Source organism: Bacillus cereus group sp. N12 (assembly GCF_016483575.1).
GTDB lineage: Bacteria > Bacillota > Bacilli > Bacillales > Bacillaceae_G > Bacillus_A > Bacillus_A toyonensis.
The window spans coordinates 1-57,671 of sequence record NZ_JAEHBO010000021.1; the positions used below are offsets into that span (position 1 = coordinate 1).

Here is a 57,671-nt window from a genome sequence, read left to right on the forward strand (position 1 = left end):
TGAGAACTTCCTAACGCAGAAAAATAACTTACCACCTTAGAGCTGCACTGGGGAAATGAAGTATCTAGTGCCGTGTATGCGACGTTATCGCAAAAGAAGCCATTATGTTTTTTGTGATGGGAATCTGGGTGGAACCACGGATATAAGCATATTCGTCCCTATTTTAGGGATGAATATGCTTTTTTGCATTCAATTTCATAATAAGCGAAGAAAAGGACACGAGTTATTTTACCCGGTTATACAGAGAAGGAAGGAAAGCTGAGAACTTCCTAACGCAGAAAAATAACTTACCACCTTAGAGCTGCACTGGGGAAATGAAGTATCTAGTGCCGTGTAAACGACGTTACCGTAAAAGAAGCCATTGTATGTTTACAATGGGAATCTGGGTGGAACCACGGGTAAAAGCACGCTCGTCCCTATTTTAGGGATGAGTGTGCTTTTTATTATGAAATGGAGAGATGAAAAATGAAAGAACAGATGATTGAAATTAAATTTCCGGATGGTAGTGTTAAAGAATTTGTAAAAGGAATTACTTTAGAAGAAATTGCTGGATCAATTAGTAGTAGCTTGAAAAGGAAAGCAGTCGCTGGGAAAGTAAATGATCAGTTATATGATTTACGCCGAAATATTGAAGAAAATGCGGAAGTAGAAATCATTACTATAGATTCAAATGATGGAGTAGAAATTGCAAGACACTCTGCGGCACATATTTTAGCGCAAGCTGTAAAAAGATTATATGGTGATATAAATCTTGGGGTAGGGCCTGTTATTGAAAATGGATTTTATTATGATATGGATCTTCCAAGTAGTGTAAACGTAGAAGATTTACCAAAAATCGAGAAAGAAATGAGAAATATTATAAAAGAAAATATAAGTATAGAACGAGTTGAGGTTTCTCGAGAAGAAGCAACAAAACTGTTTCAAGAAATGAACGATCGCTTGAAATTAGAACTTTTAGAAGCAATTCCTAGTGGGGAAAGTGTAACACTATATAAACAAGGTGAATTTGTAGATTTATGTAGGGGGCCACATGTACCATCTACAGGTTATTTGAAAGCATTTCAATTAACTCACGTTTCCGGTGCATATTGGCGAGGTGATAGTAATAACCAAGTGCTTCAGCGTATATATGGTGTTGCATTCTCTTCTCAAAAAGAGTTAGAAGAGTATTTACATTTTGTTGAAGAAGCAGCAAAAAGAAACCACCGTAAGTTAGGTAATGAACTTGAGTTATTTATGTTTTCTGAAGAGGCTCCGGGAATGCCATTTTATTTACCGAAAGGCCAAATTATTCGGAATGAATTAGAAGCATTTTTAAGAGAAATTCAAAAAGAATACAATTATCAAGAAGTACGCACTCCGTTTATGATGAACCAAGAAGTATGGGAGAGATCAGGGCACTGGGGCCATTATAAAGATAATATGTATTTCTCAGAAGTAGACAACAAAAGTTTTGCATTAAAGCCAATGAACTGTCCAGGACACATGCTTATGTTCAAAAATAAATTGCATTCTTATCGTGAATTACCAATTCGCATGTGTGAGTTCGGTCAAGTGCATCGCCATGAATTTAGCGGAGCGTTAAACGGATTATTAAGAGTACGTACTTTCTGCCAAGATGATGCTCATTTATTTGTAACACCAGAACAAATTGAGGATGAAATTAAATCCGTAATGGGGCAAATTGATTACGTATATAAAACTTTTGGATTCGAATATGAAGTGGAGCTGTCTACTCGTCCAGAAGATTCAATGGGTGACGATAAATTGTGGGAGCAAGCAGAAGCCGCATTAGAAAATGTATTACAGTCATTGAATTATAAATATAGACTAAATGAAGGTGACGGCGCATTTTATGGACCGAAGATTGATTTCCATATTAAAGATGCCTTAAATAGAAGTCACCAGTGCGGAACAATTCAGCTTGATTTCCAAATGCCAGAGAAATTCGATTTAAATTATATAGATGTGAAGAATGAAAAGAAAAGACCAGTTGTTATTCACCGAGCAGTTTTAGGTTCGTTAGACCGCTTTTTAGCAATATTAATTGAACACTTTGGAGGCGCGTTCCCGGCATGGGTAGCACCAGTTCAAGTGAAAGTAATTCCAGTTTCAAATGCAGTTCATGTACAATATGCAAATGAGGTTGCAGATAAATTAGCACAAGCTGGAGTTCGTATTGAACGAGATGTGCGAGACGAAAAGTTAGGATATAAAATAAGAGAAGCACAAATGCAAAAAATTCCTTATGTTCTTGTTATTGGGGATAAGGAAATGGAAAACGGATCTGTAAATGTACGTAAATATGGGGAAGAAAAGTCAGAAGTTGTTGCGCTAGATGTATTTGCGGCAAGTATGGAAGAGGAAATAAAGAATAAAAAATATTGATTAACAAGAAAACACACCATTAGAATTTGGTGTGTTTTCTTGTTTACCTTACAAAAATGTAAGGTAAATGTAAGAGAAATCGAATGAACGAGTTTTAGAAAAGTGAGAATATGAAGGAGGAAAAAGGTTCATGTTACTTGTGCATCTCTTTCTGTTTGAAAAGCTAAAAAATAGTAAGATTTTACATGAGTGAAAAATAAGAATTATATGAAAAAATAATACTATACAAAAGGGATGGAGTGAAAGAAATGTCAACAAATGTAGTTACTGTAGAAAGTGTAGAAAAAACGTATGGGAAAAGAAATGAGAATCAGTCAAAAGCATTAAGAGGCGTATCATTACATATTAAGGAAGGGGAATTCGTCGGGATCATGGGTCCTTCTGGATCTGGAAAAACGACTTTACTTAATGTGATTAGTACACTGGATCAAGCGACAGGTGGTAGTGTGACGATAGCTGGTACAAATATTACTTCTATGAAGGGGAATGCATTATCAGATTTTCGTTCTCAAAAATTAGGATTCATTTTTCAAGATTTTAACTTACTAGAAAACTTATCAATTTATGAAAATATTGCTTTGCCTCTTTCTTTGCAAGGTGTACCGTCAAGTGAGATTACAGGAAAAGTAAATGAGGTTGCGAAGAAATTAGGAATTACTGAAATTTTAACAAAATATCCGACTGCTGTTTCTGGTGGGCAAAAACAAAGAACAGCGGCAGCACGAGCTTTAGTACATAATCCGGCAATCGTATTAGCAGATGAACCAACAGGAGCACTTGATAGTAAAAATGCAAAAAGTTTATTAGAAGCAATGCAAGATTTACATGAAAATCACAATGTAAGTATTTTGATGGTTACACATGATGCGTTTAGTGCAAGTTACTGTGAGCGTATTTTATTCATTCAAGATGGTCTTCTTTATAAAGAATTAAATCGTCAAGGTACTCGAGAGAATTTCTATCAAGACATTTTAGGTGTGCTCGCTCATATGGGCTCAGCTGCTGAGTCTAAGTAGGGGGCGAAACAATGTTATTTAAATTATCACGTCATAGTATGAAAAAGATGTTAAAGGATTATATGGTTTTACTGATTGGTCTCGTTATTAGTATTAGTATTTTCTATATGTTCCAAACGATGGCGATGAACAGTGAATTTACAAAAGGTAATAGTCTCATTAGTAGTATTAGACTCGTCTTCTGGGTAGGTGCAATATTACTTTCTTTCATAACTGTATTTTATATTATATATGCCAATTCTTTTTTACTTACATTAAGAAGAAAAGAACTTGGTATGTATATGATGCTTGGAGCGAAAAAGAAAAAAGTAGCACAGTTATTATTTATTGAAACATTCGGTATGGGTATTGTCAGTATTATTATCGGTATTTTAGTAGGAATGTTACTTGCAAGTGTAGCAGGAAATTTTTTAATGAATGGCATGGAAATTTCAGCAAAAGGTAGTTACGCATCTGTATACACACCAGCTATTTTAGTTACATCTATTTTCTTCTTAATACTATTTTTCATTACGGGTATAATGAATAGCATTCGATTGTTACGTAAAACAGAACTAGAGTTAATTCGTGAAGATGAAACACTAGATGAAGTAAAGAAAAGTAAAACTCGCATTATTATAATGACAGTACTGGGTGTATTACTAGTAAGTACAGGGTATTATTTTATGGTAAATATAAGAACATATGCTGAACTTGGTTTTATAATAGCGACGATTGTTACAACACTTGGAACGTACTTTATTTTTAGTTCATTGCTCCCATTTTTTGTGATGAAAATTAAGGGAAATAAAAAACGAAATGAAATGGGCTTAAATAGTTTTACATATGCACAGTTACGCTTTCGAGTAAATAGTTTATCGAGAGTATTAGGAACTGTAGCGATGTTAATTGCATTAGGTGCAGGGGCAATGACAGCAGGTATGGCATTTCAAAAAAATGTAGGCATTATGACAGATTTCTCACGTGTATATGATGTCGTAATTCATGATCCAAATGATCAAGATACAGCAGCATTAAAGGAAATGGAAATAGTTGAAGAAAGCAAGTATAAGTATAAAGTAGATGGAGAAGCGGTGTATTACTTACGTGACGATTTAACTGCGAAACCGCCACTTATTTCCGACCGCTTTAATATGGAAACTTTAAAAGAGCCTGCGCGTAAACGGGTGGCTGAACCTTTAACTGAACCTGTATATTCTGCTTTGGAAGCTCCCGAAGCAGCGAATAAGCTTCCTCGTATGCCAAAAGATTGGGAAGATGCGGTTGTAAGAGAAATACAAATTACACATAATCAATTTAGCGGAAAGCCTGTAAGAATTGCTGATGAAGAGCATTATAAAGGAATTCAAGGAACAGAACATACTGTAACATTTGCAAAAGTAGATGATATGAAAAAATATAAACCGTTGTTGATCGAAATAGACAAGAGACAAAAAGAACAAATTGAAAAAGCAACAGGTGCAAAGGTAGATTTATTTACGAAAATGACAATTTATCAGTTCATGAACAGCTTCATGAGCGGAACAATGTTTATGGGATTTTTCCTCGGAATTGCCTTTTTAGCAATGATGGCAAGTTCCCTTATGTTCAAAATATTAACAGGTGCTTCTCGCGACGTACGCCGCTATGAAATGTTACGAAAAATCGGTGTGAGACGTAGTATGTTAACGAAAAGTATATATAAAGAAATTTCATATTTATTTATCTTCCCAGCAATCATTGGAATTTCCCACGTTTTAGTAGGGCTTAACTTATTCAGCTTTATTTTAGTTGACCCGTTTGTAAAAGTGTGGGTGCCGATAGGAATATTCTTAGTCATTTATTTTATCTATTACTGGATAACTGTTCAATTGTATAAAGGTATGGTAATGCCGAAAGAAGAGGTAGCGAAATAGTTTATGAAAAAAGTCCTTGTTTTGAAAACAAGGGCTTTTTTCTATGTTTGTGATACATAAATACGTGTATGCAAGACGTTATCAAGTCTTCATAATAATAAAATATTGGAAATTAAGAAAATATTAAGGGGTTATATAGCGGAAAGTTAAGATGTGTATGGGACATTAATAATGTACAAAAACATTGAGATGAAATTGGAAAGTGTACTTGTTTTGTACTTTTATTTTCTTGAGGTAGTTTTGCAGAAATAAATTGATATTTTATAAATTTAACAGAAAGGAAGCGTATTATGAAAAAGATAAAAAAATCAATAAAACTTATTGGAGTCATTACTATACTATTACTAACCATAGCACTAATATTTCCTACATGGACTTCGCAAATAAAGAGTAATAACAGTATAAGTACATTAGTACAAGTAGAGATAAATGGAAGTGGTCATGAGATTATGATACGTGGCAAAGATAAGAGGAATCCAGTAATTATCTTTGTTCATGGTGGACCAGGTTCTTCGGAAATACCATATGCTCAAAAATATCAATACTTATTGGAAGAGAAATTCACAGTTGTTAATTATGATCAAAGGGCAAGTGGGAAATCGTATCATTTTTTTGAAGACTATTCGAAATTATCATCAGACCTACTTGTAGAAGATTTATTAGCTATGACAGATTATGTTTCAAAACGTCTCGGTAAAGAAAAAGTAATATTAATTGGGCATTCTTACGGTACATATATTGGAATGCAAGCTGCCTATAAAGCTCCTGAAAAATATGAAGCGTATGTTGGTATAGGGCAGATGAGTGACACAGTAGAAAGTGAGAGGGATAGTTTAAAATACGTTATTGAACAGGCGCAAAATGGGGGGAATGCGGAGGAGGTTTCATATTTAAAAGAGTTAACCGAAAAAATTAAAAACGGCGATACATACACTCCGAGAGATTATGTTGCAAAATATGGTGGAACATCAAGACTCATTGAAAATCCAGATGGTGATAACATTCAGATGTTACTTAGTAATGAATATAACTTGTTAGACGTAATTCGTTATAACGTTGGATTATCACATTCCCAAACTGTCTTATTAGAAAAAGATTTAAAGAATCCATTACCTACTAAAGTAACTAAGCTAAAGCTACCATTTTATTTTCTTATGGGTAAATATGACTATAATACTTCATTTCATGCAGCTAAAAAATATTTTGATTTGATTGAAGCGGATCAAAAGGAATTTATAGCTTTTGAAAACTCAGCACATTACCCTCAATTTGAAGAAAAGGAAAAGTTTTATGAGTGGATGTGTCATACATTCGTAAAATAGAATTAAATACAAAAAGCACTTAGTTTAAAAATAAGTGCTTTTTTATAGTATGGAATTGATTGGGAAGGAAAATGTTGGATAATGGTCGAAAGATATAATAAAACTTCCAAAAAATGACGGGAATTGCTATGTTTTTTAGAAAGAGGAGTTAATTTGTTAAAAGGTATAGGTACTATACATAGATTTTAATTCTGAATATTCATTTAAATGGAAAGGATAATAGTTATGTTCATTCGAATTGGTAAGTGGTGTGGAGTTACATGTTTACAATTATTTGCGGCACTTATTTGTATCCTTTTTTAGGAGCACTTCCGCGTTTATTTAAAGGACTGCAAATTGATTTAATCGGTTTTTGGGACACAGTTCTGTTTCTTGGGGAGAAGTTACTACAACCAGGTGAAATTACTTATGGATTTCGGAACTCAAGAAAGTTATTTCCACAAATATGGATACATTATGTAGAGACAATGTTTGTATTTATTTCGGCATTTATACTTTCTTTACTCATTGCGTATGTTATCGTTGTGTGGGTATTGCAGCGCTCTCAATCAAAGCAACGTATATGGAATGGAGTTTTCGTCGCACTGGAAAGTATCCCGGACATTTTATTAATTTTATTATCTCAACTTCTAGTAGTAATTATCTTTCAAAAAACAGGATTTATGCCAGTGAAACATGCGGGATTTGGTGAGGATAGAGCTCGTATGTTACCAATAATATGTCTTGCTATACCTACAACGTTATTATTTATGAAGCTACTATTATTACGTTTTAGAGAAGAATTAGAGAAAGATTATAGCATATTTGCAAAGAGTAAAGGACTGAGTTTAAGACATGTTTTGACGCACCATATTTCAAGAAATGTCTTGTTAACAACAGTCTATTATGCAAAAACAAATATTTTATTTATGTTATCAAATTTATATATTATTGAATGGCTATTTAATACGTACGGCATGTTTGTTTTTGTAAAAGAAAATTCCAAATTAGAAATATTTACAGTGAGTTTAGTTATATTATACGTACCGCTTTTTATACTATTTCGTTTATTACATACGCTTTTAAAAAATGTTATAAAGGAGCGTGTGTAACATGTGGCAAGTTGTAAAAAGAGATGTGAGATTTTGGCTAGGTGTTACTTTTTTGAGTGTATTAATGATTGTTAGTATTGGAAATACGGTGTTTTTTGACGGAAATATTCGTGAATTAACGATGATGTATAACGAAAAAGGAGAATTAGAGGCTGCTCCGTTTTCACCATCGAGTAAATTTTGGTTTGGAAGCGATGAGAAAGGACGTGACCTTTTTCAGTTAATAATAGAAGGAGCGAAATGGACAGTTGGTGCTAGTATCGTTATCGCAATTTTACGTGTAGTAATTGGCGGAACTATTGGTTTATTGCTTGGTATGTACAGTAAACGCTCATTTTCAGTTATCTCATCTTTTTTTGATCCGTTTAGTATTGTACCGATGATTATGATTTCCTATTTTATGTTAAATGAAGTTTTAATGTTTGAAAGTGGAGAGGAGGCTGCTACTGTGCTCGGAGGGAGTAAGTGGCAGCGGTTGAAACGCCATGTATGGCCACATATATTACCATCATTTCTTTTATTAGTAGCCCAGCAATTTGTAAGCACCCTATTACTTCTCTTACATCTTGGTTTGTTAGAACTGTTTTTCGGCGGAACAATAATCTTTGGTACAGAGGCAGATAGTGTAACAAAAGAATGGACAGGATTAATTGGTCAAAACTTCCGCCATTTAACTACTCATACTTGGATCGTGGTCATACCAATTCTTTTTTATAGTATGACAATCTTATCTGGAAATTTGATTAGTAATAGTATGCAAGATGCGATTAAATTAGGAAATGTGAGAAGGCCGAAGGGGGAAAAGAAAAAAGGGAAAGTAGAGAAACAAATACAACCGACTATGAATGATTTTTCATTCTATAGAGAGGTACAAAAATAAAAAAAGATAGCTGAAGACAAATCGTTTTCAGCTATCTTTTTTCGTTTAAAGTGGAGGTAAATCAATTTTACCTTCTTCAAATAATTCTTTTATCATATGTTTCGTATAACCAGCTGCTTGACCAAATGTGATTTTTGCTGGCATTGGTGCTTCGTTTACATCTACAACTACATCAATAATACACGGCCTGTTTTGTTTTACTGCACTTTCGAAAGCAGGTAGTAGTTCATCTAATTTCTCAATACGGTAGCCAATACCGCCGCACGCCTCTGCATATTTTGCGAAATCTGGATTTGTTAAATCGGTGCCAAATTCGATATTACCCATAACTTCTTGTTCGAATTTAATCATGGCAATTTTATTATTGTTCAATACGACGACAACGATTGGTAGTTTATATTTTACAGCTGTTACAAAATCGTTCATAGTCATTCCAAATCCGCCGTCACCACAAACTGCAAATACTTGTTTATTCGGGAACGCAATTTTTCCAGCAAGTGCACCAGGTAAACCGCAGCCAAGTGTTGCGAGCCAGCTTGAAATGATAAATTGCTGGTTCGTCATACGGAAGTGCCTTGCTGTCCAGACCGTTACATTTCCGACATCAACTGAAAGAATGGCGTCATCTTCTGCTACTTGCTGCAATGCATGCATAACGCGTTGTGGTTTAATTGGAGTAGAGGAATCTTCTTCCTGACCGTGTAATTTTTCTTCCCACTTTTTCATCATTTCTTGATGATGCTTTAAGAAGGAATGGTCCTCGTGTTTTTCTACATTTTCAATTAACCATTTTAATGTTTTATCAGCATCACCGGCTAAGCCGATATCTGTCACATAACGCTTCCCGATTTGGGCAGGATCTGTATCGATATGAATTGTTTTTGCCTTTTCAGGTAAGAAACCAGTGAACGGATAAGAAGTACCCACCATAATTAAAGTATCCGCGTGTTTCATTGCTTCATAAGATGGTTTCGTTCCAATTAATCCTAATCCACCGATGCAAAGTGGGTGTTCATCAGGAACAATTCCTTTAGCTGGCAATGTAAGTACGATTGGAGCGCCGATATGTTCTGCGAATGCAAGTAAAGATTCTCTTGCATGTTTTGCGCCTTTACCTGCTAAAATAACAGGTTTTGTCGCTTCATTTATTGCGAGTTTCGCTGCATCTAAATCTTCTTTTTGCGGAAATAGCTCAGGCAATGTAAAAGAAGTGTTTGTAACACGAGCCCCATTTTTTACTTCGAATTTCGGAACGTCATCCGGAATAGTGAGAACAGATACACCTTTTTTCGTATAGGCCATACGAATCGCTTGATTCACTACAGCAGGTAGTTGCTCCGCTGACATAATGCGCTGGTTATACACTGCAACATCATCAAACAATCTTTCTAAGTTTACTTCTTGGAAAAAATCCGTTCCGAGTAAATCGGTTTCTACCTGTCCTGAAATTGCTAGCACAGGAGCCTTATCGAGTTTCGCATCATATAAACCGTTTAATAAATGAATAGCTCCAGGTCCTGCGATTGCCATACAAACACCGAGTTTCCCTGTTAATTTCGCATAAGCGGCCGCTGCTAATGCGCCAGCTTCTTCGTGGCGAACTTGAATGAATTTAATTTTATCTTGTTTTTTTCTTAAAGCTTCAATGATAGAATTGATAGAGTCTCCAGGCATACCGTATATATGTTCTACTCCCCAGTCAATTAATAAATCAACTAATGCTTCACCAGCTGTTTTCCCAAACATAATTGTTCCTCCTCATAATAGGTAGATAACATTATGTTTTGGAGAAAAAGGAAAAATATACAAATAATAAATTTTTTAGCTTTAATGATGACCAGCGAATAAAGTAAACACTGTTATTAGTAAAAAACCACTAGTTGCCCACATGAGAAATGTAAGGAAAGAGAGCTGTTTCTTAGCTTTCCAAAGCATTTCATGAATTGTGACATAACCAAGTGAACCGATAGCGCTTCCCATAATGAGACCTTGTAAATGAAGAGCTTTTCCTTCCATTAAAATGCCAAACACCGTACCGGTACCGAGAATAAGAGAAAGTAATAAAGTTGTTAATAGAAATGAAATATATTTATGTTTTGTAAAAAGAAAGGGGATAATTAAAGCTAATCCTTCTGGAATATGGTGAACGACGATTGCTATTAAAAAGGGAATGGCTGAGTCAGCATGATTAATAAAAGCTGTGCCTAACGCAAATCCACTCGGTATATTATGAATAAATATAGCGAAAGAGAGAAACAGGAATGTTTGCCATGCTTGTTGATCCTTTTTATGTATTATTGGATGGTGACAATAGTTATCTAATAAGCTCATAACTAAAATACCGATAGCTATACCAAGTATAGGACCAGTTATTTCATAGCCTGAAAATGTTTCAGGAATAATTTCAAGGGATAAAAGGCCAAGCAAAATACCACCACATAATGCGTATAAACGATGCATCTTTTCTTCAATTAGTTGACGTGTTGCAACTCCAACAACACCTCCTAATAGTAATCCACCGAACGAAAAAAATGTTACAATCATTGGAATCCATAAACGCTCCATAGTATCACACTCCGATTGTATTCCTTTATTTTTAGCTTACGAAAAGTTAAGTTGGATTAGTCCAAGTAATTGTGTTTGAGTATAGAGAAAAAACTAGCAATTCGTTATAATTTATATATTAAATTTAAGTGGGAATATGAAAAGGGGAATTGATTATGCAGCAAATTAAAAAAATAGGAAACTCATTTTGGTATATGACACCTGTTTCTGAAACAGATAGACCTATATTAGGGATGGTAGTTGGAAAAGAAAAAACGTTAATGATTGATGCGGGGAATTCAGAAGAACATGCACAATTATTTCTAGAAATGTTAAAAGAACAGAATGTATCAAGTCCTGATTTTGTAGCACTAACGCATTGGCACTGGGATCATATTTTTGGATTACCTGTACTACAAGAGGCATTGTCTATTGCACATTCTGAAACGAAAAAAGAGATGAGTAAACTTGTTTCTTATGAATGGACAGATGAAGCGTTGGACACACGTGTAAAAGAGGGTACTGAAATTGAATTTTGTGCGGATTGTATCAAAAAAGAGTTTAATGAAAAAGCGAGAAATATTAAAATTATTCCTCCAACTTTAACATTCCAGAATCAACTTGAATTAGATCTTGGTGAAGTGACATGTGTGCTAAAGCATGTGGGCGGAGATCATTCACATGACTCTGTTGTTATGTATATAAAAGAAGAAAAGATATTATTTTTAGGAGACTGTATATATGCAGATATTTTTTCTTCGAAGTGGAACTATACGACGAAAAGAATGGTTACATTAATAGATGAACTAGAAAAATTTGATGCTGAGACATATATTCTTTCTCATGGAGAGGCTATAGATCGGGAGGGATTTTTACAAGAAATACAATTGCTAAAAACAGTAGGAACATACACAGAAGCTCATAAAGGCGATGAAGAGAAGATAAAGGCAGCGTATAAACAAGAGCTAGATAGAGAATTAAATGAAGATGAGTTAGAAACAATAACGTATTTTGTAAATGGTTATGAAATGGTTAGCCTGTAAAACGCAACTCTAATCAAATAGCCTTAAACTGTACAAAAAGAGTATTGAAGTTTACTTCAATACTCTTTTTAATAAGTAAATATTAAGCCGCAACCAATTTGAATTTTTTTGCAGGCTCATCATCTGAAGCTATACGACTTTATTTATTTTTCGTATTGATAGAATTTCAAGTGGAAGCTTTCTTTGCTAAGTCAGTTATATAGTTGAAAAAACCATTGTGGTTTACATTATAAACGACATTTACAGGTCGCCCATCATCAGTTTCCACTGTACGCCCTTGGCTAGGTCCGTATGTATGAACAATACTTTTAATCGTTTGTACCTGTGCAAGGTCAGCTTTCCCAACAAACGCAGCGGTTAATACATCCCACAAATAGTAAGTAGAGTTCGTTGAAAAGTGAACGAGAGGAGGAACCATCGCATAGCATTGACCAAGGAAATCAACACCAATATATTTACGCTCTTTTGCCCACTGTTCACGTATGTCTATTGTTAACGGAACTTGGTTTGTACTTTCTAGTGTTACTAAGTCGATTTCAATCTTCGCCTCCCATACACGAGCTACTGCTTCAGGGTCCCAAAACGAATTCCACTCAGCCGTTCCATCGTGTTCCGGCTCATGTACATTGCCTGCAGTCCGAAATGTACCGCCCATCCAAACGAGACGTTCAATTTTATCTTCGATTATAGGAGCCTCATATAATGCACGGGCTAGGTCAGTTAGCGGCCCTGTAAATAATAAAGTTGTTTTTCCTTCCGTTTGTAGAAGAGTTTCTATTAAATGATGATGCGCAGGTTTGGCTGCTGCAGGTGTTGCAACTTTTCCATACTCATTTAAAATGGGTAAAGCATCTACATAAAATGCATGCATTCGCCAGTCTTTCGGAAATGGATTTTTTCCACGAGAGTTTGACGCTGCTACTTCGATATTACCTTTGCCGAAGCGATCAATAATTTTACGACTTGCAGACATTGCGGGTTCTAAATAACAATCTGCAGGGATAACTGAAACACCTGTAAGTTCGACATTACCCATCTGGAGTAATAAAAATAGTGAAATTAGATCATCTACACCACCATCATGATTGAAGTACACCTTTTTCATCATTGTAATCTCCATTCTCTAATATTTAGCCAAGAATTAAATTTTAATTTTGGAAAAATCATCGATAATTTCCACCACCTGAATTTTCCCATTAATCAGTAGCTCAGGTAATTCGCTTTTGCTATTTCCTTTCCAATAGTCTCTAGCCTGTTCAATTTTTCTGGAGAAAGAAATACCATCTTCTTTTGGTAAAAGATTTCCGTCGCTTTCAAAAGAATTTCCACTCACTAGTAGCTTAACAATCTGTAAAACATCTCGGTTGTAAGAATCAAATAACGCTTTCCATTTCAAAGCATCTTCATAGCTTTTAGAAGCATATAAGCAAGACAACCTTGAAGGGTATTCAGGGTATTCTTGCAGCCTAACCATTTCGACAATCGTTTCCCTAACGGCTCTAATTGTTTGATCCGTATATTTCATAACTACTTGAGCATTTTCATTATTTATATGTAGTTCGTTATTTATATAATTGCTTTTTAAAATTTGAATAGAATCTTCGCCAGTAGCATTTAAGTGTTCTCTTTCAAAAAAGAAGTGATATAAAGTGTTAGTTTGATTTTTATCAAAATGAATGATTTGTCCGATATTCATTTTTTTCTTTGTAACGATGTGATATGCGTAAAATTCTGCTTCATTCATAGTTATCCTCCTAGTAGTAATATATTTCAATGTTAAATTTAGTAATTCAACATTGAAATATATAAAACCTTTATAAGCATACAGTTATAGAATGGGAAGATTAGAGTGAAGAGTGAAAGAAATATACGTAAACGCTTTCGAAATGTTCACAAAATGTTCACTTACGAAGGAGTTTCCAATATCGATATAATGGCAAAGACTCAAAGAGAAGGGATGATGAAAGTTGCCAACAACAAGAAAGGAAAACCTCCAATTCGGTATGATGATGTGCCTAGGGATGGTTATCGTAATGACGTTTTACAATTTATTATTGAACGGAGCAGGAGGGCCAATTCATATTAAGGAGATCGCATTAGAACTACTAATTGGATTTATGATTGCGTTATTAATTGAGATATGTATCGTTGGACCTTGTGCGAAAAAAATTGTATTCGCGATACCGTTTAATAAATCGAAGAAAATAAATATTATAGTAGCGATGGCTACAGCTATGGTAATCGGAATGGTTTTCTTTATGTCATTTTACGGAATGGCTATGATGTATTTACATGGTGGACTACAAGGGGAATCATTTGTTTCAAGTTATTTTTCAATTTTTATTAAAAATTTCATTATGGCTTATCCATTACAATTAATTATTATGGGGCCGCTTGTGCGTTTCTTATTTGCAAAGTTTGTTATGAAGAAGACTGTTAATGTAGCGTAGTTATAATATGTAAAAAATTATATATTAATAAAAATATAAAAACACATCTCAAATTTTTGAGATGTGTTTTTTGTTCATTTCTAATTATTTTCATAGTGATGTGACATTTGTCCTTTTGCCTTTTAGGGTCATAGCTTTTAATTAAGTTAGAAATAAAAAATTAGGAGATGATTTTTTGAAAGGCATTGTATTTGCTGTTTTTGCTGGTGTATGTATAACACTTCAAGGAACCTTTAATGCGAAACTTAGTTCACATATCGGCATATGGCCAACGAGTATTATAACGCATTTAATTGGATTCCTTATTGCAGTAACTATATTTTTGTTAAAGAAAGAAGAGAAAGTAATGGATTTAAAGGGTGTGAAAAAAATATATTTAGTAGCCGGTGCATTTGGTGGATTCATTATTTGTGCAGAAACTATGGCGATATATTCAATGGGGGTTACATTGACAGCTAGCACACTTATGGTTGCTCAATTGTTAACAGCAACTTTCATTGAAATAAAAGGACTGTTCCATATAAAAAAGATACAGATGGAGAGATATCATATTGTGGGAACAATAGTAATGATTATAGGGATTGTAATATTTAATATGTAAATAGAAGGAGGAAATGAGAATGGAGAATAGATCAGATTTAATTATTCATTATTTGAAAACTAATAAAATATTTGAGATTTTTTCAGAAATAGATACAGCTTATTTTCAAATAAATCATTTTGAAAAAGGCAAGTTTATTTGCAATATAGATGACGAAATGGATCGTTTATATTTTGTAGTGAAAGGTAAAGTAAAAGTTTATACGATTACACCAGAAGGAAAGAAACTAATTCTTCGCTTTATCAATCCATTGGCGGTTGTTGGTGATCTTGAATTAATACAAAAAAGCAAGACTCATAATGTCGTTGAAGCGTGTTCAGATGTTGTAGCTATCTCCATTTCTAATACGGTTATTAGAAACAAGTTATTACATGATCCTATATTTATGAACTTCTTGCTTGAAAACATTGCGAACACGTTAAAAATATCGACCCGTTTTACAGCTCTAAATTTACTTTATCCAGTAGAAGTGCGTGTAGCTAGTTATTTACTATCAATTTCAACCGATAGTAACGGAAATATGTATAAAGAGGATTTAGATGCAACTTCCATATCAAGTATTGCTGATTTTATAGGAGTAAGTTATAGGCACGTAATTCGGGTGTTACAGAAATTAAATAAAGAAAAATTAATTGAAAAGAAAAATGGAGTTATCGTAATTAAAGATTTTTCTAGAATGAAGGAAGTTGCTAAAGATAATATATATGAGCAATGAAAGGGAGAGGAATATTTTGATTGGATTTAGTTTAGCTATATTTGCTGGAGTATTAATTAGCTTACAATCTATTTTTAACACAAAGGTCAATGAATGTGTAGGACAGTGGTTAACAACTGCATGTGTTCTTGGAATAGGTCTCATAAGTTCTGGTCTATTTTATATCATAACAGAGAAAAGTATTAGCATTAATTTTTACACTACAAATTATTTGTTTTATATAAGCGGATTGTTTGGCATTGGATTAATTATTTGTATAATGGGTGCAATAAAGAGTTTAGGTCCAGCGTATACGGTGTTAATTAGTCTTATTACACAATTAGTTGTTGCATTATGTATTGATACATTCGGATTGTTTGGAATGGAGAGCGTTCCAATACAAATAAATAAATTAGTTGGAATAGGTGTATTAATTGTAGGGGTAGGAATTTTTAAAAATCTATTTTCGAATAAGAAAGCTATTCATATAAACAAGGATAGGGTCTAAAGAATTTAAAGGAAAAAGGTGTTAATGATTAGAATAATTACACTTAGCTCGAATGGCTGAGGAACAATTAACTGGCCAATATAGATTAGACTAAGTTAAAGAAATGAAAAAAAGAAACTATATATAAAACGGGTTCTTTTTTACATAAATTTCAAGATTTTTGATGGTGAACTAGAAAAATGGCTTCTCAAATTCTCTTAAAATGATCCTTTAAAGTAGAGTTAATACCATAGGTATCATTAGAGAAAAACCCTCATATAAGTAGTCAGAGGAGGTTTAAATAGCATTTTGTTTTTATTTATAGTATTTAATAAACTATAATACAACTTCATTTAAAGGTATTTTGATTCTTAATTAAAAATAAAGTGGAAAATTAAGAATATGTTGATGTGGTGCGGTATTCGAGCTAGGTAGCATAAAGATTAATAATACAAAGATGAACAACATATAAATAAAGTTTATTCATATGTTCTATCTCCTCTGCAATTCCTAGTATTTTTGAAATCTATATATTTCTTCCTCATTTGTGGAAAATAAAACTAATGTTGGGACCAGTAATATTGTGGGGGATTAGATAAAAATAGTTGTCCCTATATCGCCAGAATTTTAAATATTCTATTCGTTTTTTATGTTTTCTTTTTTTATTTTTGTACTGATGATAAGATTCTTCTCTCAATTAGATCTTTAAATAACGTAGACCTATTTGGTGCTTGAATTTCTTCCAACGTGTACTTTCCGAAGCATAGTGGTTCATAAATAGTCTTATCATTGTCCTCTGTTGTTAATTTCCCGACTTTTTGTTATCTTTGTCTAAAATTTGAAACACAGTAGGTTTTCAGTTTTACATTTAAATTAGCATTATCTATTTTTGGAATTCAATTTGTACAAGTAATTGAATTGAAATTTTGTTTGTTGGTTCTTGCGGTGGTACAGTATCTCCTGTTACTTTCGCTGTATTTTGAATCTTTTTTCCAGCTTGGTCCTCGCATTGAGTACCACTGTATTTTGTATGTTCTTCACTGTTTTCTCAAGTGTAATGATTAGATCTTGTAGAATTAAGAAATGACCTTCGTTCATTTCATTTTCTTATCTACTCTGATATTTAGATGCTAATTACAATTAAATAATATATGATTTTCATAAAAAAGATATAGTAATATTTTGTCGTTAATTGTACTAATTTGATATTTTATAGTATTATTTGTCGTGAATTATACCTAGCAGAATATATTTTATGAAACTATAAAAGGAACAATGCGGAAATTTATCAAATAATTTACTTAAAAGGAGAATGTAATGAATACTTCTATCGATATACAACACTTGTGTGATCTTGCACATAAAGCATTTAATGCCCCTGTACATATTTTATCTACAGACAAAAAAATTTTATATCATTCTACATCTGATGATATATATAGTCCTTTTTATTCTTCAAAAGAAGAACATCTTAGTGATATTTATCAAGAAAACGATCCCTTTAACTTACCACTTTTCAGATGTAACAGCTATCTTGAAAATTTTGTTCTAATACATATAGAAAATCATGATCACATTAAAGGGACTATTATTATCGGTCCCACTATACATCCAAAAGGTTCAGATGATATGACCATAAAACTTCAAAAAGAATTTAAATCAAATGATAAAATTCAAGAAAGACTAGCCTATTATCAGTGTTTATCTGAGATTAAAAAAACTACATTAATTGATATGGGAATTTTATTACATTACATGATTTTCAATGAAAAGTTAGATGTAGGTATTGTTTTAGAAAAAAATAAAGTACTAGAGGAAGTTCCTAATAAAATTGTGAAACCTGATTTATATATTTTAAAACGCCGACAAAACAAACCTAAAACTCACAACATGGCATTAGTAAATGATTTCTTTTTGACTATCAAAGAAGGAAATAAAAAAAAGTTAATACAGTATATGTATGCAGTTTCACAAGAGGATGTTGAACTGATGTTAATAGAGGATCCGCTCAGGAACCAAAAAAACCTTGGAATTATTGCGATTACCTTAGCTACTCGATATGCGATAGAAGGAAACCTGCCACCAGATATTGCTTTTGCTCATAGTATTTTATATATACAAACTCTGGAACAATTAGATAACGTAGAATCTGCAAAGCGATTGTCAGGAGACGCTTTACGTACCTTTGCAGATCGTGTGAAAGAATACAATGCACAAAAGTATTCATACGCGGTTACTACATGTATGAAACATATTAATAAAAATGTTTACGATGGAATAACTCTCAATGAACTTGCTAATCATTTGGAAATTACCCCTACTTATCTGTCTAAACTATTTAAAAAAGAAATGGGAATTACTTTAAGTGAATATATTCAAAGGGAACGAGTGGAAGAAGCAAAAAAATTATTAACTCTAACTACTTATTCGTTATCAGATATCTGTGCTTGGCTAAACTTTAATGACCAAAGTTATTTTACGAGGGTTTTCAAAAAAATTACTAGCATGACCCCTAGACAGTACCGTGAAAAATATACAATAATATAGGCTTGTTATTTGGTTTCAATGTAAAAACTTAAACATAGGTGTAAGTAATCTCTAAAACTTGAAAATACTGAGCTTATTACTCTAGAAAAAGTGTGTGATTTGTTTAGATAAGGAACTTGTATTTAAATAGACGTATGATCAACCTGATATTATCTTGTTAGCGGAACAGTTTCAATTTTCAGGAGTTGGCAAAAATAATGGAGAAACGAAGCTTATCTATTTTTTAAATAATAATTAGGCGCTGGATTTATCAGTATAGTTCTGAATTAGACAAACGAGTCTGACGTCAGCTCAAACAAATAGCTTTTGAAGAGTCCATGAAACATATATCCAAGCAAAAGCACAATGGAAATGTTTATACCATATTGTTAACTTGAAACACTATTTTTCTAAAGAAAACAAAAAAACAGAAGGCTGCAAAGGATTTTTAAGAAAGTTTTGCAGCTGTTTTATATTTTAAAATATATGGTTATAACGATGAACAAGTTTATAGATTAATATCTCCATTTTAAATATTTATTAATGTTGATATTAGGGTATATTTCGTAAAAATTAATAATGTAACATATATCACATGATATATCTATGTTTTATGCAATTATACATTACTAAATAAAGGTAAAAAAGTATAAAAAAACCTATTAAATTATTCTATAAGTATTTTTTCTAAAATATAATTTCTTGGTTAAGCTAAAATAGTTATTTTTTAACCTTATATATATTAATTTGTAATCATTACAATTACAGAGGTGAAATTTTTAATTAATTATATTTGTATAATGTTTTTGGCTCGTGTTTTTACTTAACAGTTAAATTATTGAGTACAATCGACAAAATTTTGCTATTTACGCATTAAAAATTTAATGTTTTAATGAACAACATAACTGGTATGACCAGAGAGAAAGGAGAAGATTACGCTAATAGGAGTATAGCGAAGTTGTAAGTAACATTATGTCGAAAATAATTTTCCTAATAATCAGTTAATTAATGAGAGACCTAGAATCTCAAAATGATCAAGTTTGTAATAAAAGTGTTCTAAGTTTTTGCATAACAAAAGTGAATTTATTCCGCAATAAAAGTATAAGCAATGTACAGTATAAGTTCGTCTTTTGTAGTCTTGTAAGGCTCTTGCTGACAAAACTAAGAGACATATTATGTAATTGATATTAAACAAGGTCAAAACAGGATTAACTGTAAGCATTGGCTTATCAATCCTCGTGGCTCTGTAAGTTAAACCGCAACTCTTTGGGAGAATTAATATATTACTACCCATTGGGTGTCTAATTCAAATATAGCTGATGAATTTTTATTGTTTATTTTTTGGAAAATAAAGTATCTAAATGAGAGATGAGTAAAATTCTTACATCCTATTAGAAGTAAAAAATAAGGATAACACCCTATCTGAAAGACTTCTCTTTCCTCATCCGTGTACAAAGAGTGAGCCTAGCGCTAGGTCGTACAAGTTATATGAATCAAGTTATAGAAAAAAATGGTAAAGGAGTGTACGGAATGAAGAATAAAATAATGACAGGATTTTTAATAACATCCATTGTAACTGGAGCGACTATTCCTATCAATACTCTCGCAACACCAATCGTTCAAGCAGAAACTCAACAGGAAAACATGGATATTTCTTCATCATTACGAAAATTAGGTGCGCAATCTAAATTAATCCAAACGTATATTGATCAATCTTTAATGAGTCCTAATGTACAGCTAGAGGAAGTCCCAGCTTTAAATACAAATCAATTCCTAATCAAACAAGATATGAAGGAATGGTCATTGGAACTCTATCCACAGTTAATTCTATTAAATTCAAAAAGCAAAGGATTTGTAACAAAATTTAATAGCTATTATCCGACATTAAAATCGTATGTAGACAATAAAGAAGATAGAGAAGGTTTTGTGGATAGACTTGAAGTACTTCAAGAAATGGCTATGACGAATCAAGAAAATGCGCAACGACAAATTAATGAGTTAACTGATCTTAAATTACAGCTTGATAAAAAATTAAAAGATTTCGATACTAATGTGGCAACTGCGCAAGGCATATTAGGTACAGATGGAACAGGAAAAATAGATCAGTTAAAAAATGAAATATTAAATACCAAAAAAGCAATTCAAAATGATTTACAACAAATTGCATTAATACCAGGAGCTTTAAATGAGCAGGGATTTGCTATATTCAAAGAAATTTATAGTCTTTCAAAAGAAATTATTGAACCGGCTGCTCAAGCAGGGATGGCAGCGTATAACAAAGGAAAAGAAATTAACAACTCTATTCTAGAAGCGGAGAAAAAAGCAGCGCAAGAAGCGACAGAACAAGGTAAAACTGCTCTAGAAATTGAATCGGCCAAAAAAGCAGCTCGTGAAGCAATTGAGAAAAGCAAACAAGGTGAAATAGCTGCAGCTGCAGCCGCAAAAACGCAAGAATATGACCTGATGAAAGCCATTGATACTGAAAAGATTAAGAAAACATTTGGTGTCTTCGCAGAAGTAAATAAACTAACAGCAGAGCAGCGATCATATTTAGATGACTTAGAGAAACAAAACCAAAAAATATATGATTTAACAACGAAACTATCAATAGCAGATTTGCAAAAATCAATGATTCTTCTTTCACAAAATGATTTGCATACGTTTGCAAATCAAGTAGATGTAGAACTTGACCTACTAAAGCGCTATAAAGAAGATTTAGATTTAATAAAAAATAACATTACAAAATTATCTACTAATGTTGATGTAACTAACGAGCAGTCTCAAAAAGATACATTAAGACAATTAAAAAATGTAATAAGTTACCTTGAAGAACAGGTATATAAATTTTGATATTACGTTTTTGAAAAAACTATAAAGATTATAAGAATCTAGCGAAAGAAGGAGAAAAGTGATGAAAAAATTCCCATTCAAAGTGCTAACTTTAGCCACGCTGGCAACGGTTATAACTGCTACTACTGGTAACACTATTCATGCATTTGCACAAGTAACGACCGCTCAAGAACAAAAAGTAGGCAATTATGCTTTAGGTCCTGAGGGACTGAAGAAAGCATTGGCTGAAACAGGGTCTCATATTCTTGTAATGGATTTGTACGCAAAAACAATGATTAAGCAACCGAATATAAATTTATCTAATATCGATTTAGGATCAGAAGGAGGAGAGTTGCTCAAAAATATTCACCTTAATCAAGAACTGTCACGAATCAATGCGAATTATTGGTTAGATACAGCGAAGCCACAGATTCAAAAAACAGCTCGTAATATTGTAAATTACGATGAACAATTTCAAAATTATTACGACACATTAGTAGATACTGTACAAAAGAAAGATAAGGCAGGTCTAAAAGAGGGCATAAATGATTTAATTACAACAATTAATACAAATTCAAAAGAGGTAACAGATGTAATTAAGATGCTACAAGACTTCAAAGGGAAACTATATCAAAATTCTACAGATTTTAAAAATAATGTTGGTGGTCCAGATGGGAAAGGCGGATTAACTGCAATATTGGCAGGTCAACAAGCAACGATTCCACAACTTCAAGCTGAAATTGAGCAACTTCGTTCTACTCAGAAAAAACATTTAGATGATGTATTAGCATGGTCAATTGGTGGGGGATTCGGAGCAGCTATTTTAGTTATTGCAGCCATTGGAGGAGCAGTTGTAATTGTTGTAACTGGTGGTACAGCAACACCAGCTGTTGTTGGTGGACTTTCAGCTCTTGGAGCAGCTGGTATCGGCCTAGGAACTGCGGCGGGTGTCACGGCATCTAAGCATATGGACTCCTATAACGAAATTTCAAACAAAATCGGAGAATTAAGTATGAAAGCAGATCGTGCTAATCAAGCAGTTCTTTCGCTTACTAACGCGAAAGAAACATTGGCATATCTATATCAGACTGTAGATCAAGCGATTTTATCTCTAACAAATATTCAAAAGCAATGGAATACAATGGGCGCAAATTATACAGATTTACTGGATAATATCGATTCTATGCAAGACCACAAATTCTCTTTAATACCGGATGATTTAAAAGCTGCTAAAGAAAGTTGGAATGATATTCATAAAGATGCAGAATTCATTTCAAAAGACATCGCTTTTAAACAGGAATAGAACTGAAAATGAAAACTTATATTGGAGGAATAGAAAATGATGAAAAATATCCCGTACAAACTAATCGTTGCATCGGCTCTTTTAACTATGACAGCAACTCCTGTAGTCTCACCAGTAGCAGCTTTTGCAAGTGAAATTGAACAAACGAACAATGGAGATACTTCTCTTTCTGCAAATGAAGCGAAAATGAAAGAAACCTTGCAAAAGGCTGGATTATTTGCAAAATCTATGAATGCCTACTCTTATATGTTAATTAAGAATCCTGATGTGAATTTTGAGGGAATTACTATTAATGGATATGTAGATTTACCTGGTAGAATCGTACAAGATCAAAAGAATGCAAGAGCACATGCTGCTACTTGGGACACGAAAGTAAAAAAGCAGCTTTTAGATACATTGACTGGTATTGTTGAATATGATACAACATTTGAAAATTATTATGACACAATGGTAGAGGCAATTAATACAGGGGATGGAGAAACTTTAAAAGAAGGGATTACAGATTTACGAGGTGAAATTCAACAAAATCAAAAGTATGCTCAACAATTAATAGAAGAATTAACTAAATTAAGAGAATCTATTGGAAAAGATGTTAGAGCATTTGGAAGTAATAAAGATCTTTTACAGTCGATTTTAAAAAATCAAGGTGCGGATGTTGAAGCCGATCAAAAACGTCTAGAAGAAGTATTAGGATCAGTAAACTATTATAAACAATTAGAATCTGATGGATTTAATGTAATGAAGGGTGCCATTTTGGGTCTACCAATAATTGGCGGTATCATAGTGGGAGTAGCAAGAGATAATTTAGGTAAGTTAGAGCCTTTATTAGCAGAATTACGTCAGACCGTGGATTATAAAGTAACATTAAATCGAGTAGTTGGAGTTGCTTACAGTAATATTAATGAAATGCATAAGGCACTTGATGATGCTATTAATGCCCTTATTTATATGTCGACGCAGTGGCAAGATTTAGATTCTCAATATTCGGGCGTTCTAGGGCATATTGAGAAGGCAGCTCAAAAAGCGGATCAAAATAAATATAAATTCTTAAAAAATAACTTGGATGCAGCGAAAGACAGTTGGAAAACATTAAGAACAGATGCGGTTACATTAAAAGAGGGGATAAAGGAATTAAAAGTGGAAACTGTTACTCCACAAAAATAGGGAAATATTTATTCTATTGCAAAGTAATCCATAACATAGAGAGCCTATGATTACACTGTTAAACAGTAAAGCGATAATTAATAAATCCTTATATATTAAAAAGGCGGAGTCTCATTAAAGACTTCGCCTTTCACTTATATATAAGTTTTATCCAAATAAAAAGATAGTCATGTAGTTTACTTGTTTTTAAAAATTTGTAACAGAATTAATCAATAGGGGACAGGTTATATAGATTTGCTTAATAATATCGAATCTATGCAACAACATCGTCTTTTAATAAGAATAGGACTTGAAATCATACTCTATGCAGGAGGAATAAGAAAAGATGAAAAAAAAACCTTATAAAATACTGGCTGTATCAGCATTTTTAATTATGACAACTACCTATGCAATCACACCAGTAGCAACCTTTGCAATTGAAACTGAACAAACGAACACTGGAGATATGTCTCTTTCAGCAAATGAAGAAAAGATGAAAAAAACTGTACAAGATGCTGGGTTATTTGCAAAGGCTATGAATGAATATTCTTATTTACTAATTAATAATCCGGATGTGAGTTTTGAAGGAATTTCTATTAATGGGTATGCAGATTTACCTAGTAAAATTGTACAGGATCAAAAGAATGCAAGAGCACATGCTGTTACATGGAATACAAAAGTAAAAAAACAGCTTTTAGATACATTGACCGGCATTATTGAATACGATACAAAGTTTGAAAATTATTATGAAACATTAGTAGAGGCGATCAATAATGGAAATGGGGATACTTTAAAAAAGGGGATTACAGATTTAAGGGTGGGGATTCAACGAAACCAAAAGTCCGCAAAAGCGTTAATAGAAGAATTAACTAAATTTAAAAACGCTATTGGAGAAGATGTTAGAGTATTTGGAAGCCATAAAGAGACCTTGCAATCGATTTTAAAAAACCAAGGAGCTGATGTAGAGACTGATCAAAAGCGTTTAGATGAAGTTTTAGGACAAGTAAACTATTATAAGAAATTAGAATCTGATGGGTTAATAATGGTGAAAGTCCCTTTTATCCCCACGCTTATTTCTGGTGGCATAATGATAGGTACTGCTAGAGATAATTTAGGTCGATTAGAGCCTGCTTTAGCAGAATTACGTAAAACTGTAGATTATAAAATTACATTAAATCGTGTAGTCGGAGTTGCATTTCATAATATTAGTGATATGCATAGTACGATTGATAGTGCTATTACTGCTCTTACTTATATGTCCACACAATGGGATGATTTAGACTCTCAATATTCGGGCGTAATGGGGCATATTGATAAAGCTGATGAAAAAGCTGATCAAAATAGATATAAATTTTTAAAGCCTAACTTGAATTCAGCTAAAGACAGTTGGAAAACATTAAGAGCAGATGTTGTCACATTACTAGAAGGCATAAAAATTGCAGAGAAGAAAGAACAAGATTTTATGAATCTACTTCGTCCATCAAACGTTTTTTACTTTTATAAAAAAATCCATAACGCATACACTTTTGAAATAAAGACTGGAACAAATGCACCAAATGCGTCTTATAAAGTTATGAATTTAACTAAAAACACTGTTCATCATATGTGGAGTGGAGGTGCTAATACAAGCATGTGGGCTGACTGGCTTTCATTCAATCCAAATGATGAATTTGCGGTGGTAGCAGTAGTGGATGGAAAAGAATATGTTGTATATAAAGACAAAGTAGAAAATATAATGAACTGAACCCGAAAAAATGCATTAATTGGAGATGGTACACTAAACTAGACACCAAGTTAATTGAAAAATTGACCGGCATATGGCTCCTTATTTCCTAGAACACCTAGCTAAAGCAAAGGAATTCGTACATAGATTAGTTGACATTTATGTAGGTTTCATCCATTTTCAAAGATAGTTTTTCTTTTTTGTTTTATTTTTCAAAAATCACGAATGAAATTTTCGCATTTACGAACTCAGCACATAATGGTTGTTAGATGAATTGGCATACCACGTCCCTTTAGAATTTCAGGCATATTATGATAACTTAAAGAAAAAAATAATAGTAGCAAATGGCTACTATTATTTTTCTTTAAAATATTACATCTATCATGTTCCTTATTTGCTTTCCCAGAATTTATTCTAGTTAAAAAAAACTTGCACCAGAACACATATTGTTCTGATGCAAGGTTCGCTGCAATATAAAATACACGACAGTAAGGGCAAGACATAAAATGTTATTTCAAATGAAACATATGTATATGTGAAGTAAGGTAAAAGAGGGGCTGCTCATAACCAGTAGCCCTTCTTTATAACGTTATTTTGCAGGGAAATGTTCAAATATACGTTATATATCATATTCCTCTTTTTCGGAAGAGCAACAAGAACATCTAGCTTAAAAATTTTCACAACAGAGCCAGATAACGTGTTAAAGTATTAATTACTGTGCATGTAAAGATAAAAAAAAGCCTTACAAAAAGATGTTTGTAATAGTTTAGCTTATACGATTTTAGGAGATTAATAGTACTTTGTGCCGTTATTATTAACCTAATTTCCAAGAAAAAGAGGTGAATGTAGGATGACTAAACCTTTTAAAAAAAATAGTCGTTATATGGTTGGATTGGACAGTCTAAGGGGCCTAGCTATACTAGGTGTTATTTTGTATCATATTAATTTTAATTGGATGCCTGGAGGATTTTTAGGAGTTACTGTATTTTTTGTACTTTCAGGTTATTTAATTACAGATATTCTAGCCATAGAGTGGAAGAGAAATAAGAGAATTGATTTAAAAAAATTCTGGCTTAGTAGGGCAAGGAGATTGCTTCCAGGAATGCTTGTTATGCTCGTTATAACGTTGGCATGGATTACAGTTTTTCATAGCTCTTTACTTGAAAAAATGCGCGGAGATTCATTAGCGGCATTATTTTATGTTAGTAACTGGTGGTATATTTATCATAAATTATCGTACTTTGATAATTTTAACCAGCTTTCTCCATTGAATCATTTTTGGTCGTTAGCAGTTGAGGAACAATTCTACGTTGTTTGGCCGTTTATCATTAGTTTAGGGCTTTACTACATAAAAAAACAATCCCGTATGATTTTATTAATTTGTCTGGGAGCCGTTGCTTCAGCTTTAGCGATGGCAATTTTGTATGAACCTGGAGCTGATCCGAGCAGAATATATTATGGTACAGATACGAGGGCCTTTTCCTTACTTATCGGAGCGGTACTTGCCTTAGTTTGGCCAAGCAATAGACTTGCAAATAAAATTATCCCAAAGGCGCGTTTCATTCTTGATGTAGTGGGGGGCATTGCCCTTATTATTATTTTGGTTATGTTTTGGAAGACCAATCAATATGATCCATTTCTATACAAGGGAGGAATGGTTCTCTTATCAATTGCAACAGCATTGTTAGTCGCAAATCTAGCTCATCCAGCTAGTCGTATTGCTCAATTTTTACGATTTAGACCTTTACGTTGGATAGGGATAAGATCGTATGGCATATACCTCTGGCATTATCCAATTCTTACATTGACGACTCCAAAGGTAAATGCTGGGGATTTTTCATTAATAAGAGCAATCCTTCAATTTCTTTTGATTATATTGATTGCGCAAATTTCATGGAAGTTTATTGAAAAACCAATCCGACAAGGTGCGCTCCGGAACATTCAGTTTAAGAATTTAAGAATTCAAAATGTCACTTTAGGTGTTAAGTTAGCTTTAATTTGTACATTATTCGTTTCGTCGATAGCGGTTGTAGGATTATCAAAAGCTAGTAAGGCTAAGGAGAACTCTCAACAAGATAAGGTGAAAGCAGCACAAACACAACCGGCGCCACATCCAGTTGCAGTTTGGGAAAATCCAAATCAAGAGACGCCTCAAAAACAAGGGGAATCAAGAGAAGTAAATTCTGCGCAACATAAAAATTCACTCACAGTTACTGCGATAGGCGATTCCGTTATGATTGATATTACTCCGTATTTAAAAAATACTTTTCCTGATATTAGGATTGATGCCCAAATTGGTCGCCAGCTGTCAAAAGCGATTCCGGTAGTTGAACAGTTAAAATATGAAGGTAATTTAGGAAATTATGTCATTATTGGATTAGGTACAAATGGAGCCTTTACTACTGAGCAACTTGTTTCATTAATAAAAGTAATTGGAAACGAACGTAAAATCATATTTATTAATACGAGAGTACCACGTCCGTGGGAATCAATCGTGAATGAGAGACTGAAAGTAACGGTATCTGAATATCCGAATGTAACTCTAGTTGATTGGTATGCAGCAAGTGCTGGAAAGAAAGACTACTTTGCACCTGACGGTGTGCATTTAACCAAAGTAGGTGCAGAAGCATACGCAGCACTTGTAGCCAAAGCGGTGAAGCAATAATTAAATATGTTTTATTAACTTCTGTTAGGTAAGGAAATGGTTCTGAGTATGAGGTGCCACTCTGAGGTTTAATTACAATTCAAAAAAGAATATTATTCATGTTCTTCTAATCTAAGATTTAGAGTGGCCTGACTCACTTCTGTAATTTGACATGAAATATATGCAAACCTGAAAAGAAAGAAAAAGAACTAGAAGAGGCTACAAAGAATACAAAATATGAAGTTGAAATATTAGGAAGAGACTCCGCAGGTAGAAGCACTGCAAATACATTAAAAGAGCAACAAGTAATAAAAAAATTAATTCAAATCCATAAAGTATAGTTCTAAGGAGAATACCAATGACAGATCCTCGTTGGCCCAAAGAAGGCGACTGGGTGAAAATGAAAACTTGCCTTCATGGTAGCCAGCTGAATTATTTGAAGTATCTAACCCTTTACAACCTTTAGAATGGTATTTTGCGGATCATAAACATAGTAAAGCGACAACGATACAATATATATGGGGTTATAAATAATTAGCTTTAAATGATAGACATGCTCTTGGTTTAATAGAAAGGGAGAATAAAGATATTGCAATATTTTTAAAGCGAAAAGCCGAAATTGAGGAATTAGAAGAATCGTAATAGTGAAGGAATTGATTAATTTATAAAAAACGTAGGAATTAAATATTCCTACGTTTTTTTGTACATAACATTTAAATAAATACCTTATTTTTGGGGGATTTACAGTTTCAAATGGAAGATGCCCTGATTTTCGATTTGAATCAATATGATACTATTTACATGTATTGTCATGTACGGAATTATATTTTTTTGCACCTGAACTGTGTATATTATTTGTAGGATTTTCTGTTTTTTTGTCGAATATATCTTTAATGCAAGGAGGGACATTACATGATTATTAAAGACTATTTCATCAATCTTTCTATTTTTTCTTTATTAGTTAGCGCAGCGATATTTATTCAAGTTTTTTTGGTTCATTCCAGGCGATATTTCGAAAAATTCTATGGAGGGATTATTGCAGTTACTTTGATGCTCTTTTCTTTTCCATACATGGGATTTTCCTACGATCTTCGAGTTGTTCCTCTTATTCTATCTTTTATTTACTTTGGTCGCATTGCTGGTTGGATTACACTAATTAGCATAATTATAATGCGTATCTTTTTCATTGGTGGGTATTGGGAGCCACCTGTGATTGCATATTTAAGTATGAGTGTTCTATTTTTTACTTTTAAAACATATTTTAAAAACCTTCATCCTTTTAAAAGTGCATCTTTATATTTTTCTATTTTTGTCGGAATAAAGTGGTTAGTTGGTGTATTCTTTAATACTACGTTACTTTACTCTGGAGGTTTATTATATATAGCGTTAGGACTTTTAATTGGGCTATTTCTTATGGAAGCCTACCAGAGATTGTATTATTTAACACAGGACTTATCTAAAATGAACCGGGAATTAAAAAAATCCAAGCAAGAACTTACAGATACCGTACATGAGCTTCAAGGAGGGATTTTTAAATTTAAAAAAGTGGGTAAGCACTTTATACACACTTTATGTGATGGACAGTTTTATTATCAAAAAGGATTTTACTCTGAACAGGTGGTAGGGAAAAGCTTACGGACTATTGATGCCTCTATTGTTCCACCACATTTAGTTTCACAATTGATGAAGTATTATCTTCAGGCATGGGAAGGGAAAGAAATTATATTCGAATTACCTTGGCCAGATGATAAAACAATTATTCTTATTGCACTTAGGCCGATTAAACGAAATGGACAAGTTATTGAAGTTGTTGGTTCTACAGTCGATATAACCGAAAGGAAAAAGGTAGAATCAGAATTAAGAGCTACCAAAGAATTACTAGAATCATTTATAAAGCATAATGTAGATGCTATTACCATATCTGATCGAGAAGGGCATATTTTACAAGCAAATAAAGCTTATGAAAAGATATTTGGATGGTCATTAGAAGAAATCATAGGTAAGAGATTACCTTGTGTACCAGATTTCTTAATGGAAGAATCACTCAAAAATATTCAGAAAATTCTAACAGGAGAATCCGTAGTTACTAGATTAGAAACTGTTAGACGACGTAACGATGGAAGTCTTCTTGATGTCAGTCTGACAGTTTCTCCTATATTAGACGTAAGAGGAAATGTGATAGCTTTATCTGCAATATGTAGAGACATCTCTGAAAGAAAACAAGCAGAAAGAGAGCGACATCGATTACATCAACAATTAAAAGATAGTGAAATGAAGTACCGTGCACTAATCGAACAAGCAACTGATGCAGTATATGTAGTAGAGCTGAATGAAAATTATGTTCCCAGTCGATTCATTGAGGTAAACCCTGTTGGTTGTAAAAGATTTGGATATAGTAGAGAAGAGCTGCTCTCGTTACCATTTCCAAATGTAGTACCACAAGATTCTAAAATGATTGTAAGGTTGTTAGAAAAAATTAGAGAGGGACAAACTTCCTTCACTTTACAAGATGAATATGCTTTTCCAACAGGAAAAATAATAACAACTGAGTTTAGTGTCCGTGTTTTTAACTTAAATGGTAAAAAGGTTTTCCTGAGTATTTCTCGTGATATCACTGAACGGCTAAAAACAGAAGAATTACTACGGAAATCTGAAAAACTTGCTGTCGTAGGACAATTAGCGACTGCAATGGCTCATGAAATTAATAATCCATTAACCGCAATGAAAGGGTTTATGCAATTACTAAAATCAACGGAAACTGAGAATAATCAGGGGTATATAAATATAGTATCATCAGAGATTGAGCGTATAGAAAGTATTACTAATGAATTTATGGCGGTAGCCAAACCACAGGTGGTAAAGATACAACCTAATGATATTAGTGTGCTAATGGATCAAGTTTTAATGCTACTGCAACCTCAAGCAATGATGAATAATATAAAAATTTTAATTGATTTTACACCTGGTATTCCATTGATTCCATGTGAAGGAAATCAATTAAAACAAGTATTTGTTAATATTATAAAAAATGCAATTGAATCTATGCCAACAGGAGGAGAAATTTTGATTCAATTTGATAAACTTGATAATAATCAAATAAGGATTCGCTTTATCGATCAAGGATGCGGGATTCCAAAAGAACGTATACCATACTTAGGAGAACCTTTTTACAGTATTAAGGAAGAGGGAATCGGCTTAGGATTAATGGTATGTTATAAAATTATTGAAACACACCAGGGGAAGGTATTTATTGAGAGTGAAGTGAATAAGGGAACTATAGTTGAAGTCACTCTTCCAATTTGCACACTTCAAAATTAATACATTCTTTTACTGAAATTTTATAAATTAGTAAGCAGTTAGCTTTGGCTAGCTGTTTTTTTGTATATATTGTAATCGATTCTTCATATTACGGCTTTTTAATGTTTTATATATAGATTTTAAAAACTCTGTAAGTGTTTTGTAACATTTACGAGAGACTTTTTTAACAGTTATGAGAGAGAAAAGAAAGATTTGTTATATATGATGAAATTAATCTTACTAGTAGGTGTTCTAATTGACCTAGAAACCAAGGAGGAAAAATAACAATGAAACAATTGAAGCCAGCAATTAGTGTATTAGGTAGTGTATCGATGGCACTGACTTTAGCATCTCCTGCTTTAGCAGATGTAAAACAACCGAATCCAGGAGGTACAGTTGAAATATTCAAAGAGAATGTAAATGTAAAAAAAGAAGATAAGAATTTCACGCTCGGATCTGATGGGGAAATAGGTTCACTCATTACACAAAACATTGAAATGGCAAACAACGATTGGGATAAAGATGGTATTTCTAACGACTTAGAGATGAATGGATATAAAATTGAATTCAATTCACAAACTGGAAAAAATGAAGCGAAAGCATGGGATCCCGAGAAGGATAAAGGGAAACCAAAATTTATATCGAATCCTATGAATGCAAATACGGATGGTGATCCTTTTACTGATATGTATGAGGTTGAGAATTATAACAACGATTCTGATACTAATTTCAATCCGATAGTTGCCAACATGCCGAATTTGCAAATTGGTGTCAAACGAATTGAAGTAATTCCTATTGCAACCATTACGGATAATAATGGCGGATCAGTTAGCAGAGGATGGGAAAAAAGTGTATCTACACAACATTCATTTAATGTAGGTTTAAGTGGTTCAGGTGGTGTAGAAGGCTCAGCAGCCGGTCCTGTTCCTTCCGGAAGTGTTTCAGCAAATGTGGGATACGGATATTCAAAAACAACTACGGAAACGGAGAGTTATACAAATAATTTTGATTGGTCTACTGCAACAACTGTGGATACAGCGAACGCAGCAAAATTACGGGTACATTTGGAATATAAGAATGTAGGAACAGCATCCGCTGAAAATGTTTCGCCTCATTTTAATATTCGTTTAGGAAACAAAATTATTAATACTGTAAAGGCAACACAAGATCGTTATAAAGCAAACTATTTAAGTACAGAAAAAGGTGGACGGAATAAAACAGAAGTAGTAATTGACAGTTTAGAAGGACAAGCAGATGCGAATATTGTCTTATCTTTGGATGAATTGAAAGCTGTTGAACAAGGGGAACTTCTTTCGATTGAAGTTTTACCTACAAGTACAATGGATTTATCTATTGAAAAAGGTGAAGAAATTATGCATTTGGGGGATTCAGGGAGATATGAGTCTAGAGTAAATGCAGCTACTGAACAATTAGAAACAGATATAGGAAATATACCAAAGTTTAGGGTATATACTCCTAAAGACAAATCCCTTGCTGATAAGCCAGTTTTATCCTATAACGAAGTTTTTCAACATGTAAATATAGATACGAAAAAAGTAAATCATATTGTAAACAAGGCTAAAAGTACTAATAACGTATCAGTAGTTTCAGCTAATAATGGAACTGATGCATTGAACGATTTAAAAGCGGGACAGGGAAATCGCGGTTATTTACATAAAGACTCTGTACACGGTGCTTTTGCAAAACTACAGCAACCAACATTAGTAGAAGGTAGTTATGATTCTGTGACGCAAAAGATTAGGGCAACAATTTTACCTGGTTTATTTGGTGTGAGTAAAGAGATTCCTACTACTTATAGTAAGAAATGGAGTGCTCCGTCACAAACAGTAACACTAGTTAAACGTGAGAATGGATTTACATATGAGTCTAGAGAAAATATACACCCTATTAAATCTGAAATTGCTGCACACAGAAAAGTTACATTTGAAATCAATGACGCACACAATCTAACCCCTACACAAAAGATTGATACTGAAATTAAAGCTAATAAAGAATTTGAAGATTATGTAGTAGATAATTCAGGTGAATTTGTTACAGAAGGGGTTCCTTATACCGTAGCTTCATATGGAAATACAGCTTATTGGGGAAGTCATCATGCTGGGAATAAATGGGAGTATCTTTGGGCTGAAAAATCTAGCGATGAAAAAGTGAATGTAATTATTGAAAGAGTAGGTCAACCTAAACCTGGAAAACCAATTAAAAAGGATGAAGAGGTATTAATTAAATTTCGAAATCCTATTTATTCAGATTATACATATTTAAAACTTCAAGATAGTTATATCCATTTAGATCAAAAACAGAATGCAAGTACTTTTAAATTTAATCATGCATATCCAAAGAATTTCACTGGATACCATAAGCAATGGAACATACTATCTAATGGTAACAAGTTAAAGGTAGGATATTTAATCGATTATATGAAATATGGTAATGGAGAGAATGGGACTGATACTATAGCATGGAATCTATCAAGAGTTCAGTAATAGGTAACAGTCCTGTTGCTAAGTTTGAAAAGAGAACCGGAAATGAATTGAATCCGAAAAGTTAGATACAATAATTTAGGTTACTAATAAGGAATGAGTTCGATGTTGAATCGGACTCATTCCTTTTAATTTATATAATTTAGTAACTACTATTTTAAATGCCTATCTAGTCATATAAGTAATCAAATGTTAAGATTACTATCTGTATTACAAAATTTATTTTCTGAATTTTCATTGGATAATAGAAACAATAAATTTTGTGTTATTGGTGAAAAAGAAGTGAGGATAGTATATGAAGAAAAGAATTTTAATTGTAGAAGATGAAGAAAATATTCGAGAAGTATGCAAACGGTATTTAGAAAGAGAAGAATATGAAGTTTATACCGCTGTAAATGGTAAAGAAGGTTGGGATTTATTTCTTACACATCAACCAGATTTAATTATATTAGATTTGATGATGCCAAAAAAAGATGGATGGGAATTATGCGAGGAAATTCGTCAACAGTCAAATGTCCCTATTATTATGTTAACTGCTAAGGGAGAGGAAAGGGATCGAATTTTAGGCTTAACAATGGGGGCAGATGATTATTTAACAAAGCCATTTTCCCCTCGTGAATTAGTATTAAGGGTTCAAATTATACTAAGAAGAGGAAGCCATGTACCAATACAAGCGAAAGAATCTCTATTGGAAGTGATAGAGTTTCCAGATTTAAAAATATATCCAAAGACAAGATATGTACTTGTTTGTGATAAGGAAGTGGAGTTAACGGTGAAAGAGTTTGAGGTACTTTATCTCATGGCAAAGCATCCAAAACAAGTATTTTCTCGCTCGCAGCTTCTTGAATTAATTTGGGATTTTGGACATGAAGGGGCATCAAACACAGTTACCGTGTTAGTGAGTCGTTTACGTGAAAAGCTCGAAAAGCATACGCTAAAGAATCGTTGGATTCATACGGTTTGGGGTATAGGATATCGCTTTGAGCCAAATGGAGGAAATGAAACATGAGATTACGTATTCAATTGTTACTCATGAATCTATTAAGTACCAGTATTATGGTAATTGCTATATGGTATAGTGAGACGAAAATGTTACTTGAACCGGAACAAACGCGGTTATTAACAGTAATTGCATTTGTGGCATTCATTATTTCAACGTTTATTTATTGGTTAATGACACGTCCTATCATGAAATCTATACAAAATTTAATAAAATTGACGAAACAATTTAGTGATAGACACTTTGAAACGATGTATATAATTGGGCAAGAACCACGTGAGTTTAAAGAATTGGCAACAGCCTTTCAACAGATGGCAAAAAAATTAGAAGAAGGGTTTACTAAGTTAGAGGAACAGGAAAACTCTCGTAAGGAGCTAATTACCAATATCTCACACGACTTACGAACACCTATGGCTAGCATGCAAATGATGATAGAAGCATTACAAGATAACCTGATTGAAGATCCTGAAATAAAAAAGCAATACTTGGCAACGGTTTTAAAAGAAATAGAAAGATTAAATGGATTAATCAACGACTTATTTGATCTTTCAAAGTTAGAGTTTGAGCAAGTAGATTTTCACCCAAGTTTTACACATTTAGATAAAGTTCTATTAGATGTATTAGAGTCACATTCTGTCTTATTAGGAGACAAACAAATCCATGTGCAATTGGATGTCCCTGATACATTACCTCGACTCTTGATTATGCCTTGTAAAATTGAAAGGGTCATAGGTAATTTATTACATAATGCAATTCGATATTCTCCTATCTCTGGAACAATTGAATTGACTGTAGTGGAAAATAAATCAACTCAACAGGTCCAATTCACTATGCGGGATGAAGGAATGGGAATTTCTCCAAATGATCAATTACGTGTATTTGAACGTTTTTTTAGAACAGATCGATCAAGAAGTTCACAATCTGGTGGTTCCGGACTTGGATTAGCTATTGCAAAATCATTAATTGAAATGCACAAAGGGGAAATTGGTGTAAGGAATCGCGCAGATGGTAAGCAGGGAAGTGAATTTTGGTTCACTCTTCCCATCACATCAGTAAAAAAATAAGATGGCTGAAAGACTTTTGTAACATTTACGTTAGAAAAATGAAAGACCTTCTTGTTAACATACTACTACACAGTATGTTACAGGAGGTTTTTTACTTTATGAAAAGAAAATATGTATGGCTTATAGGTGGTTTAATAATTGTATTGGGGATTTTATGGTCATTGTTCCGACCAGAGAAATTATTTATTGATAAGCACGTAAATGAATCATTGCCACAAGCAGAGATACAATCAACTGAAGTAAGGCAACAAAGTGATCGAGTAATAAGGGAAGGTCAGTTTCAAAACGGTGTCCATGAAACAACTGGAACGGCAAAAATTCACCAATTAGCGGATGGAAAACGTGTTTTACGACTTTCTAATTTTGCAACATCAAATGGGCCAGATGTACGAGTTGTATTAGTTCCTACAAATCGTTTGAAAAATAATGAAGACGTAAAAAACTATCAGTATATTGAATTAGGAAAATTAAAGGGAAATAAAGGAGACCAAAACTACGAAATTCCTGAAGGGATAGATGTAAGTGAATATGGTTCGGTTTCTGTTTGGTGTAAAAGATTTAATGAAAACTTTGGTGCGGTTTATTTTAATAATTAAATATGAATTTAAAATTCCCTCTTACAGGCGAAATTCATATGGGTTATGGTAAAAGCTGCAGCGGACTTAGTTGCTAAGAAGGGCACTCATAAGAGTGTCTTTTTCATATTTCTCAATTTTTGTATATTTTAGTGCAATTGGACGTTTACGAAGAGATTTTATTCGTGCATAAATAATTTTAAGAGTATGCCAGGAAATCTTTGATTTATCAAGAAAAATTAAATTTAAAATGTATTATATACAGAAGCTACTTGAGGGGTGTTAAGATGCCAAATTTCTCATTTTGGGGTAGTTGCTTTTCATAGCTAGATGACTATGTATCGGTACCCCATAAGAAAAAGGCAGGAACATATCAAATATGTTCCTGCCTTTTTCTTATGTTTAACATGTATAACCTAAATATAAATGTATTGAGGTCTTCTTTATTTATTATTTTTTAAACCGCAAATGAACAAACTTCAACATCTTTATTGCGTTTACAATTCGCATCATAATACGTGTACTACCATCCCAATCTTTATTTGTAGGTATACCTTTAAAGAAAGGGGAGCAGCTTAATACTTTTATGGAAGAAGACCATTTTTCTATTGATTTTGGATTGTTTACATAAAAATACATCATCGCGCCGTTATTGCCAGATTTTTTTACAGTTGCATTCGAAAGGTTCAGTGCGAATTTTGATTCAGCATCAAAATATAGCTCTCCTCCAGGAAAACGTTTTGACATAGCAACTATGATCTCTTTTAAATCTTCTTCTTTAAAGTAATAAAATACGCCTGCTGATATAAAAAGAATACCGTCGTTTGGATCATATCTTATATCGTCAAACCAAGAAGTATCAAAAAATGATTTAGCGATGCTAATATTCCTCGGTGTATCTTCAATTAAAGTCTTGCGAAAAGAGATTGCATCGGGTAAATCAAGGTTATACCAATGTATTGTACCGTTATCAATTCTTGAAAAAGTAGTATCTAGTCCTGAACCGATATTTACTATAGTGGCGTTCGGGTGTTTTGCTATAAATTGTTTTATCGCATCATCAATTTTTCGTGCACGAGTAATGTATGTGACACATCCGTATTCGCCAAATGTATTTGCTATTGTTGAGAAGTCAAAATCGCATTCTTTAATTATTCGAATAGCCTCTGTATCATCTAAAATATCCTTATTCTTCTCACTGCCATATGCTCTTCCCCATAGGGGAATAAGCATCGTACCTTGTACGGATTGTAAATCTAATTCTTTAACCATGAAACATCCTCCGTTTAATCATAAACAATATATTTAGTCGTTATGTAACATTTTTGAGAGCATTGTATTTGTTTTATATAGTCCGTAAGTTAAATCCCGCCTATCTTCTTCAGATAACTTTTCGAGGTTTACTGTGAAATTTTTATAAATTTGTTTCCATCTCTCATAATGTACCTTTTCAGCCTTTTCTGTCAGAGAAATTAATACAGCTCTTTTGTCTACCGTATCTTGTTTTTTTACAATATAGCCGTTTAGTTTTAAATTACGTACAGTTACACTTAATTGTTGCTTAGGAATGTTTAAATAATTAGCAATCATCTTTGAATTTACAGGTACTTTTTGCTGGGCGAGATACTCCACTACGTGTTGTTCTAAATGTGTAAATTCAGAGGATTTTTCTGATAGTAATTTGAAAGTACCTGACATATTTAATAATAAATTCATGTATTCGTTTAATAATTCTTTATGGGACATTATTTTCGCTTCCTTTTTGGATTTAGTCATTATTTTATTACTAATTTAGCTATAAATCAAATGTTTAAACTTATTATAGTAAATTAACATTTACTAATTTGTTATTTTGAGATTATGTGGACTAAAGCAGAGGAGGAGGAGAATTGATTTTAGAAAAGGCGAATATGGCTAAAATTAAAATATTACTAAATATACGTAACTAATGAATGTAATGTCTTTTTCAGTTATTATGTTGTAAATAATTTTATGATAAAATCTTTTACATAATGAAATAAAGGGGTAGTATTCTATGGGTTATTTCTCAAATGGTTTATTAGTTTTGTTTGTTCTTATCGTCTGTAGCTGTATGATTTTTGGTTGATAATATAATAATAGATTTTTATAAAAGAAGTTAACTGAGGTGAGGTTAACTTCTTTTTATTTTATGTTGAGTAGGAATTTTATTATTTTTATGGAAGTTTATTTAAATTAATTTCATATTAATAAGGGGAATTTTATAAAATACAAACAAACGAAGGAATAAGGAGTATTTACATGAATAATGGAATAAATTACACAATTAAACACCCAACAGATTTCAATGGATTATTAAGCTTATATGAATCTTTAGAATGGAATTCTCTTAATTTAACGCTGAATGAATTGGAACAAATGTGTAAACAAAGTTGGTATGTAATTTATGCTTTTGATGATAAAGAGTTAGTTGGGATGGGGCGTATTATATCAGATGGTGTAATAACAGGCGTTATTTGCGGTGTATGTGTATTGCCAAAATATCAGTCCATTGGCATTGGAAAAGAAATAGTGGAACGATTAATCCAGCACTGTGAACAAAACAAAGTTATTCCCCAACTTATGTGTGTGGAAAAATTGCAATCTTACTATGAATCTATAGGGTTTGAGGTATTCTCTGTTGGGATGACAAAACATCTTAAAAGATAGCGGCGCTTTATATTTTCAGTTTACTCGTACATATTTTCAAACTTCAGTATAAAGGAGAATTGCTGTATGGAGATTGCTAAAGGAGTAGAAATGTTACAACTTGAATTTCAAGGATTTATTATTCACCCAATTCTTTTATGGGATGATGAAATGGCAGTATTAATAGATACTGGCTTCCCTGGACAAATTGAAGATATACAAGTAGAGATGGAGAGAGTTGGCGTATCGTTTGATAAATTAAAAGCCGTGATTTTAACGCATCAGGATATAGATCATATAGGTAGTCTTCCAAAGTTGTTGCAGAATTACGGAAGTAATATTAAAGTTTATGCGCACGAGCTAGATAAGCCATATATTGAAGGAGATTTACCTTTATTGAAAGGTGGAAATGTGGAGAATCCACCAAAAGGAAAAGTGAGTGATACTGTGATTGATGGACAAGAACTTCCGTATTGCGGTGGCATACTAATTCTCCATACGCCAAGACACACGCCGGGTCATATTAGTTTATATTTGAAACAAAGTAAAACTCTTATCGCTGGGGATTCAATGTATAGTGTAAATGGAATGTTAGGAGGAATTCATGCTCCAACTACTTTGGATGTTCAGGAAGCACAACAGTCTTTGAAGAAGTATTTAAATCTAGATATTGAATCCGTAGTTTGTTACCATGGGGGATTAAGTAAAGGGAATATAAATGCACAAATTCAAAATTTGTAAATAAAAATTTTGAATTTGTGCTAAAGAATAATCTAATTGTAAGTATATAAATAAAACACGTAATTGATAAAAGAGCATGTTTGAGAAAAATTCAAATATGCTCTTTTATTAAAGGGAATTTATTTAATACGAATGACCTAACCCGTTCCAATAAAAAGAAACGATTTCTTGTGCTAACTCATCTATATTTGCAAGAATAGGATTGTGATTTTCATCCTTAAAATTCCCAATTGATAATAAAGATACGAAAGCATGGGCAGCAAATTTAGGATTGCCTTTACTTATTTCTCCAAGTTGCATCGCGTTATGAAGTGCTTTTTCCAACACTTCATACATGTTATCTTCGGCATTTTTTAATTCTTTCAACTGCTCTTCAGATAAAGAGTGTTTTGCATCTTTCATAAAGTTCTTCATGTCAATATCCATCGTTGCGTGTAAGTATACTGTAGCGAAGTCTAACAACCTTTCTTCCAAAGTTTTATTCGTGGAAAGTATTTGATCCATATTCTCTCTTATACGTATCATCATTTGAATCATAGTAGCGGTAAATAAATCAGCTTTTGTAGAATAGTAATAGTAGACGGTTGCTTTCGTAACACCGCATTCTTTCGCGACCTCATCCATGGAAACGACTTGATAATTTTGAGTAAGAAATAATCGAGTTGCAACTTCTAAAATTATTTCTTTTGTAGATTTTGTATTTTTATTTTGACGAGGTCTTCCGAGAGGACGTTGTTTTTGTTCCAAATACATTCGCTCCTGACATTTATTATTGAGATAATTATAACATAATTTTTAATCTTTCTTGATTAATTAACTGACCAGTATATATAATTAATATTGGAGGAAAAAAGGAAGGTGGGTTTTTATGAAAAAGCACCCGTTACATATGTTAGGGAGGATTGTAGCAGGGAAGAATACGCAATGGATAACTTTATCAGTTTGGATTCTTATTACATTAGTACTTTCATTTACGTTGCCACAAGTAAATAGTACGAAAGAACCAAATCCGAAAAATTTACCTGAAACAGCTATGTCACAGCAAGCGGAAGAACTTATGAAAAAAGAGTTTCCTAATAATGCAGGAAATCCGTTGTTAGTAGTATGGCATAGAGATGGTGGATTACAGTCAAAAGACTATAAACTCATACAGGACGTTTATAGAGAGTTAAAAGCTAGCCCTTTAAAAGAACAATCAACGTTACCACCATTTGATACAATTCCAGAGCAAGTATTATCAAAAAGTGCATCAAAAGATGGTACATCATTTGTCACACCGATATTCTTTAATAAATCAGCTGGTACGGATATATTAAAAGGAAATCTTGAAGATGTAAGAATACTAGTGAATAGTAAGGTGGATGTTGATCCATTTAAACAAAAAATAACGGACTCTGGTTTACATGTTCGATTATCTGGCCCTGTAGGTATTCAAACAGATGCTGTTAGTTTATTTAGTCAAGCTGATGTGAAATTATTAGTCGCTACTGTACTATTAGTATTGGTCTTATTAATTTTACTTTACCGTTCACCAATTTTAGCAATTTTACCTTTACTTGTTGTTGGCTTTGCATACGGTATTATTAGTCCTACACTTGGTTTTTTAGCTGATCATGGGTGGATTAAAGTAGATGCCCAAGCGATATCAATCATGACCGTATTATTGTTTGGCGCGGGTACAGACTATTGTCTATTTTTAATTTCAAGATATAGAGAGTACTTGTTAGAAGAAGAAAGTAAATATAAAGCGCTGCAACTTGCGATTAAAGCATCTGGCGGGGCAATTATAATGAGTGCATTAACTGTCGTACTTGGATTAGGAACATTATTACTTGCTCATTACGGCGCCTTTCATCGATTTGCAGTACCATTCAGTGTTGCTGTATTCATAATGGGGGTTGCTGCTTTAACAATTCTTCCTGCATTTTTATTAATTTTCGGCAGAGCTGCATTCTTTCCGTTTATACCAAGAACAATTGCGATGAATGAGGAATTTGCAAGAAAGAAACAGAAAGTAATAAAAGTTAAAAAATCAAAAGGCACTTTTAGTAATAAAATTGGAGATATTGTAGTACGAAGACCGTGGACAATAATTATGCTAACTGTGTTTGTATTAGGTGGATTAGCTTCATTCGTACCACGTATTCAATACACATATGACCTTTTAGAATCGTTTCCGAAGGATATGCCTTCACGTGAAGGGTTTACGTTAATTAGTGATCATTTTTCAGCTGGGGAACTAGCGCCAGTAAAAGTTGTTGTTAATACGAAAGGAAAAGAGCTTCCAATTAAGCAAGAGATTGAGAAATTTTCTTTTGTAAATACAGTGAAAGAGCCAAAAGAGGGAAAAGAAAATAAACAAATACAAATGTATGAAATTTCTTTAGCGGAAAATCCGTACTCTATTGAAGCGCTAGATCAAATCCCTAAATTGAAAAATAGTGTAGAAAAAGTATTAAAAGATGCGGGGATTAATGATGTTGAAGATCAATTGTGGATTGGTGGAGAAACAGCGTCACTATATGACACAAAACAAATTACGGAACGTGATGAAGCAGTTATTATTCCAGTAATGATTAGTATTATAGCTTTACTATTACTTGTCTACTTACGATCAATTGTAGCGATGATTTATTTAATAGTAACAGTTGTTTTATCATTCTTCTCTGCATTAGGAGCAGGATGGATATTACTTCACTTTGGTATGGGAGCGCCGGCAATACAAGGGGCGATACCGCTATACGCATTCGTATTTTTAGTTGCTTTAGGTGAAGATTATAATATCTTTATGGTTTCAGAAATATGGAAGAACAGAAAGACTCAAAATCACTTGGATGCAGTAAAAAATGGTGTTATACAAACAGGAAGTGTCATTACATCCGCAGGTTTAATTTTAGCAGGAACTTTTGCGGTGTTAGGTACGTTACCAATTCAAGTTTTAGTTCAATTTGGTATTGTGACCGCAATTGGAGTTTTACTTGATACGTTTATCGTAAGACCGTTACTTGTACCGGCAATTACAGTTGTGTTAGGCCGATTTGCTTTTTGGCCAGGTAAACTTTCAAGAAAGAGTGAAGAAATACAAAAGGTGGATGCATAGTTAAAAAAGCCAAGGATATTTTCCTTGGCTTTTTTCAATGTAGTTCATTAATTTTTTGAAGTCAAATCATCAGCTGCAGCGTGATCAGCATCTTCAATTGTTGTTTCGGGCATTCCGTATAAGCCGTTCATTGCTTGTTCTTCGCTAGTTAGATTTGCAGTATTATTATTGTGAATAGATGTAGTGTTTTCGATAACATTTAATTTTTTATTTTCATTTTTATCATGCATGTTTGAATCCTCCAAACGTCATTTAATTTATCCCGCATTAACGGGCAGTAAGACCTCCACCTCAAAATTCGGCAAAAACAAAGAAGGTTAGGTGGGGGATCAACTGCCCCCCACTGATTAAAGTTTCACATTATTAATAGTATGTGAATGGATTGCAAGAAATATGTGAATGGATTTTTGTAAATGTTATATAATTAAATAAAAACGTGAGTATAAATGTAAACTATAAGGAGTGAACAAGTGTGGTGAAAACAAGGAAATTAGCCTTCTAAAATAAAAATGAAATTTTAGGAGGCTAATGAAATGAAGTTTCATTTAATTGACAGAGAAAATTGGAATAGAGAGCAGTATTTTGAACATTATTTAAAATTAAAGTGTTCGTTTAGTATGACAGCGAATGTTGATATTACGATGATGCTAGAGAAAATACATCAAAAGGAAATAAAATTTTATCCGACTTTTATTTATATAATTTCTAGAATGATAAATAAACATAAAGAATTTCGGACATGTTTTAATGATGAAGGAGTTTTAGGGTATTGGGAGGAAATGATACCTAGTTATACAATCTTTCATAAAGGTGATAAATCTTTTTCAAGTATATGGACGGATTATTCTAGTGATTTCCACATTTTCTATAAAAACTATGAAGAGGATATGAAATGTTTTGCTAATGTTCATGGTCTCTTCCCGAAAGAAAATATTCCGCCAAATGTTTATCCGATTTCTGGGATACCTTGGACTAGTTTTACAGGATTTAAATTAAATATTAATAATGATGGTGATTTTCTATTACCAATTATAACTTGCGGAAAATATTTCAATGATGGAAGCAAGGTAATGCTACCTTTTTCATTGCAAGTACATCATGCGGTTTGTGATGGATATCATGCGAGTCGTTTTATAGAGGATTTACAGGAACTAGTTAATACATGTAACGAGTGGCTTTAAGTAATATCAAATTTTTAATTATATAAAATTGAAAATGAATAGGCGTAAAATAAAAAGAAGAGAACATGTGTATATTACATGTTCTCTTCCTTTTATTCATTCATACTAAGTAAAAGTGGAAAATATAGGTTGATTTGTAGTTTAATAGTAGAGAGAGTGATTGATTTTAATTTTCTTTATTTTATAACTATATAGATTACAAAAGCTATGAGATTGTAACGATGAAGGGGAACATAAAAATGACAATAATATCTATAGAAAAAGCTACAATTTTAGATGCTGAAAAGTTAACAGAAATAATGAAAAGAACATTTGACGAAGAAGCGAAGCGGTGGTTATGCGGCCAAGATGATGTAATTGATTATAACATTCAACCGCCAGGATATTCTTCAGTTGAAATGATGAAATATTCAATTGAAGAATTGGATTCTTACAAAGTGATAATGGATGAAAAAATAATCGGGGGAATTATAGTTACGATCTCTGGTAAATCGTACGGAAGAATCGATCGTATTTTTGTAGAGCCTTTTCTTCAAGGAAAAGGAATTGGATCAAGGATTATTAAGTTAATAGAAGAAAAATTTCCGAACATAAGGATTTGGGATCTTGAAACATCTAGTAGACAAATTAATAATCATCATTTTTATAAAAAAATGGGCTATGAAATCATTTTTAAATCTGAAGATGAGTATTGCTATGTAAAAAGAAAAAATGTAGGTGCAGGTGAAGAGAACCTAATTAAAAATAAAGATATGAAAAATGGTCAATACGAAAACTGTAATTTGGTTCATACAGAATATTATCAAGTAAATTTAAAAAATAGTGCATTTGTTGGTAGTAATATAATGCATTTGAATATGAGTAATTGTAATGTAAGTCAATCAAAGTTTAGGAATATAAACTTTAGAAGCTCTTCATATGCAGATTTAAATCTTTCTAGTAGTACATTTAATTTGGTGACATTAGGTGGAGTGCAATTCAAAAATACAAGTCTTGGAGATGAGAAGGAACCTCTTTCATTTGAAAACTGTGATTTGGAAGGTAGTACAATACATAATAGTAACCTGAAAAATATTGAAATAGTAAATTGTGATGTAACTGGCATGAAAATAAACGGTATTCCAATTGAGAATTTGCTTGAGTTATATAATAAGATGAAAATGTAAAGCATATCGGTTGTTAGGATAAGAAGTTTGGAAACTAAGTGTTATACCGAAATAATTATGTAGAAATAACATAAAGAAATACAAGTGAGGAAGGATTTAATATAGGTTTCTAGAATGATAATATATTGTTATTTATATGAAGGGGGAGGAATATGGGAATCAACATACGAGCAGTAGAAATACAAGATGCTAGAGCAATTCATCGTATATGTATACAGGATGAGGTTTTACCTTATATGGTTTTCTTACCTAGCATGCGTGTAGACGCTATGGAAAATAGAATTCGAAACTTAGCACCAAATCAATTTGAATTTGTTGCAGAGTATGACGGGGAAGTAGTAGGTTTTATTGGCTTAACACAAAGTCCAGGACGAAGATCTCATTCAGGCGATTTATTTATTGGGGTAGACAGTGAATATCATAATAAAGGTATTGGCAAAGCACTTCTTACAAAAATGCTTGATTTAGCTGATAATTGGTTAATGTTAGAGAGAGTAGAACTTGGTGTATTAGAAACGAATCAGAAAGCAAAAGATCTATATGAAAAATTTGGGTTTGTAGTAGAGGGGGTAAAGGTAGGGAATTTAAAGGCTCACGGAAAGTTTATAAATGAAATTATGATGAGTCGTTTTAGACCTGATGGTTTAATTGTACATAATTAATATATAAAAGCATGACAAATCAATGTCATGCTTTTTTAATTGTCATTTGCGATTCGCTAGTTTCGGTTGTAATAAAAATAATGTTAATCCAATGAAAATAATTGAAATTCCTAGTGCTTGTTGTAAAGTAATGGTTTCACTCAAAATAAAATATGCTAGAACACAAGTACCAATTGATTCACCTAAAATACTCATTGAAATAACAGTAGCGCTCATCCATTTTAATAACCAATTGAATATCGTTTGTCCTAAAATCGTTGCAATGAAAGCTAGTCCAATAAAGGACAACCAAGTTTGTGTAGCGTAATGAATGAAAGATTGTTGCTGCATATAAGCAAATATACCGAGAAAGCATGCGCTACTTCCATAACTAATTACCGAATATGGTATAAGAGATAAATCTTTACGAATGTGTTGACTAATGAAAAAGTAAGCTGTAATAATGCCGGCCGCCATAAATGCTAAAATATCTCCGTATAAAGCGTCGCCACTAATTTGGAAATCTTGCCAACCGATGACGATACTTCCTGAAATGGCAATGAAGCAACCGATAACCGCTCCTTTCGTAAATCTCTCTTTAAATAAAAAGTAACCACCAATCATTGAAAATAAAGGTTGTAACGTTACGATAACTGTAGAACTTGCTACGGAAGTATATTGTAAGGATTCAAACCATAGTACATAATGTGCAGCTAAAAATAGCCCGGATAGAAATCCGAATCCCCATTGTTTTTTCGATAATGTTTTTAGTTCGTTTCGATTCCTTTTATTAAATAGTAATAACGGTAACAGAATTACTGTAGCAAATAATAATCGATAAAAAGCAATAATTGCCGCAGGAGCATCTGCCAATTTCACAAAAATTGCTGAAGTTGATAAGGCGAATACACCGAAAAATAAGATGAAATATGAAAAAATAGGTGATTTCAAAGTCTGTCCCTCCGATAGAATGTTTATTATAATATACTTAATGCGATATAATGCACAAAGGTAAGTATATAAGTCTTGGAGACGATAGAAAAGCACTATTTGCCCTTGTTTAGTAAGTCAGCACAAAGGGAATGAATCATACATTATGATGGACGAAAGGGAGTAGTTATTTTGATTCACTATCGACTTGGACAAACTGTTTTAAGTTATCGTAAGAAAAATAATATGACAATTCGTGAGTTTGCTGAGTATGCAGGGATTAGTACGTCACTGATTAGCCAAATTGAAAGAGGACATGCTAATCCTTCTTTAAATGTATTGGAATTAATTGCGAAAGCATTAAATGTGCCGCTATTTACACTTTTTATTAATGATATTGATACAGACTCACTCATTTCTAAGAAAAAAGATCGGAAAAAAGTATATCGGGAAAATAATGATCACATTGTATATGATGTATTAACACCTGATTTTATGAAAGCGCGTATTGAAATGTTAATGATGGATTTAAATAAAAAAGCAAACACAACGGAAAGTCACTATTCACATGAAGATAAGGAAGAGATTGCGGTTGTCATGAAAGGGGAAGTGTATGTGGAATTAGAAGGAAAAGAATATTTTTTAGAAGAAGGTGATGTTGTACGTATCCCACCAAACGTGAAGCATCGATTTTTGAATAAAAGTGATGAATCGAATCACATTTTATTTGTATTAACGCCATCTTTAGGATGAATATAAAGTGAGTTTTATTATGGGGGATAGAAAATGGAAAATAAAAGTGTGTTAAAAGGCGGCCTTTCAATTATTTCTCAATGCAAAAAACAAACAAAGGATATTTGGCATGCACATTACGGGGCAGCTGCAATTGCTAGTTATTTTTTCATGAAGGATAATAATATTGAAGAAGAGATAGCTCGTAATATGCATTCTCATACAAAAATGATGCTGAACAAGAAAAACTTAGATGAAATCATCGATAGTAAAGAAGAAATTGATTTTCAAAGTGCTGAAAAAAAGATAATAAAATCATTGGAATATACAATTGATGAACTTCATTGGGTGGGGCATAACGTCATTTATGCGGCATTAAGTTTATTAGCTATGAAAGAGCTACAAAAATGGGGAAATAATCAAGCGATAGAAGGGATAACAGATCTTATATTATCATTTCAAAAAACAATTCCCGGTAGATCGTGGATTGGTTTTACGACGAAAGAAGTTAAACAATTAAGTATATATGACGAGATACAAAGTGAATTAAGAAATCCAAAGCAATTATCTAAGTTTATTTTAAATGAACTATCGGAGTTTAAGGTTATTTATAGAGCAGAATCACATCATGATTTAATTGGCCATATGCTTACTTTTTCCCACGCAATTAATATAATGTATGATTTAGGACATAAAGATGTATTTCAACGAGGGATACGTCCGCTTTTAAAACTAGTATACGTACTGCGTGCTAGTAAAAAACTTATGCTGAATACGGAAATAAATCTACATTCTCCTATAGATCATTTGCCTTTAATTGAATCTAAACGTGCTCACGTATTACCAACTGAAAATCAATTTTGGCTAAAGGACTATAGTGAATTTGATTGGGATTTTGGACATGTTTTCAAATTCTCATATAGTTATTTTGATCATATAAAGAGAGCTCCGGAATATAAAGGTATAACCTTAGAACAATTCCGGTATGTTATTCATTCGTAATGAATTTTAATAATCTGTAAAAAGGGAGGATATAAGTTTCTTTTTTTGTTAGTAGTATATTGTTTTTTCAAATATGTAAGATTTTACATGCGTATTTTACTTTTACTAATTATGTAAGTAGGCTATACTAAATAACATACATTTTATGTTTGGAGAGAAGTAAATCGACATGGAACTAGTAAAATTGGAAAAGGTAATTGAAATAAAAAAAGAAGAACTTTTATATTTAGTATCGGATTATGGAATTCAACATGAAAAAGTACTGGCATTAAGTCAAGAAATAGACAAACTGATCAATTACTTTATGTTTTTAAAATAGAGAGAACTATGACGTGATTTGTAAATGTTATAGTTCTTTTTTATATATTCATTTACAATGATGGTTATGTACGGATTAAATGTATATAAATGTATTTGTATATAGTGTCAAATTTTTTACAGAATGCGCAAGCCGCTAGTCGAATGTAAGGAGTATTGGGTATAATAAATAAAGGAATGATTAATTGTATCGGTTAGGAGCGCAGCACATATGAAAACAGTTGTTGTTATCGGTGGAGGTATAACGGGACTTTCTACTATGTTTTATTTAGAAAAATTAAAAAAGGATTATAATATCGATTTACATTTAATCCTTGTCGAGAAAGAAGAGTCTTTAGGTGGTAAAATCCATAGTGTTGAAGAACAGGATTTTATTATGGAATCAGGAGCAGATTCTATCGTTGCTCGCAATGAACATGTTATGCCACTTGTAAAAGATTTAAACTTAGAAGAAGAAATGGTATATAACGAAACGGGTATTTCATACATATATTCTGATAATATTTTACACCCCATTCCTTCTGACAGTATATTTGGTATTCCGATGAGTGTCGAGTCGTTGTTTAGCAGTACGCTAGTCTCAACGAAAGGGAAAATTGTTGCTTTAAAAGATTTCATAACGAAAAATAAAGAGTTTACGAAAGATACATCACTTGCTCTATTTTTAGAAAGCTTTTTAGGAAAAGAGTTAGTGGAAAGACAAATTGCGCCGGTACTTTCAGGCGTGTATTCTGGTAAATTGAATGAGCTTACAATGGCATCAACATTACCGTATTTACTTGATTATAAAAATAAATATGGAAGTATTATGAAAGGTTTTGAAGAGAATAAAAAGCAATTTCAATCAGCAGGAAATAAAAAGTTTGTATCATTTAAAAGTGGACTATCTACGATAATTAATCGCTTAGAAGACAAGTTAACTGAAACTGTCATAAAAAAAGGTGCTGTAACGACGGCTGTAAGTAAACGAGGAGATCAATATGAGATTTCTATTGCAAATCAGGAATCAATCCAAGCTGATTATGTTGTTTTAGCAGCTCCGCATGATATAGCACAAACTTTATTACAATCTAATGAGTTAAACGAGCATTTTAATAAATTTAAAAATTCATCACTTATTAGTATTTATTTAGGTTTTGACATTCCAGATGAACAACTACCGGCGGACGGTACAGGGTTTATCGTAACAGAAAACAGTGATTTACATTGTGATGCTTGTACATGGACAAGCCGGAAGTGGAAACATACATCGGGTACACAAAAGCTTTTAGTAAGAATGTTTTATAAGAGTACCAATCCGATATATGAAACGATCAAAAATTATAGTGAAGAAGAATTAGTACGAGTCGCGTTATATGATATTGAAAAGAGTCTTGGAATTAAAGGTGAACCAGAAGTAGTTGAAGTTACAATTTGGAAAGATTTAATGCCGAAATATCATTTAGAACATAATCAAGCGGTTCAAGCATTAAATGAAAAATTGACTGCTCTATATCCTAATGTATATTTAGCTGGCGCTTCATATTACGGTGTTGGAATTGGTGCATGTATTGGAAACGGGAAGAATACGGCCAAAGAAATAATGACTACATTAAGTGAAGAGTTAAAATAATAATATAGAATACATATGTAAAAACTGTCCATTCAGTCTACTGGAGGGACAGTTTTTTTTATTTATTTCACTTGAATGGAAACTTTTTTAGTTCTTCCATTATTCTCTTTTATTGTTAATGTAATATTTCCAGACTCTTTAAATGAGTATGGTGAGAGTTGATAAATTTCTTTTATGTTGTGTTTTTCTTTTAGTTTATTTGTGGATATTGATACTATACTTGCCCTCCAAAATTCTTGTTTGCCTGAAGGATAATCTATGAATATTTCTGGATTTTTAAACTGTAATGTTTCCCAAGAGGCGAAATACAGTTCAACTTCTACATCTTTTTTCGGTAAGTTCGCTGAGAAATAACCGAACTCGCCCACATTACCGAAAACGGTGTAGTTTTGGTTATGTAATTTAATATCTAAATAACTAGGTTGATATGTTGCTGCGTGATAGATTCCATATGAAAGAGAGAGTGTGGCAGCGATTAATATACCAATTGAAAATGTCTTAAAGCTATTTCCTTTAAAGTTAGTCATCATGAATGAGTTTGGTGTGAATTTTTTTGCGAATAAAAAAATAAGCAAAATGAGTAAGAGGGCTAAGCTGATGAATATATACATAGAATTTTTACACCTCCATAATAGAATGGAATATTTTCTATATTTTAACATGAATGTATGAATTAGTCTGTTGTTTTAGAATGGAAATTATTCTTATAATGAGCGAACGGATGTATCTGGAGGGATATTGGTATTATGTAAAGCGAAATAAGCAAAATATAAATTACATTATATGACCAAGGCGGTAATCAACAAGTAAGAAGGTATACTCTTACTTGTTATAGAATAAAAAGGAAAAGAGTCATTAGAAATATTTGATTAGTGGGACATTGAGGACTTGCCTAATTATGAATATTTTTTCTGCTATAATAAATTAGTAGAGAGAAAGGAGTGATCCTGTGGTATTTCCTATATTAGAAACAGAGCGCTTGCGTTTAGTTGAAATAGAACAATCTTATTGTCAAAAAATATATGAAATCTTTTCATTGGATGAAGTTACATGTTATTACGGTATGAATTCTTTTACGGAATTTGGCCAAGCTTCACGTATGATTGAATCTTTTTCGAAAAATTACTTTGAGAAAAAGGCAATACGATGGGGGATTGTGTTAAAAGAAACAAACACTTTAATTGGGACAATTGGGTTGAATAATTTACAATTATGGAGTAAACGATCTGAAATAGGGTATGATTTGCATCCGCGTTATTGGGGGCAGGGATATGCTTCGGAAGCAGCCGGGGAAATCATTCATTATGGATTTCAAGATTTAGGTTTATATAGAATTGGAGCTATTACATATCCTGAAAACGTTACTTCTTGTAAAATGCTATCTAAAATAGGTTTTCAAAAGGAAGGTTTGTTACGCGGCTATATTCATCAAGGAAATAAACAACACGATGCATTGTTATATTCTATAGTGCGAACAGATGTAGAGGAATTAAATATTTAATAAAAAACCCCTCTTATTAAAAGAGGGGTTAAGTAAAATTAACCTAACTTAGGTAATAAACGTTCTCCGCTTTTCATGCTACTTTTACATAAAGGGCATTTAGGTTCTTCTTCAAATGAAAAGTTCTTTCTCATCCATCCTAAACAATCCTCTGATTCACATTCCCAAACAGGTGTTTGTTCTGGTGGTACTTCTGCTACATCGTTCTTTCGATTGCGATACATGTAACCACTCCTTTTATGTAAAAAATTTTAGTTATATATTAAAAAGGTTGTTAACCGAGCTGGTAACAACCTTTTTATTGTTTGAATTATAGCTTTACAACGTTTTTAGCTTGAGGTCCACGGTTACCGTCTTCAACTTCGAAGCTAACTTCTTGACCTTCGTCAAGAGACTTGAAGCCGTCGCCAGTGATAGCTGAGAAGTGAACGAATACGTCGTTACCGTCTGCAACTTCGATGAAACCGAAACCTTTTTCGCTGTTAAACCATTTTACTTTACCTGTTAATGTCATGGTAATGCCTCCTAAAATTTAAAAAGATTACAATATGATCGGCCTTATTTGAATGAAAATAAAAGTTCACATATTATCAAAAACCCATAAGGAGTACGAAATGGTCCTGATTGATACTTGATAATATGCAAAGAAAATATATTGTTAAATTGACCTTAATTACTATCTTACAACAAATGGTGTGAAATAGCAAGTGCTGGTAATACGAGTGAGTAATTTGGGCGATAATGGTAAAACGCACAAAGACATCTCTTTTATTTATATATTATTCCTAATCTGAATGTATTCCAAACAGAAATCATTTATATAAAAAAGTATGTTTAAAGGAAACGGTATATTTTTTAAGAGTAAAGATGATTACAATAATTAGGAGGATGAATATTGCAAAATAAACAATTTAAAATAATCGAAGCAGCAAAAGAAGGAAGAAGGAAAGTACACCCTGTCTTTGCTGTTATACTTGCAATTGTATTTTTAACTTTAGGTGAATTGTTTATGTTATTTATGCTGTTTTTACCGAAAACAGAAACAACTTTTATGAAGGTAATTTATAGCAATATTGAGATGATATTAACGTTTGGCGGGGCTATATTTTTTGTGTTTTTATGGATTAAATTTGTAGAGAAAAGGTCGTTTTCATCTATTGGTTTTTGGAATGAGCAATGGATGAGAAAGTATTTGAGAGGGGCACTAATAGGGTTTATTTTCATTTCGATACCAGTAATTTTACTCATATTAACAGGAAATGTAAAACTACAAATGCAAGAAATTACGATGACAGTTATATTTGGTATTGTAGGATCTTTAGTCGCATTTTTAATACAAGGGGCCACTGAAGAAATTGTTGTAAGAGGTTGGTTATTCCCAGTTCTTTCTGTTAGAAGCCGTATATGGATTGGAATTGTTGTGACGTCCTTTTTATTTGGTTTTCTTCATTTGCTTAATCCAGGAATTACAATTCTTTCAATATCGAATATAATATTAGTTGGCGTATTTGCAGCTTTTTACGTTTTAAAGGACAGTAGTCTTTGGGGGATTTGTGCATGGCATTCCATTTGGAATTGGGCACAATATAACGTTTATGGCTTTGCCGTTAGTGGAATGACGATATATTCAACACCACTATTTAAACCTGTAAAAAATGGCAATGAAGTCCTTCATGGAGGCTCATTTGGGATTGAAGGTAGTATTATTACAACAATAATGCTTTCTATCGCTTCAATTGTTTTATGGAGACAGTTATGGGGGAGAAGAGCGAAACAACGAGATTTTAGTTAATGAAAGTGGGAGAAACTATGGGAATTATAGCGTTTGAGGGGAGCGAGTGCTGTTGGGAAAAGTACAACATGCCGTGAACTAGAAAACAATTGATGAAGAACTTAGAAAACGAAAAGAATTTGATGAGACGAGAAGCAGAAGAAACTTTGAAAAACATTTACATATATCAAAATCGTTGCAGTGTTATTATGAAAATTTAAATACCGTCACAGACGGGTACTGTAAATTGATTGAAGCAAAAAGTATAAAGTCGAATGAATTAGAAATTGTGAAAAGTTTAAACAGCTTAAACGTATGTGAAGATAGACGTTTTGATGTTTCGAGGTTAGATGCTATTACGGAGTGGTTAAAAGAAAATCGTGCATAAAGTAAAAACAACGAGTGTTGTAGAAGGCGCTCGTTGTTTTTTGTTTCCATATAAATATAAAGGGAAATTTTGTAGAATATTTTCGGGTTTTGACGGAATAATCTTTCAATTTCACAAAAAAAGAAATACAATATAAGGAAATATATATAAATAATATGGTAGGGGATGGGATGAACTATTTTGAATGAAGGAACTGTTTTATATAAGAAATAATGAGGTAGTAAGAACAGAGATATTTGGGAGGAAATAAGCGAGATGAAAACACTATTTAAAATAATCGGTATTATAGCTGGTATGGCAGTAATCGGAGTAGGTTTAACATATGGTATGCTTTATTATTTGAATAATAGTAAACCAGTTGCGAAAAAGTCAACGCCAGCAGCTCCGGCAGTAGAAGTGCTAGCTGATAGTAATGTAAAAGCCGAAGATGCGAAGCTTTTAGAAAATGGCAATCATTCATTACCTAATAGTGGTTTTAATAAAAATTTTAAATGGACAGATGAGAACATACAAACAGCGTTACATGAAATGGCACACCAAAAAACGAAAGCTGAACAAAAATGGGGCTATATTTTTATCACACAAGAACGTATTGAAAGTTTACTTGAAATTATAAATAGTAATGATGTTGCACAAAAAAATACATATGTGGATATTTTAGAACGATGGAAACAAGGGAAATATGAAAAGGTTGATGTGGATCATAATAAAATTTGGAAATTGCAAAGTGGGAATTTAGGAGAAGGAAAAGGAATAATGTCGCAAGCTGAACAAAAAGAATTAATTAATCAAGTGTTTATGCAAAAAGGTACATATTCAGGTAGTAAATTAATTGCAGGTGGGGGACAGGCTAATAAATAATATACGTATCAATGAAAAAGAGTAAGTGCTTTTTAGGCAGTTACTCTTTTTTTGTGCACATTTTTAATAATTTAGCCTCGCTCTAGTAAGGAAAGAAACGACTGTAGTACCGGGGAAATCCATCTAGATTTATGATAGATTACATGACTTTGAATAACGGCTGGAGTTTCGATAGGTTGAAAACGTATTTGTTCCTTTTGACAATTCTCTTGTACAACGATGTAAGGAAGAATTGAAATTCCTAACTCACACATAACAGCTTGTTTAATGACTTCAACATTAGAAGTTTCAAATGTTTTTTCTAGAATATTTCCGCTTTGACGCAAAAAACGATCGACCATTGGCCGATAACCGCAGCTTTGTTCTGTAAAAATAAACTGAGTATCCTGTAATAAACGAAATGGATTTTCCTGTACGGGGGAATGAATAGGTAAAATCCATCCGAATGTTTCATTACCAAAAGTACGTATAATAAAATCGTTATGTGCTATACTTTCACCAATTAAGAAGATAACATCTGTTTCTCCTTCATGTAGCTTTTGCAGTGCATGTTCATTTGTAGTAGTCTCAAGAACGATATTTACTTTCGGATTTTGCTGTTTGTAAGTACGTAATAATTGTGGTAAACGGTACACTGCTAACGATTCGTTAGATGTAATACTTAACGTCCCTTCCAAATAATCATTATTTTGAGGGATTTCTTGTGCTTTTTCATAAACAGCAAGTAATTCTAATGCATAAGGATGAAATTGATGACCTGCTTTTGTAAGAAGTACTTTTTTCCCTAATCGATCGAAAAGAGGGATATGTAAGTCGTTTTCTAATGCTTTTATATGCCCTGTAACAGTAGATTGCGCATAACCTAATGCAAGAGCAGCTTTAGAAAAACCGCCATGCTTAACAATGGCACAAAATGTTTTAACATGTCTCATTTCCATAAGTGACCCCTCTTTTAATATCATGATTTGTGAATGATTATATCATGTATTTCAATTTTTCAAATGATTAAATTTCTTTTAATATTATGTTGTGGGGAAATTCATGTAAGCAGTATTGGAGGAGAAAAAATGAGTAAAAAGAGCTATCATGTAGCTGTTGTTGGAGCTACAGGTGCAGTAGGTCAGAAAATTATTGAACTGTTAGAACAAGAAACAAAGTTTAATATAGCTGAAGTTATATTCCTTTCGTCAAAACGATCTGCTGGTAAGAAAGTAAAATTTAAAGGGCGAGAGATTACAATACAAGAGGCAAAAACAACTAGTTTTGAAAGTGTAGATATTGCCTTTTTCAGTGCTGGAGGAGAAGTGTCTAGACAATTTGTAAATCACGCAGTTTCTAGTGGCGCAATCGTAATTGATAACACAAGTGAGTATCGAATGGTGCACGATGTACCGCTCGTTGTTCCAGAGGTTAATTCACACACTTTAAAGGAGCATAACGGTATTATTGCAGTTCCGAATTGTTCAGCATTACAGATGGTAACAGCTCTTCAGCCAATCCGAAAATCATTCGGTTTAGAACGAATTATCGTTTCCACTTATCAAGCTGTATCAGGTTCTGGAATTCATGCGATTCATGAATTAAAAGAACAAGCTAAGTCGATGCTTACAGGTGAAGAAGTGGAAAGTGCTATATTACCAGTGAAAAAAGATAAAAAGCATTATCCAATTGCGTTTAATGTACTGCCTCAAGTAGATATATTCACTGATAATGATTTCACTTTTGAAGAAGTAAAGATGATTCAAGAGACGAAGAAAATTTTAGAAGACCCAAACCTGAAAATGGCAGCTACTTGTGTACGTGTTCCAGTTGTATCAGGTCATTCAGAATCAGTTTATATAGAACTTGAAAAAGAAACAACTGTTACAGAAATTAAAGAAGTACTGCTCGATGCACCAGGTGTTATTTTACAAGATAACCCTAGTGAACAGCTGTATCCAATGCCATTATATGCAGAAGGGAAAATAGATACGTTTGTCGGAAGAATTAGGAAAGACCCTGATACGCCAAAAGGATTCCATCTTTGGATCGTTTCCGATAATTT

The 57,671-nt window shown here is 32.8% G+C and carries 48 protein-coding genes, 3 pseudogenes and 1 other annotated feature (1 of these 52 running past the window's edge); of the genes and pseudogenes, 38 read left to right on the forward strand and 13 right to left on the reverse strand.

Features of this window, described 5'->3' with window-relative positions:
• The first annotated feature begins 198 nt into the window (after positions 1 to 198).
• Positions 199 to 421 (forward strand) — a binding site (T-box leader).
• A gap of 44 nt (positions 422 to 465) precedes the next feature.
• The 6 genes and pseudogenes from thrS to JDS92_RS12660 all read left to right on the forward strand — a co-directional run bounded on the left by thrS (position 466) and on the right by JDS92_RS12660 (position 8,592).
• Positions 466 to 2,388 carry a threonine--tRNA ligase gene (thrS, locus tag JDS92_RS12635; RefSeq protein WP_199631988.1) on the forward strand — a complete coding sequence of 641 codons (1,923 nt, stop codon included), beginning with the start codon at positions 466 to 468 and terminating at the stop codon, positions 2,386 to 2,388.
• Positions 2,389 to 2,636: 248 nt separating this feature from the next.
• Positions 2,637 to 3,404, forward strand: a complete 768-nt coding sequence (locus JDS92_RS12640; protein ID WP_000106414.1) for an ABC transporter ATP-binding protein — start codon at positions 2,637 to 2,639, stop codon at positions 3,402 to 3,404.
• A gap of 11 nt (positions 3,405 to 3,415) precedes the next feature.
• A complete protein-coding gene (locus JDS92_RS12645; RefSeq protein ID WP_199631989.1) occupies positions 3,416 to 5,299 on the forward strand; it encodes an FtsX-like permease family protein in 1,884 nt (627 codons plus the stop codon).
• 290 nt (positions 5,300 to 5,589) lie between these two features.
• The gene (locus JDS92_RS12650) at positions 5,590 to 6,621 is read left to right on the forward strand and encodes an alpha/beta hydrolase (protein ID WP_199631990.1); all 1,032 of its coding nucleotides are present in this window, start codon (positions 5,590 to 5,592) and stop codon (positions 6,619 to 6,621) included.
• Between the two features lie 225 nt (positions 6,622 to 6,846).
• Positions 6,847 to 7,712: pseudogene (locus JDS92_RS12655) on the forward strand (ABC transporter permease subunit).
• 1 nt (position 7,713) lies between these two features.
• On the forward strand, positions 7,714 to 8,592 hold the full coding sequence (locus JDS92_RS12660; protein ID WP_199631991.1) for an ABC transporter permease subunit: 879 nt from the start codon (positions 7,714 to 7,716) through the stop codon (positions 8,590 to 8,592).
• 45 nt (positions 8,593 to 8,637) lie between these two features.
• Here the strand turns inward: JDS92_RS12660 and JDS92_RS12665 are convergent, their stop codons facing one another.
• Together JDS92_RS12665 and JDS92_RS12670 are read right to left on the reverse strand one after the other, a co-directional pair.
• Entirely contained in the window at positions 8,638 to 10,338 is a 1,701-nt protein-coding gene (locus JDS92_RS12665) for a pyruvate oxidase (RefSeq protein WP_199631992.1), read from the reverse strand.
• Between the two features lie 81 nt (positions 10,339 to 10,419).
• Positions 10,420 to 11,157 carry a ZIP family metal transporter gene (locus JDS92_RS12670; RefSeq protein ID WP_199631993.1) on the reverse strand — a complete coding sequence of 246 codons (738 nt, stop codon included), beginning with the start codon at positions 11,155 to 11,157 and terminating at the stop codon, positions 10,420 to 10,422.
• 155 nt (positions 11,158 to 11,312) lie between these two features.
• Between JDS92_RS12670 and JDS92_RS12675 the strand changes: the two genes are divergently transcribed.
• Positions 11,313 to 12,179 (forward strand): MBL fold metallo-hydrolase, encoded by an 867-nt coding sequence (locus JDS92_RS12675; RefSeq protein ID WP_097956733.1) that lies wholly within the window; start codon positions 11,313 to 11,315, stop codon positions 12,177 to 12,179.
• A gap of 166 nt (positions 12,180 to 12,345) precedes the next feature.
• Here the strand turns inward: JDS92_RS12675 and JDS92_RS12680 are convergent, their stop codons facing one another.
• Both JDS92_RS12680 and JDS92_RS12685 read right to left on the reverse strand, forming a co-directional pair.
• Complete coding sequence (locus JDS92_RS12680; RefSeq protein ID WP_140158648.1) at positions 12,346 to 13,287, reverse strand: nucleoside hydrolase; 942 nt, start codon at positions 13,285 to 13,287, stop codon at positions 12,346 to 12,348.
• A 33-nt stretch (positions 13,288 to 13,320) separates the two neighbouring features.
• Positions 13,321 to 13,923 carry a DUF2441 domain-containing protein gene (locus JDS92_RS12685; protein ID WP_001001039.1) on the reverse strand — a complete coding sequence of 201 codons (603 nt, stop codon included), beginning with the start codon at positions 13,921 to 13,923 and terminating at the stop codon, positions 13,321 to 13,323.
• 223 nt (positions 13,924 to 14,146) lie between these two features.
• On the opposite strand from JDS92_RS12685, the gene JDS92_RS12690 reads away from it, so the two are divergent.
• From JDS92_RS12690 to JDS92_RS12765, 16 genes and pseudogenes are all read left to right on the forward strand, one after another.
• On the forward strand, positions 14,147 to 14,629 hold the full coding sequence (locus JDS92_RS12690) for a DUF2798 domain-containing protein (protein WP_001143399.1): 483 nt from the start codon (positions 14,147 to 14,149) through the stop codon (positions 14,627 to 14,629).
• 175 nt (positions 14,630 to 14,804) lie between these two features.
• A complete protein-coding gene (locus JDS92_RS12695) occupies positions 14,805 to 15,230 on the forward strand; it encodes a DMT family transporter (RefSeq protein WP_098711635.1) in 426 nt (141 codons plus the stop codon).
• Positions 15,231 to 15,249: 19 nt separating this feature from the next.
• Complete coding sequence (locus JDS92_RS12700; protein WP_000431587.1) at positions 15,250 to 15,945, forward strand: Crp/Fnr family transcriptional regulator; 696 nt, start codon at positions 15,250 to 15,252, stop codon at positions 15,943 to 15,945.
• Between the two features lie 16 nt (positions 15,946 to 15,961).
• The gene (locus JDS92_RS12705) at positions 15,962 to 16,432 is read left to right on the forward strand and encodes a DMT family transporter (protein WP_000578999.1); all 471 of its coding nucleotides are present in this window, start codon (positions 15,962 to 15,964) and stop codon (positions 16,430 to 16,432) included.
• A gap of 1,296 nt (positions 16,433 to 17,728) precedes the next feature.
• Positions 17,729 to 18,958, forward strand: coding sequence for a helix-turn-helix domain-containing protein (locus tag JDS92_RS12710; RefSeq protein ID WP_087971222.1), 1,230 nt, complete (start codon positions 17,729 to 17,731; stop codon positions 18,956 to 18,958).
• 1,509 nt (positions 18,959 to 20,467) lie between these two features.
• A complete protein-coding gene (hblC, locus tag JDS92_RS12715; protein ID WP_199631994.1) occupies positions 20,468 to 21,787 on the forward strand; it encodes a hemolytic enterotoxin HBL lytic component L2 in 1,320 nt (439 codons plus the stop codon).
• A gap of 61 nt (positions 21,788 to 21,848) precedes the next feature.
• Positions 21,849 to 23,069: a hemolytic enterotoxin HBL lytic component L1 gene (gene hblD, locus JDS92_RS12720; protein WP_199631995.1), complete on the forward strand. Its 1,221-nt coding sequence runs from the start codon at positions 21,849 to 21,851 to the stop codon at positions 23,067 to 23,069.
• A 36-nt stretch (positions 23,070 to 23,105) separates the two neighbouring features.
• Positions 23,106 to 24,233, forward strand: coding sequence for a hemolysin BL binding component B (hblA, locus tag JDS92_RS12725; protein WP_199631996.1), 1,128 nt, complete (start codon positions 23,106 to 23,108; stop codon positions 24,231 to 24,233).
• A gap of 325 nt (positions 24,234 to 24,558) precedes the next feature.
• Positions 24,559 to 25,956: a hemolysin BL regulatory component HblB gene (gene hblB / locus JDS92_RS12730; RefSeq protein WP_199631997.1), complete on the forward strand. Its 1,398-nt coding sequence runs from the start codon at positions 24,559 to 24,561 to the stop codon at positions 25,954 to 25,956.
• 829 nt (positions 25,957 to 26,785) lie between these two features.
• The gene (locus JDS92_RS12735) at positions 26,786 to 28,600 is read left to right on the forward strand and encodes an acyltransferase family protein (protein WP_199631998.1); all 1,815 of its coding nucleotides are present in this window, start codon (positions 26,786 to 26,788) and stop codon (positions 28,598 to 28,600) included.
• 369 nt (positions 28,601 to 28,969) lie between these two features.
• A pseudogene (locus JDS92_RS12740) lies at positions 28,970 to 29,221 on the forward strand (hypothetical protein); the annotation flags it as partial.
• A gap of 270 nt (positions 29,222 to 29,491) precedes the next feature.
• Positions 29,492 to 31,897 (forward strand): PAS domain S-box protein, encoded by a 2,406-nt coding sequence (locus tag JDS92_RS12745; protein WP_199631999.1) that lies wholly within the window; start codon positions 29,492 to 29,494, stop codon positions 31,895 to 31,897.
• A gap of 266 nt (positions 31,898 to 32,163) precedes the next feature.
• Positions 32,164 to 34,380 (forward strand): binary toxin-like calcium binding domain-containing protein, encoded by a 2,217-nt coding sequence (locus tag JDS92_RS12750; RefSeq protein ID WP_199632000.1) that lies wholly within the window; start codon positions 32,164 to 32,166, stop codon positions 34,378 to 34,380.
• 292 nt (positions 34,381 to 34,672) lie between these two features.
• Positions 34,673 to 35,386, forward strand: a complete 714-nt coding sequence (locus tag JDS92_RS12755; protein WP_098711901.1) for a response regulator transcription factor — start codon at positions 34,673 to 34,675, stop codon at positions 35,384 to 35,386.
• Entirely contained in the window at positions 35,383 to 36,441 is a 1,059-nt protein-coding gene (locus JDS92_RS12760) for a sensor histidine kinase (protein WP_033660541.1), read from the forward strand. Before JDS92_RS12755 ends, JDS92_RS12760 begins: the two co-directional genes overlap by 4 nt.
• A gap of 98 nt (positions 36,442 to 36,539) precedes the next feature.
• Complete coding sequence (locus JDS92_RS12765; RefSeq protein ID WP_000824733.1) at positions 36,540 to 37,037, forward strand: DM13 domain-containing protein; 498 nt, start codon at positions 36,540 to 36,542, stop codon at positions 37,035 to 37,037.
• A 429-nt stretch (positions 37,038 to 37,466) separates the two neighbouring features.
• Here the strand turns inward: JDS92_RS12765 and JDS92_RS12770 are convergent, their stop codons facing one another.
• Positions 37,467 to 38,288, reverse strand: coding sequence for a class I SAM-dependent methyltransferase (locus JDS92_RS12770; RefSeq protein WP_199632001.1), 822 nt, complete (start codon positions 38,286 to 38,288; stop codon positions 37,467 to 37,469).
• 33 nt (positions 38,289 to 38,321) lie between these two features.
• Positions 38,322 to 38,762 (reverse strand): MarR family winged helix-turn-helix transcriptional regulator, encoded by a 441-nt coding sequence (locus tag JDS92_RS12775; RefSeq protein ID WP_016108371.1) that lies wholly within the window; start codon positions 38,760 to 38,762, stop codon positions 38,322 to 38,324.
• Between the two features lie 534 nt (positions 38,763 to 39,296).
• On the opposite strand from JDS92_RS12775, the gene JDS92_RS12780 reads away from it, so the two are divergent.
• Together JDS92_RS12780 and JDS92_RS12785 are read left to right on the forward strand one after the other, a co-directional pair.
• On the forward strand, positions 39,297 to 39,704 hold the full coding sequence (locus tag JDS92_RS12780) for a GNAT family N-acetyltransferase (protein ID WP_199632002.1): 408 nt from the start codon (positions 39,297 to 39,299) through the stop codon (positions 39,702 to 39,704).
• A 66-nt stretch (positions 39,705 to 39,770) separates the two neighbouring features.
• Positions 39,771 to 40,424, forward strand: coding sequence for an MBL fold metallo-hydrolase (locus JDS92_RS12785; protein WP_199632003.1), 654 nt, complete (start codon positions 39,771 to 39,773; stop codon positions 40,422 to 40,424).
• Positions 40,425 to 40,547: 123 nt separating this feature from the next.
• Here JDS92_RS12785 and JDS92_RS12790 read toward each other — a convergent pair whose 3' ends face one another.
• Positions 40,548 to 41,171 carry a TetR/AcrR family transcriptional regulator gene (locus JDS92_RS12790; RefSeq protein ID WP_000436003.1) on the reverse strand — a complete coding sequence of 208 codons (624 nt, stop codon included), beginning with the start codon at positions 41,169 to 41,171 and terminating at the stop codon, positions 40,548 to 40,550.
• A gap of 121 nt (positions 41,172 to 41,292) precedes the next feature.
• Between JDS92_RS12790 and JDS92_RS12795 the strand changes: the two genes are divergently transcribed.
• Positions 41,293 to 43,524 carry an MMPL family transporter gene (locus JDS92_RS12795; protein ID WP_199632004.1) on the forward strand — a complete coding sequence of 744 codons (2,232 nt, stop codon included), beginning with the start codon at positions 41,293 to 41,295 and terminating at the stop codon, positions 43,522 to 43,524.
• A 47-nt stretch (positions 43,525 to 43,571) separates the two neighbouring features.
• Here the strand turns inward: JDS92_RS12795 and JDS92_RS12800 are convergent, their stop codons facing one another.
• Positions 43,572 to 43,754, reverse strand: a complete 183-nt coding sequence (locus JDS92_RS12800; protein ID WP_016108374.1) for a DUF4021 domain-containing protein — start codon at positions 43,752 to 43,754, stop codon at positions 43,572 to 43,574.
• Positions 43,755 to 44,057: 303 nt separating this feature from the next.
• Here JDS92_RS12800 and catA point away from each other — a divergent pair, with 303 nt between their 5' ends.
• The 3 genes from catA (at position 44,058) to JDS92_RS12815 (ending at position 46,533) form a co-directional block, all read left to right on the forward strand.
• A complete protein-coding gene (gene catA, locus JDS92_RS12805) occupies positions 44,058 to 44,705 on the forward strand; it encodes a type A chloramphenicol O-acetyltransferase (RefSeq protein ID WP_199632005.1) in 648 nt (215 codons plus the stop codon).
• Positions 44,706 to 44,926: 221 nt separating this feature from the next.
• A complete protein-coding gene (locus JDS92_RS12810; protein WP_199632006.1) occupies positions 44,927 to 45,871 on the forward strand; it encodes a GNAT family N-acetyltransferase in 945 nt (314 codons plus the stop codon).
• A 152-nt stretch (positions 45,872 to 46,023) separates the two neighbouring features.
• Positions 46,024 to 46,533 (forward strand): GNAT family N-acetyltransferase, encoded by a 510-nt coding sequence (locus JDS92_RS12815; protein ID WP_199632007.1) that lies wholly within the window; start codon positions 46,024 to 46,026, stop codon positions 46,531 to 46,533.
• A 42-nt stretch (positions 46,534 to 46,575) separates the two neighbouring features.
• Here JDS92_RS12815 and JDS92_RS12820 read toward each other — a convergent pair whose 3' ends face one another.
• Positions 46,576 to 47,463, reverse strand: a complete 888-nt coding sequence (locus JDS92_RS12820) for a DMT family transporter (protein WP_199632008.1) — start codon at positions 47,461 to 47,463, stop codon at positions 46,576 to 46,578.
• Between the two features lie 171 nt (positions 47,464 to 47,634).
• Between JDS92_RS12820 and JDS92_RS12825 the strand changes: the two genes are divergently transcribed.
• The 4 genes from JDS92_RS12825 (at position 47,635) to JDS92_RS12840 (ending at position 51,106) form a co-directional block, all read left to right on the forward strand.
• Positions 47,635 to 48,195, forward strand: a complete 561-nt coding sequence (locus JDS92_RS12825; RefSeq protein WP_000582249.1) for a helix-turn-helix domain-containing protein — start codon at positions 47,635 to 47,637, stop codon at positions 48,193 to 48,195.
• A gap of 33 nt (positions 48,196 to 48,228) precedes the next feature.
• Positions 48,229 to 49,176: a hypothetical protein gene (locus JDS92_RS12830; RefSeq protein ID WP_085450792.1), complete on the forward strand. Its 948-nt coding sequence runs from the start codon at positions 48,229 to 48,231 to the stop codon at positions 49,174 to 49,176.
• A 169-nt stretch (positions 49,177 to 49,345) separates the two neighbouring features.
• Complete coding sequence (locus tag JDS92_RS12835; RefSeq protein ID WP_000424361.1) at positions 49,346 to 49,495, forward strand: aspartyl-phosphate phosphatase Spo0E family protein; 150 nt, start codon at positions 49,346 to 49,348, stop codon at positions 49,493 to 49,495.
• A gap of 210 nt (positions 49,496 to 49,705) precedes the next feature.
• Positions 49,706 to 51,106, forward strand: coding sequence for a protoporphyrinogen oxidase (locus JDS92_RS12840; RefSeq protein ID WP_199632009.1), 1,401 nt, complete (start codon positions 49,706 to 49,708; stop codon positions 51,104 to 51,106).
• A gap of 62 nt (positions 51,107 to 51,168) precedes the next feature.
• On the opposite strand, the gene JDS92_RS12845 is transcribed toward JDS92_RS12840, so the two are convergent.
• Positions 51,169 to 51,717, reverse strand: coding sequence for a hypothetical protein (locus JDS92_RS12845; protein WP_000275258.1), 549 nt, complete (start codon positions 51,715 to 51,717; stop codon positions 51,169 to 51,171).
• A gap of 338 nt (positions 51,718 to 52,055) precedes the next feature.
• On the opposite strand from JDS92_RS12845, the gene JDS92_RS12850 reads away from it, so the two are divergent.
• Positions 52,056 to 52,607: a GNAT family N-acetyltransferase gene (locus tag JDS92_RS12850; RefSeq protein WP_000231763.1), complete on the forward strand. Its 552-nt coding sequence runs from the start codon at positions 52,056 to 52,058 to the stop codon at positions 52,605 to 52,607.
• A 38-nt stretch (positions 52,608 to 52,645) separates the two neighbouring features.
• Here the strand turns inward: JDS92_RS12850 and JDS92_RS12855 are convergent, their stop codons facing one another.
• Together JDS92_RS12855 and cspD are read right to left on the reverse strand one after the other, a co-directional pair.
• A complete protein-coding gene (locus JDS92_RS12855) occupies positions 52,646 to 52,831 on the reverse strand; it encodes a cold-shock protein (protein WP_000286203.1) in 186 nt (61 codons plus the stop codon).
• Positions 52,832 to 52,917: 86 nt separating this feature from the next.
• Entirely contained in the window at positions 52,918 to 53,121 is a 204-nt protein-coding gene (gene cspD / locus JDS92_RS12860; RefSeq protein ID WP_000176365.1) for a cold-shock protein CspD, read from the reverse strand.
• Between the two features lie 381 nt (positions 53,122 to 53,502).
• Here cspD and JDS92_RS12865 point away from each other — a divergent pair, with 381 nt between their 5' ends.
• The 3 genes and pseudogenes from JDS92_RS12865 (at position 53,503) to JDS92_RS12875 (ending at position 55,627) form a co-directional block, all read left to right on the forward strand.
• Positions 53,503 to 54,399, forward strand: a complete 897-nt coding sequence (locus JDS92_RS12865) for a CPBP family intramembrane glutamic endopeptidase (protein ID WP_098712034.1) — start codon at positions 53,503 to 53,505, stop codon at positions 54,397 to 54,399.
• A gap of 85 nt (positions 54,400 to 54,484) precedes the next feature.
• Positions 54,485 to 54,766, forward strand: a pseudogene (locus JDS92_RS12870) (chloramphenicol acetyltransferase); the annotation flags it as partial.
• Between the two features lie 255 nt (positions 54,767 to 55,021).
• Positions 55,022 to 55,627: a PRK06770 family protein gene (locus JDS92_RS12875; protein ID WP_000853589.1), complete on the forward strand. Its 606-nt coding sequence runs from the start codon at positions 55,022 to 55,024 to the stop codon at positions 55,625 to 55,627.
• A gap of 71 nt (positions 55,628 to 55,698) precedes the next feature.
• Here the strand turns inward: JDS92_RS12875 and JDS92_RS12880 are convergent, their stop codons facing one another.
• On the reverse strand, positions 55,699 to 56,589 hold the full coding sequence (locus JDS92_RS12880) for a LysR family transcriptional regulator (RefSeq protein ID WP_199632010.1): 891 nt from the start codon (positions 56,587 to 56,589) through the stop codon (positions 55,699 to 55,701).
• Positions 56,590 to 56,694: 105 nt separating this feature from the next.
• Between JDS92_RS12880 and JDS92_RS12885 the strand changes: the two genes are divergently transcribed.
• Positions 56,695 to 57,671, forward strand: the 5' portion of a protein-coding gene (locus tag JDS92_RS12885; protein WP_098712050.1) for an aspartate-semialdehyde dehydrogenase. Its footprint extends 67 nt past the window's final position; only the first 977 of its 1,044 coding nucleotides appear in the window; its start codon is at positions 56,695 to 56,697; its stop codon lies off the right edge, out of view.

Excerpts from the sequence above, each read along its gene's own strand:
- thrS (WP_199631988.1), top strand. The coding sequence starts at position 466 with ATGAAAGAACAGATGATTGAAATTAAATTTCCGGATGGTAGTGTTAAA.
- JDS92_RS12640 (WP_000106414.1), top strand. The coding sequence starts at position 2,637 with ATGTCAACAAATGTAGTTACTGTAGAAAGTGTAGAAAAAACGTATGGG.
- JDS92_RS12645 (WP_199631989.1), top strand. The coding sequence starts at position 3,416 with ATGTTATTTAAATTATCACGTCATAGTATGAAAAAGATGTTAAAGGAT.
- JDS92_RS12650 (WP_199631990.1), top strand. The coding sequence starts at position 5,590 with ATGAAAAAGATAAAAAAATCAATAAAACTTATTGGAGTCATTACTATA.
- JDS92_RS12660 (WP_199631991.1), top strand. The coding sequence starts at position 7,714 with ATGTGGCAAGTTGTAAAAAGAGATGTGAGATTTTGGCTAGGTGTTACT.
- JDS92_RS12665 (WP_199631992.1), bottom strand. The coding sequence starts at position 10,338 with ATGTTTGGGAAAACAGCTGGTGAAGCATTAGTTGATTTATTAATTGAC.
- JDS92_RS12670 (WP_199631993.1), bottom strand. The coding sequence starts at position 11,157 with ATGGAGCGTTTATGGATTCCAATGATTGTAACATTTTTTTCGTTCGGT.
- JDS92_RS12675 (WP_097956733.1), top strand. The coding sequence starts at position 11,313 with ATGCAGCAAATTAAAAAAATAGGAAACTCATTTTGGTATATGACACCT.
- JDS92_RS12680 (WP_140158648.1), bottom strand. The coding sequence starts at position 13,287 with ATGATGAAAAAGGTGTACTTCAATCATGATGGTGGTGTAGATGATCTA.
- JDS92_RS12685 (WP_001001039.1), bottom strand. The coding sequence starts at position 13,923 with ATGAATGAAGCAGAATTTTACGCATATCACATCGTTACAAAGAAAAAA.
- JDS92_RS12700 (WP_000431587.1), top strand. The coding sequence starts at position 15,250 with ATGGAGAATAGATCAGATTTAATTATTCATTATTTGAAAACTAATAAA.
- JDS92_RS12710 (WP_087971222.1), top strand. The coding sequence starts at position 17,729 with ATGAATACTTCTATCGATATACAACACTTGTGTGATCTTGCACATAAA.
- hblC (WP_199631994.1), top strand. The coding sequence starts at position 20,468 with ATGAAGAATAAAATAATGACAGGATTTTTAATAACATCCATTGTAACT.
- hblD (WP_199631995.1), top strand. The coding sequence starts at position 21,849 with ATGAAAAAATTCCCATTCAAAGTGCTAACTTTAGCCACGCTGGCAACG.
- hblA (WP_199631996.1), top strand. The coding sequence starts at position 23,106 with ATGATGAAAAATATCCCGTACAAACTAATCGTTGCATCGGCTCTTTTA.
- hblB (WP_199631997.1), top strand. The coding sequence starts at position 24,559 with ATGAAAAAAAAACCTTATAAAATACTGGCTGTATCAGCATTTTTAATT.
- JDS92_RS12735 (WP_199631998.1), top strand. The coding sequence starts at position 26,786 with ATGACTAAACCTTTTAAAAAAAATAGTCGTTATATGGTTGGATTGGAC.
- JDS92_RS12745 (WP_199631999.1), top strand. The coding sequence starts at position 29,492 with ATGATTATTAAAGACTATTTCATCAATCTTTCTATTTTTTCTTTATTA.
- JDS92_RS12750 (WP_199632000.1), top strand. The coding sequence starts at position 32,164 with ATGAAACAATTGAAGCCAGCAATTAGTGTATTAGGTAGTGTATCGATG.
- JDS92_RS12755 (WP_098711901.1), top strand. The coding sequence starts at position 34,673 with ATGAAGAAAAGAATTTTAATTGTAGAAGATGAAGAAAATATTCGAGAA.
- JDS92_RS12760 (WP_033660541.1), top strand. The coding sequence starts at position 35,383 with ATGAGATTACGTATTCAATTGTTACTCATGAATCTATTAAGTACCAGT.
- JDS92_RS12765 (WP_000824733.1), top strand. The coding sequence starts at position 36,540 with ATGAAAAGAAAATATGTATGGCTTATAGGTGGTTTAATAATTGTATTG.
- JDS92_RS12770 (WP_199632001.1), bottom strand. The coding sequence starts at position 38,288 with ATGGTTAAAGAATTAGATTTACAATCCGTACAAGGTACGATGCTTATT.
- JDS92_RS12775 (WP_016108371.1), bottom strand. The coding sequence starts at position 38,762 with ATGTCCCATAAAGAATTATTAAACGAATACATGAATTTATTATTAAAT.
- JDS92_RS12780 (WP_199632002.1), top strand. The coding sequence starts at position 39,297 with ATGAATAATGGAATAAATTACACAATTAAACACCCAACAGATTTCAAT.
- JDS92_RS12785 (WP_199632003.1), top strand. The coding sequence starts at position 39,771 with ATGGAGATTGCTAAAGGAGTAGAAATGTTACAACTTGAATTTCAAGGA.
- JDS92_RS12795 (WP_199632004.1), top strand. The coding sequence starts at position 41,293 with ATGAAAAAGCACCCGTTACATATGTTAGGGAGGATTGTAGCAGGGAAG.
- JDS92_RS12800 (WP_016108374.1), bottom strand. The coding sequence starts at position 43,754 with ATGCATGATAAAAATGAAAATAAAAAATTAAATGTTATCGAAAACACT.
- catA (WP_199632005.1), top strand. The coding sequence starts at position 44,058 with ATGAAGTTTCATTTAATTGACAGAGAAAATTGGAATAGAGAGCAGTAT.
- JDS92_RS12810 (WP_199632006.1), top strand. The coding sequence starts at position 44,927 with ATGAAGGGGAACATAAAAATGACAATAATATCTATAGAAAAAGCTACA.
- JDS92_RS12815 (WP_199632007.1), top strand. The coding sequence starts at position 46,024 with ATGGGAATCAACATACGAGCAGTAGAAATACAAGATGCTAGAGCAATT.
- JDS92_RS12830 (WP_085450792.1), top strand. The coding sequence starts at position 48,229 with ATGGAAAATAAAAGTGTGTTAAAAGGCGGCCTTTCAATTATTTCTCAA.
- JDS92_RS12835 (WP_000424361.1), top strand. The coding sequence starts at position 49,346 with ATGGAACTAGTAAAATTGGAAAAGGTAATTGAAATAAAAAAAGAAGAA.
- JDS92_RS12840 (WP_199632009.1), top strand. The coding sequence starts at position 49,706 with ATGAAAACAGTTGTTGTTATCGGTGGAGGTATAACGGGACTTTCTACT.
- JDS92_RS12845 (WP_000275258.1), bottom strand. The coding sequence starts at position 51,717 with ATGTATATATTCATCAGCTTAGCCCTCTTACTCATTTTGCTTATTTTT.
- JDS92_RS12855 (WP_000286203.1), bottom strand. The coding sequence starts at position 52,831 with ATGTATCGCAATCGAAAGAACGATGTAGCAGAAGTACCACCAGAACAA.
- cspD (WP_000176365.1), bottom strand. The coding sequence starts at position 53,121 with ATGACATTAACAGGTAAAGTAAAATGGTTTAACAGCGAAAAAGGTTTC.
- JDS92_RS12875 (WP_000853589.1), top strand. The coding sequence starts at position 55,022 with ATGAAAACACTATTTAAAATAATCGGTATTATAGCTGGTATGGCAGTA.
- JDS92_RS12880 (WP_199632010.1), bottom strand. The coding sequence starts at position 56,589 with ATGATATTAAAAGAGGGGTCACTTATGGAAATGAGACATGTTAAAACA.